At 41.2% G+C, this 57671-nt stretch carries 53 protein-coding genes (1 of these 53 running past the window's edge); 30 read left to right on the plus strand and 23 right to left on the minus strand.

The window, feature by feature from the left end; all coding sequences use genetic code 11:
* Positions 1 to 119: 119 nt before the first annotated feature.
* Positions 120 to 2510, minus strand: a complete 2391-nt coding sequence (locus H6G05_RS17620) for an ATP-binding protein (RefSeq protein WP_190579864.1) — start codon at positions 2508 to 2510, stop codon at positions 120 to 122.
* 18 nt (positions 2511 to 2528) lie between these two features.
* Positions 2529 to 2963, minus strand: coding sequence for a hypothetical protein (locus H6G05_RS17625; protein ID WP_190579866.1), 435 nt, complete (start codon positions 2961 to 2963; stop codon positions 2529 to 2531).
* Between the two features lie 280 nt (positions 2964 to 3243).
* On the opposite strand from H6G05_RS17625, the gene H6G05_RS17630 reads away from it, so the two are divergent.
* The 9 genes from H6G05_RS17630 (at position 3244) to H6G05_RS17675 (ending at position 12661) form a co-directional block, all read left to right on the plus strand.
* Positions 3244 to 3711 (plus strand): hypothetical protein, encoded by a 468-nt coding sequence (locus tag H6G05_RS17630; protein ID WP_190579868.1) that lies wholly within the window; start codon positions 3244 to 3246, stop codon positions 3709 to 3711.
* Between the two features lie 32 nt (positions 3712 to 3743).
* A complete protein-coding gene (locus tag H6G05_RS17635; protein ID WP_190579870.1) occupies positions 3744 to 4616 on the plus strand; it encodes a hypothetical protein in 873 nt (290 codons plus the stop codon).
* A 1090-nt stretch (positions 4617 to 5706) separates the two neighbouring features.
* Positions 5707 to 6237, plus strand: a complete 531-nt coding sequence (locus H6G05_RS17645; RefSeq protein ID WP_190579872.1) for a GUN4 domain-containing protein — start codon at positions 5707 to 5709, stop codon at positions 6235 to 6237.
* 89 nt (positions 6238 to 6326) lie between these two features.
* Positions 6327 to 6554, plus strand: coding sequence for a hypothetical protein (locus tag H6G05_RS17650; RefSeq protein WP_190579873.1), 228 nt, complete (start codon positions 6327 to 6329; stop codon positions 6552 to 6554).
* A gap of 377 nt (positions 6555 to 6931) precedes the next feature.
* Positions 6932 to 8071 (plus strand): hypothetical protein, encoded by a 1140-nt coding sequence (locus tag H6G05_RS17655; protein ID WP_190579875.1) that lies wholly within the window; start codon positions 6932 to 6934, stop codon positions 8069 to 8071.
* 70 nt (positions 8072 to 8141) lie between these two features.
* A complete protein-coding gene (locus H6G05_RS17660; RefSeq protein ID WP_190404854.1) occupies positions 8142 to 10136 on the plus strand; it encodes a hypothetical protein in 1995 nt (664 codons plus the stop codon).
* Entirely contained in the window at positions 10137 to 10856 is a 720-nt protein-coding gene (locus H6G05_RS17665; RefSeq protein ID WP_190579877.1) for a type I restriction enzyme HsdR N-terminal domain-containing protein, read from the plus strand.
* 85 nt (positions 10857 to 10941) lie between these two features.
* Positions 10942 to 11484, plus strand: coding sequence for a hypothetical protein (locus tag H6G05_RS17670; RefSeq protein WP_190579879.1), 543 nt, complete (start codon positions 10942 to 10944; stop codon positions 11482 to 11484).
* Positions 11485 to 11581: 97 nt separating this feature from the next.
* On the plus strand, positions 11582 to 12661 hold the full coding sequence (locus H6G05_RS17675; protein ID WP_190579881.1) for a Fic family protein: 1080 nt from the start codon (positions 11582 to 11584) through the stop codon (positions 12659 to 12661).
* A 212-nt stretch (positions 12662 to 12873) separates the two neighbouring features.
* On the opposite strand, the gene H6G05_RS17680 is transcribed toward H6G05_RS17675, so the two are convergent.
* Entirely contained in the window at positions 12874 to 13749 is an 876-nt protein-coding gene (locus tag H6G05_RS17680) for an alpha/beta fold hydrolase (RefSeq protein ID WP_190579884.1), read from the minus strand.
* A 662-nt stretch (positions 13750 to 14411) separates the two neighbouring features.
* Between H6G05_RS17680 and H6G05_RS17685 the strand changes: the two genes are divergently transcribed.
* The 7 genes from H6G05_RS17685 to H6G05_RS17715 all read left to right on the plus strand — a co-directional run bounded on the left by H6G05_RS17685 (position 14412) and on the right by H6G05_RS17715 (position 21378).
* Complete coding sequence (locus H6G05_RS17685) at positions 14412 to 14882, plus strand: hypothetical protein (RefSeq protein WP_190579886.1); 471 nt, start codon at positions 14412 to 14414, stop codon at positions 14880 to 14882.
* 292 nt (positions 14883 to 15174) lie between these two features.
* Entirely contained in the window at positions 15175 to 16233 is a 1059-nt protein-coding gene (locus tag H6G05_RS17690) for a DUF6744 family protein (RefSeq protein ID WP_190579888.1), read from the plus strand.
* Between the two features lie 68 nt (positions 16234 to 16301).
* Positions 16302 to 17519: an AAA family ATPase gene (locus tag H6G05_RS17695; RefSeq protein WP_190579890.1), complete on the plus strand. Its 1218-nt coding sequence runs from the start codon at positions 16302 to 16304 to the stop codon at positions 17517 to 17519.
* A gap of 64 nt (positions 17520 to 17583) precedes the next feature.
* Positions 17584 to 19041, plus strand: coding sequence for a vWA domain-containing protein (locus H6G05_RS17700; protein ID WP_190579892.1), 1458 nt, complete (start codon positions 17584 to 17586; stop codon positions 19039 to 19041).
* Positions 19042 to 19154: 113 nt separating this feature from the next.
* Positions 19155 to 20327, plus strand: coding sequence for an AAA family ATPase (locus H6G05_RS17705; RefSeq protein WP_190579894.1), 1173 nt, complete (start codon positions 19155 to 19157; stop codon positions 20325 to 20327).
* A gap of 115 nt (positions 20328 to 20442) precedes the next feature.
* On the plus strand, positions 20443 to 20850 hold the full coding sequence (locus H6G05_RS17710) for a single-stranded DNA-binding protein (protein ID WP_190579896.1): 408 nt from the start codon (positions 20443 to 20445) through the stop codon (positions 20848 to 20850).
* 90 nt (positions 20851 to 20940) lie between these two features.
* Positions 20941 to 21378 carry a hypothetical protein gene (locus H6G05_RS17715; protein WP_190579898.1) on the plus strand — a complete coding sequence of 146 codons (438 nt, stop codon included), beginning with the start codon at positions 20941 to 20943 and terminating at the stop codon, positions 21376 to 21378.
* Between the two features lie 191 nt (positions 21379 to 21569).
* Here the strand turns inward: H6G05_RS17715 and H6G05_RS17720 are convergent, their stop codons facing one another.
* Together H6G05_RS17720 and H6G05_RS17725 are read right to left on the minus strand one after the other, a co-directional pair.
* The gene (locus tag H6G05_RS17720) at positions 21570 to 22127 is read right to left on the minus strand and encodes a PIN domain-containing protein (RefSeq protein ID WP_322096392.1); all 558 of its coding nucleotides are present in this window, start codon (positions 22125 to 22127) and stop codon (positions 21570 to 21572) included.
* 15 nt (positions 22128 to 22142) lie between these two features.
* On the minus strand, positions 22143 to 22598 hold the full coding sequence (locus H6G05_RS17725) for a helix-turn-helix domain-containing protein (protein WP_190579899.1): 456 nt from the start codon (positions 22596 to 22598) through the stop codon (positions 22143 to 22145).
* 264 nt (positions 22599 to 22862) lie between these two features.
* Between H6G05_RS17725 and H6G05_RS17730 the strand changes: the two genes are divergently transcribed.
* From H6G05_RS17730 to H6G05_RS17765, 8 genes are all read left to right on the plus strand, one after another.
* Positions 22863 to 23174, plus strand: a complete 312-nt coding sequence (locus tag H6G05_RS17730; protein ID WP_190579901.1) for a hypothetical protein — start codon at positions 22863 to 22865, stop codon at positions 23172 to 23174.
* A complete protein-coding gene (locus tag H6G05_RS17735) occupies positions 23171 to 23383 on the plus strand; it encodes a hypothetical protein (RefSeq protein WP_190579904.1) in 213 nt (70 codons plus the stop codon). Before H6G05_RS17730 ends, H6G05_RS17735 begins: the two co-directional genes overlap by 4 nt.
* Positions 23380 to 23631 carry a hypothetical protein gene (locus H6G05_RS17740; RefSeq protein WP_190579906.1) on the plus strand — a complete coding sequence of 84 codons (252 nt, stop codon included), beginning with the start codon at positions 23380 to 23382 and terminating at the stop codon, positions 23629 to 23631. The genes H6G05_RS17735 and H6G05_RS17740 overlap by 4 nt, the downstream gene beginning before the upstream one ends.
* Positions 23632 to 23828: 197 nt before the next feature.
* Positions 23829 to 25286: a class I SAM-dependent DNA methyltransferase gene (locus tag H6G05_RS17745; RefSeq protein ID WP_190579908.1), complete on the plus strand. Its 1458-nt coding sequence runs from the start codon at positions 23829 to 23831 to the stop codon at positions 25284 to 25286.
* Between the two features lie 17 nt (positions 25287 to 25303).
* The gene (locus H6G05_RS17750) at positions 25304 to 25459 is read left to right on the plus strand and encodes a PIN domain-containing protein (protein WP_190579910.1); all 156 of its coding nucleotides are present in this window, start codon (positions 25304 to 25306) and stop codon (positions 25457 to 25459) included.
* A complete protein-coding gene (locus tag H6G05_RS17755; RefSeq protein WP_190579912.1) occupies positions 25456 to 28836 on the plus strand; it encodes a restriction endonuclease subunit S in 3381 nt (1126 codons plus the stop codon). The genes H6G05_RS17750 and H6G05_RS17755 overlap by 4 nt, the downstream gene beginning before the upstream one ends.
* Complete coding sequence (locus H6G05_RS17760) at positions 28836 to 29747, plus strand: HNH endonuclease family protein (RefSeq protein WP_190579914.1); 912 nt, start codon at positions 28836 to 28838, stop codon at positions 29745 to 29747. Before H6G05_RS17755 ends, H6G05_RS17760 begins: the two co-directional genes overlap by 1 nt.
* Before the next feature lie 106 nt (positions 29748 to 29853).
* Positions 29854 to 30987, plus strand: coding sequence for a helix-turn-helix domain-containing protein (locus H6G05_RS17765; protein ID WP_190579916.1), 1134 nt, complete (start codon positions 29854 to 29856; stop codon positions 30985 to 30987).
* A gap of 227 nt (positions 30988 to 31214) precedes the next feature.
* Here the strand turns inward: H6G05_RS17765 and H6G05_RS17770 are convergent, their stop codons facing one another.
* From H6G05_RS17770 to H6G05_RS17780, 3 genes are all read right to left on the minus strand, one after another.
* Complete coding sequence (locus tag H6G05_RS17770; RefSeq protein WP_190579918.1) at positions 31215 to 32831, minus strand: alpha/beta hydrolase; 1617 nt, start codon at positions 32829 to 32831, stop codon at positions 31215 to 31217.
* Positions 32832 to 32941: 110 nt separating this feature from the next.
* Entirely contained in the window at positions 32942 to 35140 is a 2199-nt protein-coding gene (recD2, locus tag H6G05_RS17775; RefSeq protein ID WP_190579920.1) for an SF1B family DNA helicase RecD2, read from the minus strand.
* A 113-nt stretch (positions 35141 to 35253) separates the two neighbouring features.
* Positions 35254 to 36225 carry an NAD(P)-dependent alcohol dehydrogenase gene (locus H6G05_RS17780; protein WP_190579922.1) on the minus strand — a complete coding sequence of 324 codons (972 nt, stop codon included), beginning with the start codon at positions 36223 to 36225 and terminating at the stop codon, positions 35254 to 35256.
* A gap of 160 nt (positions 36226 to 36385) precedes the next feature.
* On the opposite strand from H6G05_RS17780, the gene H6G05_RS17785 reads away from it, so the two are divergent.
* The 3 genes from H6G05_RS17785 to H6G05_RS17795 all read left to right on the plus strand — a co-directional run bounded on the left by H6G05_RS17785 (position 36386) and on the right by H6G05_RS17795 (position 38089).
* On the plus strand, positions 36386 to 37042 hold the full coding sequence (locus H6G05_RS17785) for a TetR/AcrR family transcriptional regulator C-terminal domain-containing protein (protein WP_190579924.1): 657 nt from the start codon (positions 36386 to 36388) through the stop codon (positions 37040 to 37042).
* 243 nt (positions 37043 to 37285) lie between these two features.
* The gene (locus tag H6G05_RS17790) at positions 37286 to 37636 is read left to right on the plus strand and encodes a hypothetical protein (protein ID WP_190579926.1); all 351 of its coding nucleotides are present in this window, start codon (positions 37286 to 37288) and stop codon (positions 37634 to 37636) included.
* Positions 37637 to 38089, plus strand: coding sequence for a type II toxin-antitoxin system VapC family toxin (locus tag H6G05_RS17795; RefSeq protein WP_190579928.1), 453 nt, complete (start codon positions 37637 to 37639; stop codon positions 38087 to 38089). It begins immediately after the preceding gene.
* Between the two features lie 6 nt (positions 38090 to 38095).
* Here H6G05_RS17795 and H6G05_RS17800 read toward each other — a convergent pair whose 3' ends face one another.
* Genes H6G05_RS17800 through H6G05_RS17815 form a run of 4 tightly spaced genes read right to left on the minus strand, consistent with a single transcriptional unit; the run spans position 38096 to position 40957 of the window.
* Complete coding sequence (locus tag H6G05_RS17800; RefSeq protein ID WP_190579930.1) at positions 38096 to 38725, minus strand: DUF1349 domain-containing protein; 630 nt, start codon at positions 38723 to 38725, stop codon at positions 38096 to 38098.
* Between the two features lie 58 nt (positions 38726 to 38783).
* Positions 38784 to 39968 (minus strand): MFS transporter, encoded by a 1185-nt coding sequence (locus tag H6G05_RS17805; RefSeq protein ID WP_190579933.1) that lies wholly within the window; start codon positions 39966 to 39968, stop codon positions 38784 to 38786.
* Positions 39965 to 40435: a DMT family transporter gene (locus tag H6G05_RS17810; RefSeq protein ID WP_190579934.1), complete on the minus strand. Its 471-nt coding sequence runs from the start codon at positions 40433 to 40435 to the stop codon at positions 39965 to 39967. Before H6G05_RS17810 ends, H6G05_RS17805 begins: the two co-directional genes overlap by 4 nt.
* Positions 40436 to 40465: 30 nt before the next feature.
* On the minus strand, positions 40466 to 40957 hold the full coding sequence (locus H6G05_RS17815) for a DMT family transporter (protein ID WP_190579936.1): 492 nt from the start codon (positions 40955 to 40957) through the stop codon (positions 40466 to 40468).
* A 142-nt stretch (positions 40958 to 41099) separates the two neighbouring features.
* On the opposite strand from H6G05_RS17815, the gene H6G05_RS17820 reads away from it, so the two are divergent.
* Positions 41100 to 41603, plus strand: a complete 504-nt coding sequence (locus tag H6G05_RS17820; protein WP_190579938.1) for a MarR family winged helix-turn-helix transcriptional regulator — start codon at positions 41100 to 41102, stop codon at positions 41601 to 41603.
* 157 nt (positions 41604 to 41760) lie between these two features.
* Here the strand turns inward: H6G05_RS17820 and H6G05_RS17825 are convergent, their stop codons facing one another.
* Positions 41761 to 42708, minus strand: coding sequence for a Rieske 2Fe-2S domain-containing protein (locus tag H6G05_RS17825; protein WP_190579940.1), 948 nt, complete (start codon positions 42706 to 42708; stop codon positions 41761 to 41763).
* A 100-nt stretch (positions 42709 to 42808) separates the two neighbouring features.
* Here H6G05_RS17825 and H6G05_RS25410 point away from each other — a divergent pair, with 100 nt between their 5' ends.
* Positions 42809 to 43597 carry a TetR/AcrR family transcriptional regulator gene (locus H6G05_RS25410; protein ID WP_190579942.1) on the plus strand — a complete coding sequence of 263 codons (789 nt, stop codon included), beginning with the start codon at positions 42809 to 42811 and terminating at the stop codon, positions 43595 to 43597.
* Between the two features lie 27 nt (positions 43598 to 43624).
* Here H6G05_RS25410 and H6G05_RS17835 read toward each other — a convergent pair whose 3' ends face one another.
* Positions 43625 to 43882 (minus strand): hypothetical protein, encoded by a 258-nt coding sequence (locus tag H6G05_RS17835; RefSeq protein WP_190579944.1) that lies wholly within the window; start codon positions 43880 to 43882, stop codon positions 43625 to 43627.
* A gap of 354 nt (positions 43883 to 44236) precedes the next feature.
* On the minus strand, positions 44237 to 44389 hold the full coding sequence (locus H6G05_RS17840; protein ID WP_190579946.1) for a hypothetical protein: 153 nt from the start codon (positions 44387 to 44389) through the stop codon (positions 44237 to 44239).
* Positions 44390 to 44557: 168 nt separating this feature from the next.
* On the opposite strand from H6G05_RS17840, the gene H6G05_RS17845 reads away from it, so the two are divergent.
* Entirely contained in the window at positions 44558 to 47464 is a 2907-nt protein-coding gene (locus H6G05_RS17845) for an NACHT domain-containing protein (RefSeq protein ID WP_190579947.1), read from the plus strand.
* A 25-nt stretch (positions 47465 to 47489) separates the two neighbouring features.
* Here the strand turns inward: H6G05_RS17845 and mfd are convergent, their stop codons facing one another.
* The 8 genes from mfd to H6G05_RS17885 all read right to left on the minus strand — a co-directional run.
* The gene (gene mfd, locus H6G05_RS17850; RefSeq protein ID WP_322096391.1) at positions 47490 to 50840 is read right to left on the minus strand and encodes a transcription-repair coupling factor; all 3351 of its coding nucleotides are present in this window, start codon (positions 50838 to 50840) and stop codon (positions 47490 to 47492) included.
* Complete coding sequence (locus H6G05_RS17855; RefSeq protein WP_190579949.1) at positions 50837 to 51079, minus strand: DUF4926 domain-containing protein; 243 nt, start codon at positions 51077 to 51079, stop codon at positions 50837 to 50839. Before H6G05_RS17855 ends, mfd begins: the two co-directional genes overlap by 4 nt.
* Before the next feature lie 127 nt (positions 51080 to 51206).
* On the minus strand, positions 51207 to 52742 hold the full coding sequence (locus H6G05_RS17860) for a pentapeptide repeat-containing protein (protein ID WP_190579951.1): 1536 nt from the start codon (positions 52740 to 52742) through the stop codon (positions 51207 to 51209).
* A 64-nt stretch (positions 52743 to 52806) separates the two neighbouring features.
* Entirely contained in the window at positions 52807 to 53238 is a 432-nt protein-coding gene (locus H6G05_RS17865; protein WP_190579953.1) for an HNH endonuclease, read from the minus strand.
* Positions 53235 to 53606, minus strand: a complete 372-nt coding sequence (locus tag H6G05_RS17870; RefSeq protein ID WP_190579955.1) for a hypothetical protein — start codon at positions 53604 to 53606, stop codon at positions 53235 to 53237. The genes H6G05_RS17865 and H6G05_RS17870 overlap by 4 nt, the downstream gene beginning before the upstream one ends.
* Before the next feature lie 70 nt (positions 53607 to 53676).
* Entirely contained in the window at positions 53677 to 55944 is a 2268-nt protein-coding gene (topA, locus tag H6G05_RS17875) for a type I DNA topoisomerase (RefSeq protein ID WP_190579957.1), read from the minus strand.
* Between the two features lie 37 nt (positions 55945 to 55981).
* Positions 55982 to 56689, minus strand: coding sequence for a hypothetical protein (locus H6G05_RS17880; RefSeq protein ID WP_190579959.1), 708 nt, complete (start codon positions 56687 to 56689; stop codon positions 55982 to 55984).
* Positions 56690 to 56698: 9 nt separating this feature from the next.
* Positions 56699 to 57671, minus strand: partial view of a hypothetical protein gene (locus H6G05_RS17885; protein WP_190579961.1) — the 3' portion only. It continues 263 nt past the right edge of the window; 973 of the gene's 1236 nt are visible here — the last part of the coding sequence; the start codon falls outside the window, past its right edge; it ends in the stop codon at positions 56699 to 56701.

A 57671-nucleotide genomic window follows, 5' to 3' on the forward strand; every position in this document is an offset into this window, starting at 1 on the left:
GGCATGTTTTCTAGTGCTTCTCGTTCATATTGTGGTGGTTCTTTCATCCCTTTACTTTAACCACTTTGACTCTTTTGTCAATTTCTTACCTGATTCTTTACGTTCTAAAGTCCATGATTCTACTTTGATTTTCGATTTGGGTTTGATAGCGGTTTTGTTAAACCTAGGCATTTATCCAAACTGTTTTCAATATCACTAATGGGTGGAGTAAAAATTGAACTAACAAGGGTTTGTTTACCTAATTCGGTACAAGTAGGTTCTGAATCTTTGTCGATTGAACCATACCAGCCACAACGTTTATTTGTATATTTTCTCCATAAATGCTCAATATCTTTAAATGTTTCACAAGGAAAACGCTCTGCCTCTTCCGCATTGTCAATTGTCCCATTACCGTTCAAATCAGCTTTAGCACCAAAGTCAGACATTAAAATTTTATAAGTAGTCCGTAATGCACCAGATCGGGCATTTTCAATATCTGTCATAGAAGCATCACCATTAACTTTCCCAAACATTTTATTATTGAGTTCAACTTCTAATTGTGGAAGCCGAGATTGTCGAATAGTCTCGACAATTCCATCCTCAGCTTTTTTCGCAATTACCCTGATAATTTGCTTATCTTGATTCTGAAACAGTGTAGGAGTGGTTTGAATTGTCTTATTTAGCGAGACTGTATCTGTCAGAATTTTGCGATAGTATGCAAGTGCTAATTGAATGTTTTCTTCTTGTCTAGTAGAGCTTAGCTTATCTGCTTCTTCCAACAAACTAGGCAATTTTTTGAGAAGCTCTTGGCTAGGTGGCTCAATACCGAGTAAGAATGCTTTTTGAGCTTTTTGAGCTTCCTGTTGCTGATGCCATGCAAACAATATAGCTACCAAAGCTGCAACTGATAATACAGCTATTGATATGGCAAGATTTATTCCTAATCGCTGACGAGCTTTATAGGCTTTTTGCCAGTTAGTGCGGTCTTCTACACTTGCCTGAATATATACTTTCTCAGTTTGGCTTAAGTCAGATTTCTGTTTCAGAAGCCAATCTTCAGCCTCAATCAATGGTTTACCTCTTAACAAAGCTTCGCGATCACATCCATTTATTTCCCACTGTTTGATAATTATTCGTAAGCGATCGCGCCAATTGAGAAAAATTTGGTTGTTTTCAAGCCAATTTCTCAATAACTGCCAGTGACGAAATAAAGCTTCATGGGTTATCTCCGCCGTTTCTCCATCTGGTTGAGTAGAGAGAGTAATCAGTCTTACCTTTGGGGCTGCAAAACTACCTATTACTTGTTTAACTTGTTCTGCTGTCCCCAAAGAAGATACAAGATTTGCAATCATTTCTCTGTGTCGAGTGTATTTGATCGTATCGCCAAGTTTAACCTGTTGCACTAGGATCAAAAAAACTCTTCGAGCAATTTGCTGCTCAATAGGACTAAATTTCTCATAAATACGTTGTGCTTCACCAGCTAAAGCTCCCCCTACTCCTCCAATTCGCTCTATTGTCGCGATTGGAGTTTCTCCTTGCCTCTTACCTTCCCAAATCTGAGATAAAGCAAACTGGAGTAATGGCAAGGCTCCTCCACGACCTTCAGTTTGCTCAATTAAAAGCTTTACAGTCGCTTCGTCAAGTGGATGTTTCGCCTGTTTTGCTGGCTCTGCGATCGCCTCTTGTAAACACTGCGTATCCATTGTTGGTACTAAGAAACCTTGCGTTGAGAACAACCGATTTAAAGTCGAATTCTTTTGCGTCTCATTCAAAAAGTCACTACGCATTGTCAGAATAACTGAGACATATTGAGATCTATCACTTGCTGCATAGAGCAAGTTGCCAATCATGGCATCTCGTATACTGTCATCTTTGCATTGGGAATAGACTTCTTCAAATTGATCTACCAATATAATTAATGGTGTTATGTCAATTTCTGGCAAGGCACTAGCGATTCTCTGCAACCCATCATATTGACCTGATTTATTCTTGAGTTTTAACTCTTCTACAAATTCCCTTGTCTTCTTTACTGGAATTAAGTCATTTTCAGCTATTCGTGCTAGCACTGTAGCTAATGCTTCTAGAGGTTGCGTTTTTGGAACTAATATTGCCACTCTTGCTTTTTCCTTCACTGGCAAAGGATGGTATCCCAAGTAAGGAATCAGTCCAGCACGAACTAGGGAAGACTTACCTGAACCCGAAGGGCCAAAAATAGGCAACAAACGAGTCTCTTTGTTTTGTAAGTCACAAAATTGTTCCCATAGATGTTGGATATCTCGCGATCTCCCGAAGAAATTAGCGCTGTCAGATTCCTGAAATGCCATTAGACCTTTATATGGGTTAGCTCCGATATCTGAAGAACTAGCTTTAGCTACTGGGCTTTCGGTTGTAGGAGGATTTATGATCGCCTGCCCACCACTAACATAAACTATGATTCCACCATAAACTTCACCGATCATTTGGCTGCGATCGCCATCTACTCTTTGATTAATCTGAGACAAAACATTCGGATTTAGCAAATCATCAGACATAGCGCTCGATTCCTTTATTTACTCGCTGATGGTCACATTTCCTTTAACATTTCCAAATACTTTGCCACCTGTAACCTGACCGATGACTTGGTTTTGGTTACCTGTTACTGTCTGATTAATTTGCAACCCAAATTTGTTATCTGAATCCGTTTCTGCCAGAATTTGGGAAATCTCCTTAGCTAAGTCTGGATTTTCCTTAAGTAAGGTTTCCAATTCTTCTTTAAATACCGCTTTACGAGCTTCACTCTCTGGTTTTGCTGCTACTTGTTCCGCAGCAATTTTTGCGTCGTCTTTTGCTTCTAACTTTGGATGGAGCTTTTCCCAGATTTTCTTAACCATCTCCCAACCATCTGTACCAATCTTGCTAGAGGCACTTTCAACAGCTTTGCCTCCCAGTTTCATTAAAGAGGGCAAAAATGAACTAAGTAGAGCTGACAATGCTGCGATATCCATATGATTCAGCCTAATTATTTAATAGCAATAAAACTAAATTCGACGGCTATACAACATTATTACTTGTCGAAATTACTTGTCGAATTATTCTAAATTAAATCATTTAAATTATATGTTTGTTTTATTACTCAAAGAAACTTAAAATTTACTGTAATTATTTTGTCACGGTAAATTATTTATATGGATCGCTAGCCGTTACAAACTGCGATCGCCACTGGAGCGGATAGCGTGAGAATATTGAGTTATCGACTTTCCCCTAGAACGCAACAAGGAATACACCATGACTGCCAAGCAAATTTTGACCACTGTTGCCTCTGCGATCGCCATGTCACTAATTGGCAATGTGGCTCAGGCTCAGGCAGATTGTCCCAAGGCTGGGGAGTTAAAGAATTTTGCTCAAATTACGGCACAGGCAGATATTTTTACTGGTTGCGATGTCACCACAGAGGTCAGTTTTGTAGGCGTTGGGTCGGGGGGATACTATGTATTTTCGGCTTACGAACTTGACGGATTGACCATGTTTCGAGTGATGCCATTGGGACAGCCGCCGAGCTTTAATCAGTTAGGAGCTTTAGAAGCTTATTCCGTAGTTATTGAACATAAAAAAGCTGATGTAGTTTTTACATTAAAAGCTGGTGATACTTTGCGTTTGCGGGGAACTATGGACTACAGAAAAGCCAATGGTTATGACACAGGCATTGCCAGCCGTGTTTTCCGTGCCCAATCTGTTGAAGTAGTGAAAAAGTAGTAGTTAAGGGTGGCGATCGCACAGAGGATCGGGTGGTGTTACAAGATGCGATCGTACTGCTGTTAATCGTGCATACTTTTCATGTCTATGGTGTTTCTTGGTATGTAGTTTCAACTTATCATGCCGCACCACCGCAGTCCCTATTTTATGAAACAATGCCATTCTCTATTATGTTGAATATCAATCAAGCTTTGCTGGGTATTGTCACTACTGCTTCTATCTCTATCCTCGCCAATAGTCCTGAAATACAAGCTGTTAAACCACCAAATCCATTAACTGGTATTTGGATCTCTGACGATAGTAATTCAGGTGTCTCTAGAATGCGTTTCACCGCAGATGGGCAAGTAATGATTTTGCCAATCGTTGCCTATGAAGACAGAATAGAATCTGAGAAAATCGCCAAGTATGTTTTTTCTGCTGACGGTAAGAAGTTAGCAGTTACAACTAGCGATCAAGTGACCACAAACTATGACGTTCAAGTGCTGGCAGGTGGTAAAGCTACTTTATTCAACCCCACAGGATCTTACTATTCCAAAAAGCTTAAATTAAGAAAGGCTTGCGAGACTTCTGAACTAACTTCTTCGCCAAAAAATCCAGTGCTTGGAACTTGGTTGATGATTGTACCCCGAGCGATGGTAGTGAGAGCAATTTTTACCTCAGACAATAAAATGATTTGGCTATCTATTGATGAGACGCAGAATTTTGCGCGTTCTGAATTCCCATATACGATCGCTCAAAACAGTCAATCATTAACAGTGGTAATCTCCGACAAAGAAAAAATCCCCTATGTTTATGCATTAAAAAACGATCATCAAATGACTTTTGAGGCAAAAACTAGGAGGGAAAAATGGAATCTATTCAAGATCTGTGACTCAACAGCACTACCTGCCATTCAACCGAAGTAGTAATGTTATCGTCGGAGAATAGCGATCACACAGAGAATTTCTCAAAACGACCAACCACTGTAAATATTTACGCCTGTTCTGGTAGAAATTATTGTTTCAATTTTCCACCAGAACAATGATCGCCTAATGTTGCAAAACCATGCCCAAAATCCCCCATTGCGATCGCTGTCTCCACAATGCCTCCAGTGAATACACTAAGAAGCACCCTAGATAATGTCTAGGGTGCTTCTTACTATGATGTGAGAATTAAACTTTAGTGCAAAGTCTGCTTGACGATTGGGCTGAAAGTACTGATCGCAAATTTTGGGGCGATCGTATGTTTCGTAAAATAAGACGAAATTTTATTGCCACATTTTTACAGATCGCCATATCGGAAAAGGACAATAGAACGCTATTTATAAAAACCGCAGCGCATTAGATATTCTGATTTTCTCTTTTGGAAATGCTCTTTTTTTGCGAGAAGTCTTGGCGGTAAGTAATGCAACAATAAATTTTAAAATCATTTCTTTGCAATCATCTTTCGATTAGTAGAAGCTTGAGCTAGATAGATGAAATTAATACTTCCACAACTGATGCAACCACTATTGCTGTCAGAGCTAAAGTGAAAAGGCGACCATTAGAGCGTCCTGAACCTAAAAGGCTAGAATTTCTTCCAAACGCAAAAAATAGAGACCAAGCTTGAGATTGGCTAATATTTTCAAAGTTGTTGAAGTTAGGAGAAAAAATAGGGGACATAGCAGTTTTTTTGTTTAAGTTCTGTTGCGTGTAATGAAACTTAACATTGTGCCATTTGTTTTGCAAGCCTTTTTCACGATGAGCTTAATATTTATGTCATTTGAAATAAGTCTTTTGATTAATAAACCCATTATGCTCAAATTAATGATGAATTCTTATCTCAAGTCAAATGGTTACTGCACAGATTGAATAAGGTGATTTAGGTATGGATCGCCATGTGTTACAAGATGCGATCTCACTTTGTAACGGATAGCGTGACATCCTAATTAATGGCAGCTTTCCCATAGAACAAGTCCCCAAAAACCAGACTTTGCCATAGGATATAAACGTTTGCAACATCCTGAAAATCCCGTCTATGCTTTACTCTCACCATCAAACGCTGCAAGATCTTCTCGTTGCCCAAAACTGGCGGGAAGCAGATTTAGAAACCAAAAAATTGACTTTTCAAATTAACCCAGAAGATCTCAAAATCGATTCTGGTTCAACTGTCAGGAAAGCACTTATTCCAAAAATTAAAGCTTTCTCAACGGAAGAACTAAAAGAAATCGATCGCCTTTGGGTCGAGCATAGCAATGGTCATTTTGGCTTTAGTGTCCAATGGCAAATTTATCAAGATATTCTTGCTGAGACAAAAGAGTTAGGGAAGGCAGTAGTTAAAGAAAAATATCCCATAGTAGGAAAGTGGGTTCCCATGACTGCGCTAGCTATTGTTCTTGGATGGCTAAGTGCAGGTGTTTACGAATGGCGTTTTGACCGTGAGACATCCTATGCAATTAATGCTCCAAAAGGTCATTTACCCACAGTTGGCAAACAAGAGCTAGGCTGGGTTTTTCATAATGGTTATTTATTGGGATGGGTTTTTAGTAATCTATACCCTGACTATTAACAAATTTTAAAAGCTGACATCCTAGCCAATCTTGAAAAAATTCCACTAGAAAATTAAGCGATCGCTATATCTATAAAAGTCAAAAGCCAATGCCTAAAATACCCGGCTGCGATCACTGCACCAACAATGCCCATAGTGCCTGCCTTGTCTGTGCGATCCATCCAAAAGGTGTTAGCAGTGATTCTTGTCCAGATTTTACAGGCGAAAGAAGCAGGGAAGAATTATGGTGTCCCGATGTTTATACTTTTGACGATCAGCAGCAACTCGTAAAATTGCCAGTTACTTATGAAACTGATCATGTTTCTCAATTGACTTGAGTGCAGCAGTATCAAATCTTTATGACTCACCCAATGTTTACGGGGATGTGTCCTCAATGTCACTATGTATATGAAGAGAATAGCGATAGCAGTAGCTGGGATTAAACCATATGTAGATGGGAAGCTTAAAAATCTAATGTTACTAATGTCGATTAGAAGGATCTTAAATTCAGGCATCAGCAACTCTTATCAAAATAGTAGAAACGAGTGATAATAGGGATTGCAATGCAGGTATAACTCAATAATTTTGTGAAAAAATGGGCTTGTTAAAGAATTAGCCTAGCGGCTGTACTAGAGAGTATTTAACAGATTCAAACACCAAAGCGAGTCAATCCTATCAAGGAGATTGACTCGCTTTTTTAATTGAGAAAAAGCCCATGACTTCATCCCCATTGAAATTCCGCAATATCCTCGGAGAACTGACCGTCTCAAAACTATACGGCGGAGAGCATTTAGGAGTAACTGCTCCAGCAAACTTTGACTTGAGAGCAGAGATTAGTAAGATTGGAAAAGCGATCGCTAAATTCTATGAACCAGCAGTAACTCAAACCAAAATAATCCAGATCCCCCCACAGTTACAAAAAGTGCTGCCGAATGCCTTTTGTGAACATGAAGGACAAATCTATCGGCGCACCGACTATCAGCTAGAACTAGTTGCAAACCAACAACAACGCATTCGCGCCGCCATGTCTGTGGCAAAGATCCTCGACCTAGTGCTGAGAATGCAGCAGTACGAAGACGAAAAAGAACTAGCCAAACTGCGCCAAATTCTCAATCAAAAATATGATGAGTTCGCAATTAGATTCGGGCATTTCACCAGCAAAGAGAATCTCAGCATCTTCCAAGAAGACCCCAACTACTATCGATTGAGAGCATTGGAAATTGACCGAGGCAAAGGCAAAAGCCCAGCTAAAGCCCCAATCTTCAATCAAAGAACAGTTAGAGCGACTCCAAGATATCGAGCAGATAATGCCAAAGATGCTCTAGTCCAGTGTCTGGATGCCAAAAGCTTTATCGACTTAGATTGGATTGCTAACCTCATCGACAAAAGCATTAGCACCGTTATTAGTGAACTAGAAGGCGATATCTTCTACAACGGCACAATCCCGCCAGTAACAGTACAAGAAACCATTAATGCTGAATGGATCACCAGAGAAGAATTCATCAGTGGCAATGTCGTCGCTCGACTTAATAAGATCGTTGCATGGCAAGAAAGCGGAGTTCCCAATTGGCTGGACATCAACAGATACCATAACACCATTAGCAGCAATCAACCTGTCCCTTGTTTACCCGAAACTCCAGACGTAGATATCAAAGTGCGCTGTGCAGTAAAGCTAGGTATTAATGTCAATGCGATGACAGCCGAAGAGTTAAAACTGCTATTGCATAACACGATCCGCGTCAGGCTAGGCACAACATGGTTGCCCGAAGATGTAATCAAAGAATTTAGCGAACAACTACTGAGTCAGGCAGGAACCAGCACCGTCAAATTTCCTTCTGAGCCTACCAACCAATGAGTAAATTTTGCTAAATAAAAAACAAGTTAATTGTGTTATTGTGTAAAAATAAGCTAGGTTAAATAAAAACATGATTTTAAATAAAAACAACATATCAATTCCTGAGTTAAAAACCGAGATCCAAAGTGTAATCGACAATATCAATGATGATAAAAGCAATGTTTTTGAGCATATACGAAAAAAATCCTTGCTATCTAAACTCAGTCGATTAAATGAAATAAGCAATATTTTGAATATTGAGAAATATAAAATTGTATTTATCGGTAAAATTGGTGCTGGTAAAACAACAGCTATATGCCATTTGTTTAATCTAGTTCAAGCTATTGATAAAAACATTGAGACTAAAAAAGGTAAAGTAAGTATAAAAGTTGTAGAACCATTGTTGTCAACTGCATCTGGTAGAACAACAATAAGTGAAGTAATTATTAAATCTGCTAAAAATATATACATTGAAATTGACCCTTACGATAGAGAAAAACTAGAACTATTAATTAATGACTTCTGTGATTCTTTTTATTGTGAAAAATCTAATAATGATGTAATTTCAACTGAAATGGAAAGAGCTCTTCGCTCAATAACAAAACTAAATAAAATCACAAAAAAAATTAAAGAAGAAGATGGAAAAATCACTTCCAAAACAGTTGATTTGGCTGAAGAAAAAGCAAAAGAGGTATCTTTAGAAGAATTCAAAAGATATGCCTTTGAAAATGCCGATTTAGATAAACGATGTTACGACAGAGTAAATAGTCTAATTTTTTGCCCTGAGGTAGTTGATCCTAAACAATGGCTTAAAGAAACTTTTGATAAAGTTAATAAAGCTGATATTCCATCTTTGTCTATTCCCAAGACGATATTCATTTACATCAACAATCAAATTTTTGGCTTGTCTGAACTAGACGGTTTTGATTCGGTTATTGATACAAAGGGTATAGATGAGAGTCCGATAAGAGCAGATCTTCTAGACTATATTGAAAGAGAAGATGTAATTTGTCTTTTTACTTCTACATATAGCGATTCACCTGAAACCAATGTTCGCGAATTGATGAAGTATTTTTTAAGTCAACACTCAAAAAAATATGAAAATAGATTCGTCTCATTTGTCATGCCACGTAAAGGTGAGCCTGAAAAAGAAAATGATGGAGACGGGACTAGAGAAGTAGGAATAGAAATTAAGAAAGGAATTGTTCAAAGTGTTTTTGATAGGCTAAATCTTAACTTTCTTAAAGATAACATCCTGTTTTATGATGCGCTTCAGTGCTATGACGAAAAGGGTAGAATAGAACGAGACTATGATGAGCAAGATGTTCAAGACATGAAAAATGAAGTGGTTTTCGCTATAAACTATGTCATTGAAAATAGAAAAGATACCTTAATCAATGAAGTATGTGAAATTAGAAATAGCTTTCAGCAAATGCAGGAAGGGAAAACTTTATCAGAACAAGAAGTTGCGCTAATAGAAATAGCAGTTGCTAAGTTAAAAGATGTCCAAAGTTTAGACAAGCGAATTCCTAGCTTCATTTATGAAGAGTTTATTGATAAATATGTTGAGTATTACTCAGAAAATTATAAAGCTTGGAATACAAAAGATGCTATTCATAGGAGATTTGGAACTTTTGAGGAAAGAGGATTTGATACATTCTTTGATGCGAAAATTGTAGCAGAAGGGCTTGATGAGAATGAGATGCTCAAAAAGTTTACAAGGAATTTGAAGAATGATGTTGAACAAATAATTAATGAATTAGGTGAATCTCTTAAAGAAATAGATAGCTTGACTCCTGAAATAAAAAGGCAATTTGAAATTCAATATGATGCATTTGTTAGCAGGGTCGGTCGTCAAATAGAGGGCTTTTTAAGAAGTAATAATGAAAATCAAATTTTTTGGGCAGAATTAATTGATCGAAGGGGAAAAGGGGCTGGATATAATCAAGATGTTTGTACAATTTTACGTAGAAAATTAGAAATACTGGATACGGGTGTTTCTGCAAGCAGGTTACTACAAGAGTATTCTGAGAGAGAATGGAAAAACACTATACAAATAATTCTAGATTTTTTTGTCTCTAAGTAGATGTCTGTAAATTGCTTTGGTAATTCGATTGAAATCTATGAATACTCAATTAATAACATTAGTTATACAGACTGTCTAATCCGAAAAAGAAGAGTAGTTTTATACCCAGAAGAAAGAGTAAGGCAAGCATTAATCTTGTATTTAGTTAACTTTACTAATATTAATGCTGACAACTATGTAATTAAGGTGGAGTATAAAAATTTAGATATTGCTATATATCAGAAGCATAAAATTAAATATTTTCAGCCTGCCTGTCCTCCAATTTTAATAATTGAGGTAAAGAATCAATTTGTTGATGTTTTAAATTTTGAATCTCAGTTGCTTAAATATTTAAGCTTAAATTCTTGCAATAATGGTATATTGACGAACTGTAGACAGTTGTATATATATTCAAAAAATAATAATTTTATCAAGACTAATTTAACTCTTTGTGAACTAGATAAGGTTTTGATCCAAGATAACTTTGATAAGGATATAGATCTTTTTGAAGATGCCAGAAATGGCAATATTGATAGCTTTTTGAAGCTAATTGAAAAATATGGAAAATCCAATACTATTACATTTCAATGTTCTATTTATAAAATGCCAATAGATACTTTTTTCGTGTCACATTCAATGGACTATATTTTCTTTGATTTATGTGGAGTAAAATCAAAGAAAAATCAACCAAAAATTAGAAAAAATGATTTTATTAAGTTGATTTCAATTTGTGGTCATTAACTAAGTGTAAAAAAGTGTGAACTAAATTCATCTGACTTTTGTGTTTGTTATCAGGTTTTGTTTTACTGATCTCTATAATTCACTCTTGTACGTGGTGAGAAATGCGATCGCCGCTAAGCTAACCGCAGCGCAAGAAACTCTCGAACGAGATAGACAAGAACTGCCAATTCTCCAAAATCGAGTCAGTCAACCCTTTGATCAAGCACAGGAATACGAGCAGAAATCAAATCGGTTAGGATTCTTGAAGGAGATGTTTGATGCGATCGCCAATGAATCTCCTGTAGATGATAGTGGAGCCGACTATGCATTAGAGGGAGAAGACTTGGAAGAATCGCGAGAAATCTTCTGGGAAAGAGACTCTAGGGCATCTCAACTAGAGCCACCATCAACAGCGATCATTGAAGGATTGAGGCAGAGACAGTTTGAGGATTGGGTAGCCCCAGACTCAGAAAACTGGCTAGAGCAAATCGCGCAACTTGTCGGAGATCTGGAACTACCCATGAGTAGCGTGAAACTACCAAATTTGACTGAAAGCAAATCAATGTCTGAATTTACGTTATTAGACAAACAACTTATGATTCCAACAAAGAACACAAAAGAGCAAAGAGAACAATTGACATTGTTCTAAATTAATTAAGGTATTGGAGTAAGTATTTGCTTGGCGGATGCTTACTCCTGTGCTATGACTTTACTAGATAATCCTCAGAACAAGAACCATTCTATTAATGGACAACGCATTACCAACTTTGCCTTTAGATATCGATATTGAAAGCAAAGCAGTCTTAAAAAAACTGGCAAAAGCACATCAAGCACTTGCCGAGTTAAAAGGAGTTGCCGCAAGTATTCCTAACCAAAGCATCTTGATTAATACTCTATCTTTACAAGAAGCGAAAGATAGCTCAGCAATTGAAAATATCATCACAACCCATGATGATTTGTATCGAAGCGATAGTCTTGCCGAGCAGTTTGTTAGTCTCGCCGCAAAGGAGGTATATAACTATGCCACAGCCTTACGGAATGGATTTATCCAAGTTAAACAGACGGGACTATTGACGAACAACGACATTCTCAAAATACACGCTTGTATAGAAGAAAATCGTGCTGGCTACCGCAAACTATCTGGCACTGCATTGAAGAACGATCAGACAGGAGAGACAGTTTATACACCACCTCAGCACTATGACGAAATAGTAGCGTTGATGAGTAATCTCGAAAAATTTATAAATGATGATATTCTCTGTGACTGGGACGAACTCATCAAAATGGCAGTAATCCATCATCAATTTGAAAGCATACATCCGTTTTATGATGGCAATGGCAGAACAGGAAGAATCATCAACATCTTATATCTGGTCAAGCAAGGCTTACTCGGTAGTCCAGTCCTGTATCTTTCACGCTATATCAACCAATCTAAAACTGAATATTATCGTTTGTTACAAGAGGTTCGCACTGAAGGAAACTGGGAAGACTGGCTAATATTCATGCTAGAAGGGATTGAGCAGACTTCTCGACAAACCATAGTGTTAATTCACAGCATTAGGGATTTGATGCAGCAATACAAAATAAAATTAAGAGGAGAACTACCCAAAATCTATAGTCAAGATTTGCTCAACATTATTTTTAGTCATCCCTACAGCAAAGTAGAATTTGTCGTCCAAAGTTTACAGGTAACGCGCCTCACTGCAACAAGATACTTAAACGAAATGACCAGAATAGGATTGATGAGTAGGCAAAAACTAGGACGGGATAACTACTACATTAACATTGCGCTGTTTAACTTATTGAGTAATGTGCATGGAAAGTAAGTTTTCATAATATGTATAGAAAAGCAGGTTTTTCTATACATATTATGAAAACATGTATAGAAAAACCTGCTTTTCTATACATGTCAGCTTTAGTTTGACTTTTTCTACTTCATACCTCAGTCGGAAATCAAGACAATCATCTCCCATAACATCTTGAGGATGTACTGAGCAACCATTGCGATAAATTTGACAAGTTGGGCATTGAGATAAATTCATCCTGATTTTGAGCAATCTCCTAACTCACGCTGAATGTTAGATAGAAATTGGAGAATCGCTTCATCAAAAGATTCTGGTGCGACTAAAAAAGCCCAATGGTTTCCATCCACTTTACAGATTTGGAGATTTGAGCAGTAGATTTTATAGGGTTTAAGCTGCCATTCAGATTGGTTTAGTCCTTGCTTTGGTTGGACAAAAAGAGTTGGTACAGTGATGGATTGGTTTAGCCCGTCAATTCCTAAAATTGCTTCAAAAATAAGATTTCGTGCATGAACTGGAAACTTACTGCGCCAAGAACCATCTGGTTGCTCGGCAATCGTAGCCCGAAAGACAGCTTCTTGGAATGGAGTCCAATCACGATATTGCTTAAGGGTTCGAGCAATTTTCTCGGCTTCGGCGTAGGTAGGGAATGTGCCCACAATTTTTAAGAAAGGTAAGACGCGATAGAAAAGAGGAAAAGTATGTCTTACCCACCAAGGGAAACGTCCCATGAAAAAGGGATCGACAAAAATCAAACTACGAAAACGTTGTGGTGATTGTTGTGCCCAAAGGGAAACAGTTTTGGCACTCCATGAATGAGCAATAATATGAGCACTTTGCCATCCTAGAGATAGCATTAAGCCTTCTAAGTCATCAATAATGCTCTCAAAGGAGTAATTATCAGTAGGTTTGGTACTTTCTCCATGTCCACGTAGATCGGGAGCGACAACACAATAGCGATCGCTTTGAGACGTAACAAACTGCCCAAAATGTGACCAAACTAGACCACAGTCCGCCATGCCATGTAAACATAGAACAGGCTCTTTCCCCTGTCCCCAAGATAGATATGACAATTGTAAATTTGGCAGTTCAATCGTATGGCGATCGGTCATAATGCGTCATCAATATTTGAGTAGACTACAGGCTAAAAAACTTTTCAGGTACTTAAGAAAATAAAGCAAAGCTGTAACTCAATCTTAGCTTATGCAAATTCTTCCGAGTTCGCATCATAATTTTGAAGGCTTTCAGAAAAATGCGCTATCGCTAAAAGTCTGTGAAGATTTGAGATGTAAAAATGAACAAAGAAAATTGCCAAATGTCACTATATAAAAATAGCAAATATAGCAACGTAAGAGATAGCTCGGACAAAAATCAAAACCCAAAAGAAGAGGGGCGGCGCGAAGCGCCGCCCCTCTTCTTTTGGGTTTTATGTCCTAAGCAAAACTTACATTGCTATATTATGTAATAGTGAGTTTCAAGTTATCAATAAAAAAGATAGCATCTAGGCTCAAAGACTATTATGGGTGCAAAATTATCGAATGCAATCGAGATGCAGTGGCTTTCTTGCCTTCAAAATCTGGAACAATTCAGCAAATGCTAGAAAGTGGAAAAATACAAGACTGCACTGAAAAATTTAAACATATAAACCAGTGCAATTGAACTAAACTTGCCCATTCTACTACAAGAGTATGGGTAAGCTAATTTTCTATCACAAAGGTCTGTCAAAAGTCCTTAGCAGGAGTTTCGTGACGAATATAAGGAGTAGAGCCAAGTAATGGTGTGGAAATATAATGCATCTGACTTACCCAGTGGCAGCGAATCGCGGCAAAGCCATGTGGAATTCATTCGTGTAAACCTTGAACTACTGCTAGCAGTAGCATGGCACGGCTATGAAAGCGAAGGAAGAGGAGCGATCATCATCGATGTCAGCAAATCGAAAGAATCGCAAATCGGCATCAGCCCCTATCAAAAATGGCTGAACTCCGAAAGCTATGGCTGCTATCTAAGCCAAGCCACAGCAGATCGCATTGCCAAAGAATCGGGATATCCCAACCCATTCCAAAAGGAAGAGAAGAGACAGATCAGGGAATATAAACCTGACAACCAAGTTGTAGTCTGCTTTATCCGCACCGATGGCGGATTTAGCTCCTATGTGATCGCACATCCATTCCTGACCGCTAAACAAGCCTATGAAGTCAATAAAAACAGACTGCAAGCAGAATTTGCCGTAGATAAGCCAGACTAAATCCAATCCCAATATGCAACATCCAAAAGCCTCCCGATGTAAATCAGGAGGCTAATTTGTTATGGAGTCAAATATGACCACCAAAAGATACAAAAGCATCCTGTGCGGACGATTGCGACTAGAGATCGCTGTCCAACCAGAACAGCATAATTCAGAAAAAAAGTACCCAAAAATCATCCACAAGCAACTCCGTCGCCAATTTAGAAGAAGGAAGCAATTAGCGCTTAGCGCTTAGTTCAGCCTCAATCTACAACATCCCAAAAGCCAAAAGCTAACAGTCAAAAAAAAAGCCATGAACACAGCCACCATGATCGCCACGCAGCAAGCATTGATTGACAAAGGAGCCGAATATTTAGGCGACCTCATCGCATGGTCAATCAGTGCTGAAACCAGACTCAGTGAAACCACTCTGAAACTTGCCGCCGAGCAAGTAAATCTTGACTTCAGCTACCTCCCCGAAAGCCCAAATAAGCTGAGTGCATTTAAAAATGCCCGCACCAAAACCCAGACCCAACTGAGTAACCACAATCTCCTTATTCGTCAAATCTCCAATAATGGCGTACTAGTCTATGGATTTGTCTTAGAGAACAAAAACGAGAAAGACAAAAAGCTGCGCTATAACCAACTTGCGTCCTATAGCTTCGATAAGAGTAACGAGACAACCAATTGGAACCGAGAAGACTGGAGTAGTGACAATGAATCCCTGATCGACATCGCCAGAACCACCTTCGACAAATGGTACACATGGAGCCAAGAAATCACTAGCAAAGAAATCCGTGCCATGCTGACCGAATTTGTCAAAAAATCAGGAGTGCCATTTCGAGAACGAGGCGGCACATACTTTGTGGCAAGAAGCTATCGGTTAGAATTAACCGCCTTTCGCGAACTGCTACCCCTAATTCACCGCGAAAACAACATCCGCTGGATGCCGATCGCAGGCATCGGTGACATGGACATCATCGCGAGGCAATCCCTTGAAAAGGAAGTGCAGTCGATGTCCAGTTACCTAGACGAACTGCTAGATCCTCAAAAAGTATCAGAGACCAAAGGTAGCACCCTGAAGAACCAACTCAAGGTATATCGGGAAGTAGAAGACAAAACCAAAATGCTGTCTGAACTATTGCAGTTTCGCTCCGATGCTCTGACCGACAAACTCGCCAAACTGCGCCAACGTTGCCTGAACGTATTGGATGAAATTGCGACAAATACAGCAGTTGAAAGTCCAGAAGCGCAATCCCATCAAGCAGAAGCAAGTATCTGTGAATCAGAAGAAACCTACTCCATTGAAACCAGCCTAATTCCTGAAACAACAGAAGAGAACCCAGACAACCTATTCGATCTCGGCTTCTAGCGAAGGATCTCGGGAGTAGCCAACGCGCTACTCCCTATTCAATATCAAATATCAAGAGGAACTCAACAATGATAGCTACCGAAATCGCCCAGAACAATGGACATATCACCGCATTGACCGTAACCAATAAATCGCCTTTGGAGAAATTACAACAACTGCGAGAACAATTGCAAAACGTTTACCTAGACCGCAGCGAAGCGATCGACCTGATCATGGTGGGACTGCTATCGAAAATGCATATTTTCTTAGGAGGAAAACCAGGCACAGGCAAAACTGAACTTGCGAAAGCCGTCTCTGATGCAATCACAGGAACCACCTTCTTTCATTACCTGATGACTAAAACCACCGTCGCCGAAGAAGTGTTAGGAGCACCCGACCTCGCCGAACTGCAAAAAGGCAAATTCGTGCGCGACACCGAAGCAATGTTACCCGAAGCGCACCTAGCGTTAATGGATGAAATCGGCAAAGCAAATAGCATTGTCCGTAACTCCGCACTAGGACTAATGAATGAACGAGAATTTCTCAACGGCAAAACCAAACTCCAGTCACCATTAATCACCATGATTGGCTGCTCCAACGAACTCCTAGATGGAGAAGAAGACGGAGCATTCTGGGATCGGCTGAGCCTGCGGTACATGGTGGATTACTTGGGCGATGAAGATCTGCGAATACTGCTGCTTCGCAAGACTGGCAACATCTACTCACCCAAAATCACCACCATGCTGAGCCTAGCCGAACTAGAGCAAATGCAAACCGATGTGAAAAACGTGACATTTCCTGCCCCAGTGATCGACTCCCTGATCGACCTGCAACGAGAACTAAAGAAAGAAAACTACATCGTCAGCACCAGAAAATACGTGCAGATTGTCACCATTCTCAAAGCCTATGCTTATTTGCAAGAAGAACCCGAAGTCAGCGAAGACAGCTTTGAAATTCTCAACCATGTAATCTGGAACCATCCCAGAGAGCAAGCACTGATCAGAAAAATCGTTGCCAAAGTTGGCAATCCCGTGAATATCCAAGCTCAAGAAATCCTCGCCGCCATCACCGAAAAGCTGTCCGACTTGGGAAACTGTCCCACCTATGGCACAAAGAAACAGCAAGATGATTGGGCAACCGAAGGCTCAGGAGTATTGTCCGATATGCGAAACATGATCGACAGACTGCAAAGCCTGATTGCTCAACACCCAAACAGGGCAAAGAAAGCCCAACAAGCGATCGCCGAAATCGAATCCAAGAAGAAACCATTACTAGCGAAAGTCAGTGAAATCATGTACGGCGCGTAGAGAACCAACCAAGAGAGAGCAGATAATCTGCTCTCTTAAATTATCCAGATTCTAGAGAACAAAAATGCAAGAACCATTAGTGTATGTAATCCCCAAATGGACAGAGTTATGTATAGATGATTTTAAAGAAAAGTCACCCAGACTGAATGATGTTATCGAAGAAGGCGATCTCAAAATCTACAACTTTGAAACCTTTGTTAGCGAAACCTATCATCGGCTGTACGATCGCCAACCCAACCGACTCGAAGATAGCGCCATCAAACCCGAAAACAAAATCTGGATCGCCATCCACCAACAGATGAGCGAACTAGAAGTATTCCAACAATTTAGCAACCGCCTGAACGGAGATGAATTCCTCTCAGGTATTGGCACAACCGCCCTATGCATTGTGATCGTCGAAATGTTGCCAGAACCAGCCGAGCCATTAGAAGACCCAGAAGTAATCAGAAAACAACTGCGGGGCATCTTTGAAGCTTTGCAAGGGCAGACACCCAATGCAGCACTGATGCTAAAAATTCAACAGTTAAAACAACAAGGTCTAGAAGTCCGACTTGCTTGTGAAGCCTACGCCGACTCAATTAGCAATGCCGAAATCGAAACCGCATTAATCGCAGGAATTAGAAAAGCCGAAGCCGAAATGCAAGCCATTGCTGAGAGCTTATCAGCCTTCAGTGGAGGCAACAATTACAGCAACGAAACCCAACTAAAAATTGCCGACAAAATCCAATTAGCCCAGAGAATTCAAGCATCGCCAAAACTGCAAGTAATCGCCGAACTCGCAGGAAAGAAAATCGCGATCGCTGCCAAGATACAACGCAGCAAAGTCAAAGAAGGACGCACCGAAATAGTAGGAGTAACCACAGGCAACGACCTAACCCGCTTACTGCCTTGTGAGTTAGTCAAACTCACCCAACCCGCACTATTTCCGATATTTGCCCAAGGCTATATCGAGCGATCGCTCCTGCAACGAGAACTAATCAGCAGAGAACCCCTAGCCAGAGGACCAATCATTATTTGTCTAGATTCGAGTGGATCGATGCAAGGTCAAGCAGAAATCTGGAGCAAAGCAATCGCCCTCGCGCTATTGAGTATCGCCGTCAGTCAAAAGCGCCATTGCCGCATCTTGCACTTCACAGATGTAGTGGAGCGGATCGACGACTTTGCAGGCGAAATCCCCGATACCAATCGCGTGATTGACTGCATCGAAAAGTTCTACAACGGCGGCAGTACAAGTTTTACATCCGCCCTAACGGGAGCATTAGCATCAATCCAACAGCACGAACAAACCAAGAAAGCCGACGTGGTGTTAATCACCGATGGACTAGACAACCCATCATCCATATTCATGGAGCAATGGCAAGCAGACAGGAAAAAGTATGAATTTAGCTGCTATGGCATCTTGATTACCTGTGGCAACCTTAGCAACTACGAAAGCACGATCAACAAATTATGCGATCGCTATGTGGAAATAGAAGATCTCACAGACGACAGCGAAGTATCCGACTGTCTATACAGCATCTAAACAAACATTTAAAAGCCAGAATAGGCGGCGCATCGCGCCGCCTATTCTGGCTTTTCCTCTAGCGAGGCTCGCAAGGAAAAACCAAATTATTTACTCAACATGGAGAAATATCTATGACCTACTTATTTCAGAAAGCAACGAAAGAAAACATCAAACTTCGCATGGCACTGTACGGACCACCAGGCTGTGGCAAAACCTACACTGCCCTGCAACTAGCATCAATATTGGGCAAAAAGATTGGACTGATTGATACCGAATATGGCTCTAGCCGTAAATATGCCAACCTGTTTGACTTCAAATCACTAGAACTAACCAAATTTGGTCCCAGCCAATATTACAACGCCATTGAAAGCGCCGAAGAATCAGGATTTGATTACCTAATTATCGACTCCCTATCCCATGCATGGTATGCCGAACTAGACGCAGTGGGAAGTGACGTGAGGAACTGGGCAAAAGTCCGTCCTATCGAACGCCAACTATGGGATAAAATCATCAGCTCAAGCTGTCACATCATTGCCACAATGAGATCGAAGATCGAGTATGACTTTAACACTGCTGAAGTTGGTGGCAAGCAGAAAATCACCAGTGTCCGCAAGATTGGCACAGCACCAATTCAAAAGGAAGGCAGCGAATATGAACTGGACATCTGTGGCTTACTAGATGACCAGAACACACTCACAATCTCCAAAAGCCGATGTCCCGAAATTAGTAATGGTATTTTTCCAAAACCAGGGAAGAAGTTTGCCGAAATGATTCAGACATGGCTTAGTGATGACACTCCAGCCAACAAAAATGCTTTTATCCCAGCGATCGCTGTACCTGTAAGTTCAGTTATCCAGCAACCACAGGTACAGCCTGAGCTAGCCGCCGTTGCCAGCAGCAATGGTCATGTATCTCAAATTGCTAGTACCAATGGTCATGTAGCAACAGCCGTGGAGACTAAGCCAATTGCCAATCCTCAAACTAATTCCAGCAAACCTGATAACCCCGCCAAAGCTGCTTTCAAAGCATTACTTGCCATTACCCAACAAAACATCAGCAAAGTGATTGAAGCTAGCATTGACCTATATGGAGCCGATGAAAGTGGCACAAAGCCAAAATTCAACAGTGAAAACATGACCGCTGAGCAGATCAAAGCCGTCTGTGAAGCACTGATGCGGGAATGGTTAGGGCTGAAAGGATACACCACCGAACTAGCCCAGAATCTGATCGACATTTCGACATCGCGGCATCCAGGACAATATGCCGCGATCGCCAAAGATATCGCCAACCAACTGGAATTCTAGCAAACACAAAAACAATAATTCTCTATCTAAATTGGATGAGAGAGTTATTGTTTTTTAAAGATACGCTATCGCGTAGAAGTCCGTGACCTGATTCCTAAATAGAAGGAAAAAACTCATGTGTAATTCTACTAATCTCGTAGTTCTCTCTGGCTATGTCGGCAACGTATCTGAAGTACGTCAAACTAAGACCAGCGGCAAAGACGTACTAGACTTCAGCCTCGCTGTACAGCCCAAACCTCGTCGCGACAATAATGGTAATTGGATCAACCAAGAACCGCTTTGGGTGAAGGTAGTCTGCTGGAATGGAACTGCGGAATATGCCGAAGAACGTGCAGAATCTGGACGCTTCGTCGAAGTTACGGGAGTTCTGACTCAGCCTGAAGAGTATAAGTCCAAGAAAGACAAGAAGCATCATGCGCGGACTGTGATTCATGCCCAATCTCTAAACTTCATTGATGTTGTGAAGAAGTCTGCCGAAGACGAAGAGTATCAAGAATCAACCCCTTTCTATGATGACTTCTAGTTGAACAAACAGAGAGCAATATTGCTCTCTGCTTTTTTTAGTCGCTATCGCTCAAGGCTCTTGACCAGCTAAGAAAAATAGAAATTAACTATGATTTACACTCACAAAGGCTATCAAGGTTTGCTATCGACTCGAACCACCCGTCGAGGAACCGAATGGGTAGCTCAAGCCAAGAGATATTCATTCAGCATCGAGCAGAAAGCATTCTTCCAATGGTGTGGTTTAGAATTGATTACTAGTTTTGACATTGAACAGACCAAACAACACTTTGTTGAGATTGTGGAATTATTCTTGCAAGAACATGAGGAAATATTCCCACTGTATCCCCGCCCAGAATTACCAGATGCGACTATTGAAGCAATTCTGGATGAGCGAGTATACCTGACAGTCAACAATAGCGGTAGACATCACACCGCCAAGTTTCGAGTGTTTACAGAAGAACGTCTGCGAGTATTCCCAGCACGTATCCCGATTCCCGTAGGCATCAAACCTAACGTGAAACCAAGATACAGGCAACTTGTTGCTTAATCGGCAATCTCTACAAAAAGTAAAATCTTCCTTGTGAAGGTTTTACTTTTTTGTCAAATCTATCTATTCAGTCAGGATGTAACCTGTCTTTTTGATGTCTGTTATTGAGTTATTGGCTTTAGATCCTGCATTGCGCTGATAGGCGATCGCACTTCGGAGGAGGTTGATGTTATAGTATTTCCTTGCTTTTTTTACATTATGTTTTGATTATTCTGGAGTTCTTTTAACATTGACACAGAGATGGGTAGCCCCTGCTTTAACAGAATTTCTAAGTATTCATTGCTAGTTTTGGGTTGCTTTTTTAAGCGTTGCCGACAAGTCTCAACTGCTGCCATAACTTTGAAAGGATTTAAGCCAATCAAATCGGCAATAAAATCATCTGGATGCTTTGCTGTGATTCCATACTGACTGATATTCAGATCGGGAAAATCTTTTAGATTAAAGGTGACAATAACATCAGCTTCAGCCACAATTGCTGCCGCCAGAATATGGCGATCGTTAGGATCGGGTAATGTTAAGGATGGAATTAGTTGTTCAAAATCAGTCACTAAACTGTCTCGAACTTGACTATTCATCAAATCTTTGACTTGATTTAGCTTTTCCTTTGTTAAATCAGGACGATTTTCGATGAGATTGCGAATCCATTCGTCATGGATTAAGTTAGTCCATTTAGCTCTAAAGAGATCGGCGATCGCTAATTGAATGAGAATATCTCTAAGATAGTTAGGATAAAGGACACAGGCATGTATATTACTGTAAACTTGCTAGTCATATAGTCCTAGCTCTTCAGATATTGCCACAATCTCATCTAAAACTTTGCTTCTAGCGGCATCAATATTGGTTTTGTATTCCATTAAGTCAGTAAAACGAACTCGGCGATGCTTGCCCACTTTGTGATAGGGAATTAAGCCTTCTTCTAGTTGTTTGATTAGGAAAGGACGTGAGACATTGATTAAATCTGCGGCTTCTTGGGTAGTGAGTTCGGCATGGATGGGAATGATTGTTACGGCGTTGCCTTGGGACATCTGGGTCAAAATGTCTATAAATAGGCGATAGGCTGCCGCAGGGATTGTGGCTGTTTCTTCACTGCCATCAGCTTCTACGATTTTGAGATGACAGACACCTTCGCTAATATGCGAAGCAAGAATACGGCTGCTTTCTTTAGAAATTTCGGTTTCTTCTTCGGTAGGAATGTGTAAAGACTGGGTTATGGCAACCATCGGGCAACCTCAGATAGTTTTGTATTTAGATTGCTTGAATTTTGCTTAAAGTCTAACATATTAAACGCAATAAACGAAATGATGATTGCCATGCAAGGCGATCGCACCATTTTTTACAAGTTGCAGTTAAACAATCATAATTTTATACTTCCAAAAAACTTAATAAAAACATTACTGCGAAGGTCAAGATAAATCGACTGAAAATTAAATAAGGCTAGCGCTCGTGCTGATGGAGAAAAACATAATTCCATTAGCGAAAAAGCCATGACCAACCCAGCAATCGACTTAGATAAAGACAGACTAAAGCTGTGCCTTGAAATATTGCCAGAAGCCGACTCAACCGAGAGAATGGTCATAATTTCTATTTGCCGAGAGCAGGGAATGCCCTTGATTCGGACGATAAGCTTGAATGAACTAGCACCAATCCCATTACCTTTAGCCGAGGTAATCCAAGCCTATGCCGCCAGTGAGTTGGCAAATCAAATCCCGACCATTGAAGAAGAAAACCTAGAACCGATCGCTATCACCAAGAGATCTTTAGTATCCTCAAAACCAGAACAGATGACCTTACTATGAGGGAAACAACAGTGAACTATAACATCAAGATTGAAGGACAGACAATTCCCGTACCACCTGAAATCGGCAGTAGCGATGAGCAAATTAGGGCAACTCTCAGCCTGTATTTTGAAGGAATCAAGAACTCGAAAATCGAAAGAACCGTGCAAGCCAACGGCGATATCCTTGTGGATGTCTGTAAACTCGCAGGGACAAAAGGCATAACATGAGCGAGACAGCGATCGCTAGTTTGATGAAAGCTCCAGAAGAAATCAACCCCTTGCTAGAGATACTCTGGGAAATTGAGAAGTACCAACAGCAAGGGACTCAATTAATCGAGCTAAGTGAAATCGGGTTAGAGGACTTTGACGAAACAAGCAAAGAATTACAAAAATATAGTCTATGCATTCAAAGGACAATCGACAACCTGAAAAAAGCTAGCCCGATCGCCGCGCCGATGACGATCCGAGGATTTTGAGAAAAATTAGAAGAGATCGCGCCAGTAGCCTATTACAAAGCCAAGGGACTAAGAGCAACATCAGTATAGTTATTGGAATAATTATTTAAGTTTAATTTCGTTATATTTACAGTTTTACTGTAACTGAAGCGTGAATAATCAAAATTAATGCTCATAGGCTAAAATTATGGGCTAAGAAAAGGTTAAAATCTCAGCCTATGAGTACTGTCACCCACGATATTGTCGCGAAGCTTTGGAATCTCTGTAACATCCTTAAGGATGACGGAGTCACTTACTATCAGTATGTGATTGAGCTTACTTATCTACTGTTTTTAAAAATGGCGAAAGAAACTAATACAGAGGATAAGCTTCCTGATGGTTATCGGTGGGATGATTTAAAGGCACAAGATGAGGATAATCGGCTTAAGTTTTATAAAAATATCCTGAGTCATATTGGTGTTTATGGCTCTCCACTGGCTAAAGAAATTTTTGGTGATGCTAACTCTTTGATTAGAAAAGCTACAACGCTTTTTATGTTAGTCGATGAAATAGATAAATTAGATTGGTACAGCACTAAGAAAGAAGAGTTAGGTGATGTATATGAGGGTTTGATAGAGAAAAATGCTAGTGAAACGAAATCTGGCGCGGGGCAGTACTTTACGCCTCGACCATTGATTGACAGTATGGTTCATCTAATGCGTCCTAGTCTAGAAGATATTATTCAAGATCCAGCATCAGGAACAGGCGGATTTTTGATTGCAGCTAATCGATATATTCAAGAACATAGCGATTCAAGTAAATGGACGGAGAGACAAAAGCGTAAGTATCGGTCTAATACGTTTTATGGGATGGAGATTAACCAAGATACCCATCGTTTAGCATTAATGAATTTAATGTTGCATGGATTGGATTTTGATCCCCAGGGTGCAGGTATCCATTATGGTGATACGCTTTCACTAAATGGAGAAAGTTTACCAAAAGCTTCTTTAATTTTGACAAATCCTCCATTTGGCAGCAAAAAAGGAGGGGGAATACCAGAGCGCTCAGATTTTCAATTTCCGACTAGTAACAAGCAGCTTTGTTTTTTACAGCATATTTATCTTGGGCTTAAGGCTGGTGGTCGTGCTGCTGTAGTTTTACCTGATAATGTATTGTTTGAAAATAATGTAGGAAAGTCAATTCGTACTGAATTGATGGATAAATGTAATCTTCATACCGTTTTGCGGTTACCATCTGGAATTTTTTATGCTCAGGGTGTAAAGACAAATGTATTATTTTTTACTCGTGGTAAAAAGGATAAAGGGAATACTAAAGAGGTTTGGGTATATGATTTACGATCAAATGTACCTTCATTTGGAAAACGGACATCTTTGATGCGATCGCATTTTTCTGAGTTTGAGCAAGCTTTTGGTGATGATGCTTTAGGCGATTCAATAAGTCTTGCTAAACGTGTTGATACTGGTGAAGACGGTCGTTTTAGAAGGTTTTCGCGTGATTGGATTACTGAACGTGGTGATAATTTGGATATTTCTTGGCTAAAAGATGAAAATGCAGATAATAATGGTGATTTACCTGAACCTGCAATTTTAGCTCAGGAGGCAATAAGCGAATTGGAGGCAGCATTGGGTGAATTGCGAGAAATTTTGAAAGAGTTAGGCACGGAAGTGTTTGTATGATTGTGGAGTTTAGAACTATGGAAAGCGCCAAAAAACCTCACCCTATTGGTCAAGATGATTTGCAAGTTACTGCGATCACTTTAGCAAACAATCTAACTCTAGTTACTCATAGCACACGAGAGGTTGAGAATGTGCAGGGATTGCAACTTGAAGATTGGGAGGTTGCGGTGTGATTAATATACCTTTGGGATGGTCAACAGCCACGATCTCAGATATTACTGAATATATATCTCGGGGTAAGCAGCCAAAGTATACTAATTATAGTACTCTTCCAGTTATCAACCAAAGAGCAATTCGGTGGACAGGAATTCAAAATGAATATCTAAAATATGTTGATCCTCTTCAATTTGATTTATGGGAACCAGAAAAATTTATTCAAGTTGGAGATATACTTTGGAATAGTACAGGTACTGGAACACTTGGAAGAGCATATTTGGTAACAGAGCGAGATTTAGAACCACCAAAAGTTGTAGATAGTCATGTCACAATACTTAGACCTAATAAGACTGCTATCGATCCACGATACCTATTCTTTTGGATTCAAAGCTCTGAAGTACAGGACAATATTGTAAGCTTTGCTACAGGGGCAACGAATCAAATTGAGCTTAGTAGAGCAGTGATCGCTTCTATAAGTATTCCAATTGCCCCTCTAAGTGAACAAAAAAGGATTGTTGATAAACTTGATTCGTTACTTGCACGAGTTGATGCTTGTCGTGATCGGCTTAATAGAGTATCAGTCATCATTAAAAATTTTCGCCAAGCAGTTCTTACTGCTGCAACATCTGGAAAACTGACTGAAGTTTGGAGAAATGATAATAAAAATACGGACTTAGATGATGATATAGACGAAGAATTAACTAAATTTAGCTTTGTAGATGAACATTGCTTTGGTGATTTTAGATTTCCGTCAAGCTGGAATATTTCTCCATTAGGAGGAATTTCAGAAATTGTTGGTGGAATTACGAAAGACTCAAAAAAGCAAGATCCAGCATATGAGGAGTTGCCATATTTGAGAGTTGCTAATGTGCAGCGAGGCTTCCTAGATTTGAAAGAGATAAAAACTATACGAGTACCCCAACAACGAGTTGAAAGATTTTTACTTAAGCGAGGTGATATTCTCTTTAACGAAGGTGGCGATATTGACAAACTGGGTAGAGGCTGGGTTTGGAACGAAGAAATTGAACGATGTACATTCCAGAATCATGTGTTTCGAGTTCGTCTTCATGATGAATCATTTGAACCTAAGTTTTTTTCTTGGTATGGTAATTTACGTGGAGCAGATTATTTTCTCTCGGTTGGGAAGCAAACAACTAATCTTGCATCTATCAATAAATCCCTCTTATCTGCGTTACCAGTAGTAATTCCACCTGTGGCAGAACAACAAGAAATAGTTCGTCGTGTTGACGAATTATTTGCATATGCAGATCTCATTGAATCTCGCTACCAAGAAGCTTTGCTAAAAGTAGAACAGTTAGTGCCTGTGATACTGAATAAAGCTTTTCGTGGTGAGTTAGTACCTCAAGATCCAGATGAAGAATCTGTTTCTGATCTTCTAGCAAGGATTCGTCATGAGAAAGTTCGTATCGATTTCGAGAAAAAAAATATACCCATTGTTCGACGCTCCACAAAAGCCAATAGAAAAGTTCTTATGAAACATTTATCAGATTATTCATCGGCTCTCAACTCTGCATTTAGCAACTTAGAAAATCAAGTAGATGCTCGTCAACTTTTTGATCAAGCTGGATTTAACTCCGAAGAGGTTGTACAGTTTTACGAAGGGATTCGTTCAATCCCAAAATTACTTATAGCTTTCAGGAAAACTAGACAAGAAAACTCTCCACAAGAACGAGTAGCAAAGGCTAAGAGCATAGATAAGGACATATCAAAGCAAGGACGTTTTCGATTACTAGAGCTTTGGTTAGAAGACTTTAAAAATCTGACTGACTATACAGTACGATTTGATCCTTCTCATGGCATAGATGTTGTACTCGGCTGGAATGGAACAGGTAAATCGAACCTTTTTGAAGCATTAGTTATCATTTTTCGAGATTTACATAAATGGTGGGAAAAGAATCAGTGGACAGATAAGCCAATGAAAGGCTATCGGCTGCGTTATTTAATCAACGAGAAAATCATTGAGATTCTTTGGCAACCCCAAGAGATGAAACGTCCAAAGTTAAGGGTAGTGACATTTAAAGACGGCATAGAGGAATTAGATAAATTTCAAAATCTTACTCGTGATAAGCTTCCACTGCCTCGATTTATCTTTGGTTATTATTCAGGTCCAACGAATAGATTAGCTGAACATTTTTTGCCTATGAAGCAAGATCACTACAATCGCTTACGAGATGCAACATCCGATGATCCAACAACTCTTGCTAATCTTTTAGAAAAGCGCCGTTTCTTCTGCGCCGAAAACCATCATGCAAAATATGTGCTGCTTGCCTTTTTTCATAAAGAAGATCCAGCTATTAATCAATTTCTTGAAGACCGACTACGAATTGTTGGGTTTGAGTCGGCATTATTTGTTATTCGTAAACCTCGATGGGCAAAAAAAGGGCAATCTGCTGAAGATTTTTGGGGTGCGCGGGGTGTCATGCGCCGTGTTATGGAGCGATTAAGGCAATTTGCTATTGCGCCAATGGTAGTTGAACAGACTGTAAGCGAGGGGTATAACTCAAGGCGTGAAGATCATTACTACTTTTTTCTACCTGACTTACAGAGCCTACACGCTTTTGCTGCCGAATATCAAGATGCTCGAACATTCTTTATTGCTCTTGAAAGTACAGACTTCTCAGAGTTGATATATGACGTAAAAATTCAGGTTCGGGTACAATCAACTAAAACAGAGCAAGTAGCAATTACATTTCATGAGTTAAGTGAAGGTGAGCAGCAACTACTTATGGTATTAGGCTTAATGCGCTTTACAAAATCCCATCAATCATTAGTACTACTTGATGAACCAGATACACATCTCAATCCTCATTGGAGTGTAGACTATCTGAAATTACTAACTCGTGTAATGAGTGAGAGTAATAGTGATTCAGAAGAGCAACAAACAAGCCAAATTCTTATGTCCACTCATGATCCTTTAGTTATTGCAAGTCTCCTTAAAGAGCAAATTCATTTACTTAAACGAGATTGGCAAACTGGTATTTGTAAATGGGAGCAGCCCACAGTAAACCCACGCGGACTTGGATTCACTGGCATTCTTACAAGTGAAATGTTTGGTATGCGAAGTGATCTAGATGAGGAAACACTTGCAGACTTAGATACTAAAGTTCGCATTGTTGCTAAGGAAGATAATTTAACTCCAGAAGATGTACTAGAACTTGAGGAAATCAATAAACGGCTAGAAGATGCTGGATTTCAAAAAGCATTCAGCGACCCTTATTATGCCGCTTTTATAAAGGCTTGGGGACAAAGACATAGAGACTTTATGGCGGGAGTTCAATTTGTCAATCCCGAACAACAACAAGAAATTGATCGGATTGCTCGTCAAGTTCTAGAAGAGGTTTTAGCAGAATTACAATCAGAGGGTGTTAACTAATGCGTTGGGTTGATATAGATCAATTAGAGATTCCAGATGGATGGCAAGCACGAGCTGATAATGCTCTTAATGATTTGAGAAAAGAAATACATAAAGCTGAGCAAGATGCCAAGTCTAATGGAGGAGATGTTTTTGCTGCTAGAAAAAAAGTGATTTCAGAAGAATTAGACAAAAGTTCACGCACACAAATTTGGCGCGATTTAGCCCCAAATCTAGCTGAACTTCATAATGGTAAATGTTGGTATTCAGAAAGCTTAAATTCAGGATCTGATAAGAATGTTGATCATTTTCGTCCAAAGAAGCGTGTAGCTGAAGATTCCAGTCATGAGGGATATTGGTGGCTTGCTTTCGATTGGCATAACTACCGTTACTCTTGTCAGTGGTGCAATCAGCGTCGAATAAGTCGAATAGATACTACAGATGGGGGGAAGTGGGATTATTTCCCTGTTTTTGGGCATTTTAGAGCTATGCAAGAGTCGGATAAACTTGAGATGGAAGAAGTATGTTTACTTGATCCCGTTGATCCTGATGATTGGAAACTTCTTACATTTCGATCTGATGGTATGCCTACTCCTTCAAGTTCTATAGGCACAAAAGAATACGAAAGAGCTGCGCTTTCAATTAAAATATTTCACCTTGACTATAAAGAATTTGTCGATGCTCGTAGGGCTTTGGCGGGGAAAGTTCAAAGATTAGTTCAAAATATGGAGATGCTTTTCCCTAAAATCACAGATCTAAGCATGAGATGTCTTTATAAAAATCAACAGAAAGAACTTCTTAGATTGATTAGTCATAGTTCTGAGTATTCAGCCGCAGCATTAGCTTATGCAAAAGCTGAAGTCTATAAAATTGAACGAGGACATCAAGTAAAACGCTTATGGCTTGAACAAATTTTGAACTCAAATTCGTAAGCGCTAGTATAAGTTATGTAATTATCAATTTGTTGAAAGTAAAATGAGATAGAAAGATCAAAAAAACATTAAGTTTAAAATTCTATTCCATAATGAGGAGAAGTGAATGAGTAAGCAGAAAATAGATAAAAAGAAGCCCTCAAGAGTAATGCCCGATGTATCAGAGTATATCAGGCTGTACAAAGAAGAAAACTACCCGATTCGAGACATAGCAAAACACTATCAGGTATCGGTTTCGACGGTATATAACGCAATGATCGCATCAGGGTTTAGTGAATTTAGACCCAAACATGCGCGAATGAGCCACACGAGGATGTCAAAAGAAGAACAGGCGATCGCCTTATACCAAACAGGATTGACAAGGACAGCCGTAGTCCACAAGCTCAATATCTCAGCTAAGACCCTCAACCAAGTCCTAGAAAAGCATGGAATCCCCATTCGTCGAGGGATCGATTTAGTCACCTCCGCCAATCGCGCCGCCCAGTATCACAAAGCCTATAACGATCACCACTTAACCCTAAGAGAAACCGCAGAACTATTTGGAGTCTCCCACCCAATTATCCTGCGAGAACTCAAGCGCAATGGCTACCCAATTAGGCAGAGCGTAGACTCCAAAAATCGTCCCACCTTTAAGCTAAAACACAAACTGGGAGGCATAGTAGGCTTACCCACACCGAAACTAACACCCAAACAAAAAGAGCGTCGTCAGATCTTGATGCGGATCAGGCAGAGACGCGAAGATAACCAAAAACTCAAGCGCCTTAAGAACTACAACCGTGCCAAAGAATATTGGCAACTGATAAATGAAGGCGGGTTAGACTTTGAGGAAGTGGGTAAACTATTTGACCTGTCAGGTAAAACCATAGAACGGGTAATTGTCCGAGCAGGAATCGACATTTCCGAAATAGCCCGCAGAGAAAAAGCCGCCGCCTTCAAAGAAGAACAAGCGATCGCCCAGAAATATTGGGAGCTATATAGCAAGCCAATGAGCCTAGACGAAGTGGGAGCAGTCTTTGGTCTTAGCGATTCCACGATCCGAGCCATGTTACTAAGACATGGGTATGAAATCAGGAAGCGAGGAAGAATTGAGAACAGCGATCGCAATCAGTCGAAGCCGAGGCAGCCAAAACCCAGAAAAATCAAGCAACCAGAAGCTATCCCAGCCAAAACAATAGAGGCGACGGGACAAGCATTAAATTTGCTAATTTCAAATATAAAGGTCAAGGAATCTGCATTGTAACTAAGCCAGATAGTAAATGTTACTGATTTTTAAAAACAAAATAATCAAGTCATTGGCTATAGTGTTTTTTTGATCAAGGATTTGTTTTAATCAAGCGTCAAATTTTGTAGAGCGATCGCCAGAGCATCTTGCAGTTTAAGGGATAAGAATTTAATTTGCTAATTGAAAACATCCAAATCAACTTTCTGAGATGGATTTAGAGAAAGAATACATGAATGCTTACACATCTAAAAGCATCGTTTTTCTAAAGCTTGAAATTGAGACGATCGCACAATCAAGATAACCAGTAGAGCAGGGAATAAAGCCATCCGAGCGAGTAGACTTATGGCAACGATCGCATATTCCATAGAGACAGTTCCCATTCTTGCCTGTTGAATGAGAACGATCGCTAAAACTAAACTGAGTCCGCCTAGCAATTGCAGAGATTTCTTACTGGGACGATCTACTTTTGCTAGTTTTAGTGGTTGGCGTAGCCATCTGACCAACCATGCAGCCGATCTAGTCCCAACGCTTAAAATTACACTGGGATAAATCAGTTCGGGCAAAAAGAGAAGGGAAAGCTGCCAACTAGGAACAAGTCCATTGCTATAGACAGGAAATATAGCCGCATTCAATTCTTGAACCCTCGAATAAATCATCGCCACAGGAAGTTGGACAAGGAACTGAGGTAATCCTAATAAATATGCAGGATGGGTCAAAAACTCTTGCCAACGCATGACAAGGGAGACGATCGCGTAGGCTATCAGGATAGTACCAACATAAAGTCCGCACAGTTGCAAAAATGATGTCAGTTTCTTTGGTTGATTGATGGCATAGGTACTGATAGGCAAAACTGCTGCCACTAGAAAGACTAAACTGGTTGCCATTCTGCTAGGTATCGCTCCCATCATACCCAAACAGAGAAAAATCGCAGCGATCGCCACCATTGCCACCGTTAATAAGCGCAATTTTGTCCTTAAGAAATTAAGCTCACGTAGACCATAACCAATACTTAAAACTGAACCGATGAAGATTAGAAACCATCCCCACATGACAAATGGCATCGTTAAAAGTACCAACCTCTCAGTTAAACCAAAAGCTTTCACAGCCCAAACTACAGCTTCTTGAATTAAGGTGGGGTCAAAAGGCTCAATCAAATGGTTAGAGGTACTGGAAATGACCAGTTTTCTGGCGGAACCATTTTGAAAATCTCCTTTGAGTTGAAATTCCTGAGTTGCTTCACCAGTTCCCTGTAGTAAAGTTTCGCGCATGGCTGCGGGACTATGCAGCTCTTCGTACAATCCAATACCCATTAAGAGGTTAGCAGGGCTTGTGCGGCTAATCTCCGCACTCATACCGAGGGCGATGGTAACGCGAATTTGATCTGAACTTGCTGTTTCTGAACCAAAGGCGATCGCTGTGGCGGCTCCCATGGAATGACCGCCCATGCCAAAATGTAATCGGTCAAAGCGTTCGGGATGTTGTTTTACATAATCAAATACCACACCTGCATCCTTGAGATTTTCTTCTGAGCTAAATGGTCTGGCATAGGATTCTCCAAATCCGCCAGCATCAAAGGCTATAGCGGCAATACCTTGTCGGGCTAGTTCTACTGCAAGTGGTTCCATCATTTCTTTAGAAGAGCTTACGCCATGCCAGAGAATGATCGTGGGATAGGGAGTTTTTGTTTGATTGGGAATATATAGCCTGCCGACAAGGGGACGATCTCGATCTCGTTTTAGGTTAATTGTTTCGGTGGCGATATTATGAGGATAAAAGCTCTGATGGAGCAATAACCCAGCAATCAAGGCGATCGCTCCCAGCCAAATACCCAGTTTGCTAAAAATAAACTTCGCTCTTTGCATATTCTCTACAATTCCCCTCTAAGGGAAATAGCCCATACTGAGCCACACTATACCTGTTAGCAATAATCTATCTAACTCTTTACATGAAACTTCATCACTAGCAATCAGGATTACGGCTCGGCAAACTTTGCTAAACGTTTCGCGAGATAAGTATATCTATGCCGATCGCTAACTTGTCTGACCGCCAGCCCGATCGCCTTCGACTCCCCGACAATGATGGCAAGCTTTCGCGCACGAGTCAGCCCAGTGTAGAAAAGATTACGAGAAAGCATCAGAAAATGCTGCATAAACAGAGGCATAATCACCACAGGATATTCGCTGCCCTGTGCCTTATGGATTGTCGTCGCTCTAGCAAGAGCAATCTCATTGAGATCGGCGTAATCATAGACCACTTGCCGATCGCCAAATACAACCGTGACTTCCCGCTCCTCCAAATCCACACCCGTAATCGAACCAATGTCCCCATTGAACACCTCACGGTTATAGTCATTCACCTGCTGCATAATGCGATCGCCCAGACGAAAGATCGTATTGCCATACTTGAGTTCAGGCTTCATGGCATCAGGCGGATTGAGTAACTGTTGCAGTACAGCATTGAGATTGCGCGTACCCACATCACCTCTAGTCATCGGACAGAGAACCTGCATATCTTGCTGAGGGTCAAAGCCCAGACTCGGTAACAACTCCGTAATAATGTCACAAATACCCTGCTGACCCGCTTCAGCATTAGGCATTTCTAACCAGAGGCAATCGGATTGGGGCTGGTTAGAGACTTTTTCCATGTTTGGAAACTTACCCGTATTGATACGGTGAGCATTCTGGATGATTTGACTTGCCTGAGCCTGACGAAATACCTCAGTGAGGGTGATTACAGGGACTTGCTGAGAATCAATTAAATCTTTGAGAACATTACCTGCCCCGACACTAGGAAGTTGATCGGTATCCCCGACAAGAAGCAGTTGAGCGCCCAAGGGAATCGCCTTCACCAGAGAAAAAGCCAGAAATAGATCCAACATTGAGGCTTCATCAATGGCGATCGCTTGAGCGGTCAGAGGATATTCCTGATTACGTTTAAAGCCCATTGATTTTGGGTCAAACTCTAGAAAACGGTGAATTGTCTTAGCTTCACAGCCCGTGACTTCCTGTAATCGTTGAGCCGCCCGACCCGTCGGCGAAGCGAGAGCAATCTCCTTACCCATCGCTTTCCAGAGTGCGACAATCGTGCGGGTGGTGGTAGTCTTTCCTGTCCCCGGTCCACCTGTGAGAATAAGTACCGACGAAGTTGCCGCCATTTCCACGGCTTCGCGTTGTTTGGGAGAGAGTTGGATATTTCTTTGGGTGGTGTAGCGATCGATCCAAGCCTTGACTCGTTCAGGATCTGGATGATGTTTGTGTTGCAATAATTGATAAACCCGTTCGGCTAAATTTTGTTCGGTGTGAAAATAAGTTGGCTTATAGCAGATGAACTCTCCTTGTAAACCTTGCATCACCAAGCGATCATTGATAGAGAGACTTAGAACAATTTTAGAGATAGTTTCAGGATCTGGCTGATAGTCTTCGATGGCAAGCAGTTTAATCGCTTTCTCTTCTAGTTCAGGGCGCGGTAAATAGCAATGACCATCTTCGGCAGCTTCTCCTAAACAGTGGAAGATTCCCGCAATGCTGCGAAACTCTGAACTAACTTCAATGCCAATATTCCGAGCAATCTGATCGGCAGTAAAGAAACCAATGCCATAGATATCTGTTGCTAGTTGATAGGGATTTTCGGAAACTGTCTGAATGGAATCATTGCCATAGTGCTTGAAAATCTTGACTGCATAGGTGGTGGATACTCCATGTCCTTGTAGGAATACCATGACCTCCTTAATTGCCTTTTGCGTTTCCCAAGCAGTTTTGATCATCTTCACCCGTTTCTTGGCAATGCCAGGAACTTCAATGAGACGGTCAATCTCATTTTCAATAATGTCAAGGGTATCTAAGCCAAAATGAGTGACGATACGTTTAGCAGTGACTGGTCCCACGCCTTTAATCAAACCACTGCCCAGATATTTCTCAATTCCCGTAATCGTGGCGGGTTTAGTTTCACGGTATTGAGTGACTTGGAATTGGTCGCCAAACTTGGGATGCGATCGCCATGTGCCTTCTAGGGCAAGAGTCTGTCCTGCTTGGATATTGGCAAAGTTACCGACTACGGTGATTAAGTCTTGAGCCTTGGGGACTTTTAGCCGCGCTACGGTATAGCCTGTCTCTTCGGAGTGAAAGGTGAGGCGTTCGATGATGCCTTGGAGGTAGTCGATGTTGTCAGGCATAAGCCAAAGGGATGGATAAATGTAGCGATCGCTTTACCATTATTGGCTAAAAACGTGGAAGTACCATAATTGATTGGTGAGGGAGATATCATCCTTGTGGAGTAAGGCACGAATCACATAGCGATCGCAATTTTACCCATTACCTGACGCTGTTCAAGTGCAGAAATCGCAGTGGGAACTTCGCTCAAGTTATATCGTTGAGAAATGAAGGGAGAGATTTTGCCAGATTCAAGGAGATTACTCAAAATGGTGAGATCCTTCTGATTGGGTTTTGAAGATAGACATTTGACATTGCGTCGGCTGATTTTTGAAATCAAAGCTCCAAAGAACATTATTTGAAAGAGTCGCATAATAGAACCACCGACTAGAACGTAACTTCCATGACTACTCAATATAGGTAAATAGTGGAAGACAGAGCGATAAGCGGCAGCATCCAAAATTAGGTCGTAACGCTCTCCACTTTTAGTGACATCTACTTGTGTGTAATCGATGACGTGATCAGCACCGAGCGATTGTACCATCGCCATTTTTTTAGTACTACATAGAGCAGTCACCTCAGCACCAAATGCTTTGGCAATCTGCACTGCAAACGAACCTACGCCCCCCGATGCACCATTAATCAACACCTTCTGTCCTGATTGGATCTGTCCCAAGTCACGCAATCCTTGTAAAGCGGCAAGAGCAGCAGCAGGAACGGTAGCTGCTTTCTCAAATGAGGTGTTGCTAGGTTTTAAGACTAAGGCGGATTCATCGGCGCAGACATACTCGGCAAATGCCCCGAAACCACATCCAGAGATGTCACCAAAGACCTCATCATTAATCTGAAACTGGGTGACATCTTTACCTACAGCCTCAACTCGTCCTGCCACGTCCATACCAAGGGTCTTGATTTTGGGCTTAAGTATGCCGCCAAACATTAGTCTGCTTAGGAAAGGTGTACCGCGCATAAGATGCCAGTCACCAGAATTGACAGAGGCAGCCTGAACTTTTATCAGCACACCTTTGTCCGTAACTACAGGCTTATCAACTTCTTGCAGACTCAACATATCTGTTGAGCCATAATTGCTCTGAGAGATTGCTTTCATACTATTATTTACTTTATAATGACTTACAGCGTAAGTATAACTTACGCTGTAAGTTTGTCAAGATCGCAAGCAGATTGGATTGCTATATGTGAATCTTGGGATTAGCTGCGTCCATACTCAGTAGCAACAAGAAAAAGCTTAAATAGTTCAAATAGTGTAGATGACTAAACCAACCAACTCAGATCCCTTGTCCCATATACCATTGAGTCGGGAACGGATTTTACGTGCTGCCATAGACTTGGCTGACAAGGATGGTATTGAGTCACTCTCAATGCGGAAACTTGCACAGGAAATGGGTGTTAAAGCGATGTCACTGTATAACCATGTCACTAACAAAGATGACATGCTAGATAGCATTGTTGATATTGTAGTTAGCGAGATTGAGTTACCTAAGATTGGCGGTGATTGGAGAGACGCGATGCGGCGGCGGGCGATATCGGCGTATAAAATTCTGTTGCGACACCCTTGGGCGGCGATGGCATTGATGTCACGGATGAATGTTGGTTCTGCCATGTTGAAATATATCGATATGACTCTGGGCTGTCTGTATGAAGCGGGATTTTCCTTCGAGATGGCGGATCATGCTACAAATGTGATTGATAGTTATATTTATGGGTTCACTCTTCAAAAACTAAACTTTCCAATTAATGAGTCAGATTATTCTGAAGCGGCGGTGCAGGGTCTTCCAATTATTCCTGCTGATAAATATCCCTATCTCAACAAACTTACACATCAAGTTATAGAGGGAAGCTATGACGGTATTCATAACTTTGGGTTTGGACTAGAGTTAATTCTTAATGGATTGGAACCAATTTAAGAAATGCTTTTAATCAGAAGTATCAGTTTCACATAAATTTTGATTAATCCTAATTTCGATCATCATAGTCATGTGTGGAGATATTAACTTCATAAAATAGCAATTAATTAGATAAAATTCTGTTTTAAGTAACCGTCAAATTTTGCAGAGCGATCGCCATTAGATTTACTAAAAACTAAAACAGCGATTTATATAGGGTAATATATAGCTAGTAAACACTTGAGATCTTTTAGGAGTTGCAAAATGAACCAGAAAAGAATTACAGATCTAACCATAGAAGATCTCAAGGTAGTGATTACTGAAGTAGTAGTTACGCAGCTACAGCAATGGTTTGGTAAACCAAACTCATCTATTATCACAGTCAAACCAGAGCCAACCATCCCTACCAATCAGCCCTATGTTAATGCTGAAGGCGTTTACATATTGCCAACAAGGACACCCGAAGAACAGATGCAGCGTAATCTAGCCCTAATAGCGCTTCTCGATGAATGGGTAGAAGAAGGCGATGCTGAAGAACAACGTGAAACCTACGAATGTCTTCAACAAAATTTACCTGAAAATCAACAACATAGCCGACCATTGCAAGCCGCTTAAATGATAATTTTACTTGATGCTGGCCCTTTGGGAATTTTGACAAACCCTAAAGCTAGACCACTAAATTTAGAATGTCGGCAATGGATGAAAGAATTGCTTTTAAAGAATTACCGCGTAATTTTGCCAGAAATTGCTGATTATGAAGTTAGAAGAGAATTGATCAGAGCTAAGCGTTTAGAGGGCATACAGAGATTAGATGACTGGAAATCACGGCTCGAATATCAACCCCTGACCACGGCAACAATGTTGAAAGCTGCTGAATTTTGGGCAGAAGCAAGACAGACAGGTAAACCAACAGCTAGTCCAGAAGCCCTAGATGGAGATGTCATCCTTGCTGCCCAAGCATCACTAATTGCCGAATCCCAAGGCGATCGCATGGTCGTAGTAGCCACAACAAATGTGGGGCATTTGGAAAGATTTGTAAATGCCAAATATTGGCAAGCGATCGCCTAAAACAGTCTACTTATGCGCCATCCATAGGGAATCAGTAAGGCTCAAATACTCAAATGTAGCTGTAAAAGAAGAATCAAGAGGACTACAGGCATAGATACCAAATCGCACGGGTTGAGCAAATATTTCTGTGGGTGCAAGTTGAGCCGCAGTTGCATCCGTGTCACCAAGGGCAGACAGATGGAAAATTCGCATCTGTTTAAATTCTTTTCCATTGAAAGAATGTTCAATTAAAAAATCAGCGTTTCGGCGACTCAGACGATACCAAATGGAAGGGGTTGTCGAAATATCCGTAGTTGCCCAATCTGAATATCCTTGATTAGTGACAACACTGCCTAAACGCGACACATCAGTATTTTCGTACTCAACGGAAGCCTTGAACCAATTGTCATGATCAATATAAATCAAGACACCAGCTTGATCAAATCTCGCTTGGTAATTAAAGGAAACTTTAGTGGTAAATGAGAAATTGAGGTCACTGGTTAGTAAAATTGCAGGAGCATTATCATGCTGAAATCCATAATATGTGCGCTGCCACAGGTCAGTATTGGGTTCCGTGGTGAGCGTTATTGACTCACGACTTACAGTGAAGTGCTGCGGCTGATTAATCCATTGTACTTTCTCAAAGTTGATGTTCATAGGAATAAGCTATTGATTAATGATTGCTTGTAAGCTTTTGCTAGTAATGCGGTCGAGCTTAGTGGACTAAGTTTTTAGAAAGATAATTTGAACAATGTAGAACTATCATCGCAATCGCTAAGGGTAGCATTAACAAAGGAATAACGCTTAAGCTCGACCAACTTGCAATCCAACCCACACCAGAGGGGATTAGCGCTGCACCAACACTCGCGGCACTTGTCGCAAAGCTGACGGCGGCAGGAACTAAACTGGTGGGTAACTGCTTGGGAATTAGCCAGATGGTAGCAGGAAAGATCGGCGCAAGGGCAAACCCAATCATCGGTAAACTAATCCATTGCTCAGGTAATTGCCACCAAGCTAACAGCCCGATCAGCAGCAGGACGAGGGACATACTAATCGTTTTTACGGCTCCAAGCGATCGCAAAAAGTAGCCAAGTATAAACCGACCAACGGTCAAGCCTAACCAGTAAGCACTAATGCTATACCCTGCAACTAATGCAGGAATTTGGCGATCGCTGACTTGAACAATATAAGCCCAGTTACTAATCGAAGCTTCTAAACCTACATAAATGAGCAGCATTAAGCCTGTGATTAACACTAGAGGCATTTGCAGCGATCGTCCTAGATTTTGCCAAGCGGGAGCAGGTGATGCAGCTTTGCTTTTGGTCATAGATGGATAGCGATAAATAATTGCTGTCAGCACACTCATCATCAATAAACTGACGATCGCTGCCAATACTCCATAGACCTGTCGCCAGTTCATGCCGATCGCCAATAAAGTTGTAGCGATCGCCGCACCTGATAGCGCACCAATGCCATAGAATCCATGTAGTAATCCAATTAGATTTGTGCTGCGATCATCCTGTGCGATCGCAGTATTAATACCCGCGTCAATCAGTCCAACCCCTAAACCAAAGAGAGTTCCCGCCGCAACCATTAGCAACCAAGTGGGTGATAGAGCATAGATAACTAGTGCTATTGTCAGCATACTGGCAGCAGAGAAAAGCATTTTTCCCAATCCCAAACAGCTATTGACGACGCTACTGGTCAAGGCGGCAAGAATATATCCACTAATCTGACTGACAAAAAGAAGGGTGATGGTAGCTGGGGTGAGATTATATTCCAGCAAAATGGAAGCAAGTAAAACCCCTAAACTCGCTTCGGCAATACCAATCGCAATGAAGGCGTAAAAGGAAATAGCTACGCCAATCCATCTTGGAGGTGAGGTTTTGGGAGTAATCATAGGGTATTGCGGCGATGATCTCGATCAAATTGGGTGAGGGCAACGGCAATTAATAACAACACAATTGCCACAATTCTGGAAGGACTAATGGGATGAGGTGTCACTCCAAACCAGCCCCATTGATCGATCAACAGAGAACCAGTCATCTGGCTACATACCACAGCTAGAGCCGTTGTCGTTAGACCTAATTTGGGAATGATGATCGTGTTTAAGGTTACATAAACAGCACCGAGTAAACCGCTTAAAAATGCCCACCAAGGAACTTGAGTTAACCGATCCATATGTTGAGTACCAAAAATCCCCAATAGAATGAGAAGGGTCAGAGTTAGCGAACCCACCATGAAATTGATAGTTGCGGCAGCAATGGCAGACTGCAAAGTTGTTCGCAATCGTGCGTTTGCGGCTGCACCAATCGCTAAAAAGCTACCTCCCGAACTCGCACCAATCAAAGCAATGAGCGTATCCATAATATTTACCTGAATTATTTGCTAGCAGTATTAAGGTTGAGCAAGAAAGAAGATAGCGACGATTAATAAACCGATCGCAAAGCGGCGATTGCGCGTAAGTCGATGTTTGGGCAAGTCCAACCAACCATAATGATCGACGATGATGCCAGCGAGTGACTGTCCGCCGACCACTAATCCCAAAGTCAGCGTAGTCCCTAGCATCGAGGTGAAGTAAGTACTAGAACAGATATACCAAGTACCTAGCACCCCACCGATCAGACTCCATTTTGGAGCTTTGACGATCGCTGACCAATCAGGATGACCAAATTTTTGCGTCGCGATTAGTGCTAGCAAAACCAATGTGCCGACAATATAGGAAATATCCGCCGCCAAGGGAACAGAATTTAGCGATCGGGCTAATTGAGCATTACAACTAGCTTGAATGGGGAGCAGTACGCCACTCAAGAGCGCGAGTAGTAAATACAAATAGATTTGATATCGAGATGCGAACAAATGTAGATTTTTTAAAGGAAGGGAAGTCATAGCAAAACAAGGGTGAATGTTGAAAATGCAGTAGATAGAAGCCTTGTTCTGGTAAATAGTTTGACATCATTTATCTTTATATAAAGATAAATGATGTCAAGGCAATTGTCAACTATCTCGACATCAAGATATAATGCCCGCTATGGAACAAGATAAGATTGACTTTATTTGCGAGCAATGGCGACAGGAATCGCCGCCATTAGACACTTCTCCACTGGGCATAGTTGGGCGAGTGCTAAGGATTGCCCGTCTGCTCGAAAAACATCGCGAAATGGTTCTGGCGGAATATGGGTTGAGCGTCTGGTCATTTGATGTGGTCACAACACTACGGCGGCAGGGAAAGCCCTATCAACTCAAGCCCACCGACTTGTATAGTTTGCTCATGCTCTCATCAGGAGCAACTACTAACCGCATCGATCGCTTAGAACAGGATGGCATTGTCATCCGTCTCCGAGATCCTAGCGATCGCCGCAGTGTGATCGTGCAATTGACCTCTAAAGGAGTTCAACTAGCTGATTTAGTAATTCCAAAATTATTGAAAAGTGAGCAGGATTTACTCAGTCAGTTTGCTAATCCTGATGAAAGGGAATCTTTCATAAAGATGCTACGACAATTGCTAATATCCCTCGACAACAATCTGGAGTAGAAGAGTATGGATCAAGCTACTATCTTTCAACCGTTCTTTGCGACTATGCCGTACATTGCTCCTTTAACTTTATTCCCCTCAGATTCATTCTGTACGTGATTGCTGCGGGGTCGCTCTGGTTCATGTTTTTAAGGGCTGTCATTGCGGCATTATTTCCTTACCATTCCTGATAAAGTTTCTTCGCGTGAAGCATAATTTCTTCGTTGGGTAAGCGAATCTTAGCTGTCTGGCGTGGATAGGAAGTAGTGATCGCGTTTGAATCCTGCTCTACGATTGTTGCCACGGCACTCAAGATTGATTGATGCAAAAGCGGCTGATATATCTTTCTCTTGAATCTCACATAGACCAGCACAAAGGTTTTGGTCTGGGTCGCAGTTTCAGGATAAAGAACATGTACTTGCAAAAGCTCACCCCAAGGAAACTCAGTTCTAAAGGTAGTTAGAGATGGAAAAGCATACTCCAAAATCCCTGTGTAGATTTTGGGAGCAAGCAGAATTGCGGGATTGCGGCGAATATCAGCAAAGGTAACATCGGCGCGATCAAGTTCTTGGACAACCTTAGCCCAATAGCCATTCTGCTCAAACAAGGGAATGCGATTTGCCTTAATACCAAATAACTCGCGATGCGTACCATTCTGATGGTTGTAATCATAGTTAATTAGCAGATTATGCAAAAACTCCCCTTGAATACTCGATTCTCCCGCAGCACCCAAAAAAGTCATGCGATCGCTCAAATTTTCGATTAAGTCAGGCACAGGAATTTTGGCTTCCATATTTCCGTAAGTCCAAATGCAGTCTCCTTTGACCTCTAGCTTTAAAGGAGTTGCGATCGGCTGAGCCGATTCTTTCCCAGCTTGATATAGCCGTCCCTGACCGTCAAATGCCAAGGCATGAAAAGGACAGACAAGGCGCTGTTCGCAAATCCAACCATTCGACAATGGAGCCTGCATATGAGGACAGATGTTATTAAGAGCAAATACTTCTCCCTGCTGATTTTGCCAGAGAACATAATCCTGACCATTCAGAGAAACTTTATAGGGTTTGTCAATTCCCAACATTGAGCGATGGGCAATCAACCAAGGTGCGCCAAGCAAGATCGGTGACATAGGTTAAAATGTGATTAATTATTCATGTTTGATATTTAAAATACGACAGTTTTTTCATGTTTGTCAAGCATCTATTTCGAGGATATTTTTTTAGCAACCTATGACCGAATCACCGCAACTCAAAACACAACTTCGCCGCAAACCTCAACAAAAACGCAGCCAGCAAAGGGTTGAACAAATCTTAAAAGCCGCCGCAGAGGTGTTTGATGATCTTGGCTACGAAGCCGCCACAACGCATATGATTGCCGCAAGATCGGGGACGGCGATCGGTTCTCTGTACCAGTTCTTCCCCGATAAGCTCGCCATATTTCATTCCTTAGAGGCGCGTCACATGGAGCGCGTCATGGCGATTAATGGGGCGCTTTTGCAGTCTGCTGATCCGCAACGTCCATTTGCCGAATTTATGGATCGGATGGTCGAGGCTCATGTTACTTATTTTCAAGACCCGATGCCCCGTGTCGTCTATCTTCAGTATTTTGTAGCGCCCCAAATATTTGTACTTTTTAATGAAACCTTTAACCAACAGTTAATTCAGCAGTATGGCGCTCTTTTGCAACGATGGAATCCAGAACTGGTGGCAGAAAAAAGTGAGCGCCTTGCGGAGACTGTTCACCATTGTTACAATGCTCTGCTACTGCAAGCCTTGAGAGGCGAAGAGAGCAAGCGACAGGCTCGTTATGAGGAACTCAAATCTTTAGTGGTTGCGTACCTCACCCCCCATCTAGAGTCAACAGGAGGAAAAGTAATGAAAGTAATGAAATGTCTATACTGCCATTCCTCCCATTTATCTAAAAATGGGCATCGTCACAACAAGCAACGATATCTCTGCAAGGATTGCGGCAAACAGTTCTTAGAACGCGATCGCGAATGTAAAGACTCAGTTTCATAGAATAATGAACAACCAATACTGCTATCCTCAACTGCCACCGATGCCATGCAAAACCAAACCAGCTAGAAAATGGGAGAGAATTGCATATTCTAAGCCCCAGTACCAGTAAAGATAGCCAAAGGCTACGCCTAACGTGGAATTAAGTAAAATCGTGCGGATAATTACAATCGGTGTTAGTGTCCAGATGCTTGCGGCAACAGGTAAATGCGCGATCTCCAAGCCCGAAACCAGACCCGCCGCTAAGCCAATCATCAACATCCCCGCACAGAATCCAATAAAGGGCAAGCTAATCGCCCGTCAATAACCTTGGGATTCCTGATACTGTTTGTTTTTGATGATATTAGCGATCGCCTGACTAATCGCCACCTCCTGTTCCTTAACCGCAGTCTCGCGTAGAGTTGTCAGAAAGTCACGAAATTTCTAGATATTGAGATAGAAGCTTTGATTTAAAAAAAATATTAAGGGAATGTTTAAGAAATGAAATAGAATGGAGTCAACAATTCTTTCGTGTATTAATAACATGAGTGGAAGTTCAATAATTAGCGAATATGACGATTGAAAACTTCATTGGAGAAAGACCATATTTTCTCTCTTGAACATTATTTTACAAAAAATCAGTAAGGCAAATATTTCGTGTTGTCAGATATCGACTGCCAATTCAAGGATGAAATGCAACAATAAATATAATGATAATGCGATCGCTTTACCATTTATATAGCAATTTTGATTTTGGTGTGGGTAAACGGCGATCACCTCAAATTCACCAATAAGCGATCGCAAGTTTTCTAACATTGTTATTTCCAATAGATTTAAAATTTAGCGGATTAGCGTTTTTTGAATCTAAAACAATCAAGTTTACTGCTAGTATTGATGTAAATAATAGACTTAAATGTATCAGGGTAGACTAATCTATAGTAAAAGGTGCTCATCTTGAAAGTAAATGAAAATAGGGTTATTTAAATGGAATTAGGTGAATTTACACTTGGTATAATTACCAACCTGTTATCGAGCATAATTTACGATGGAATTAAATCTCAACCTTATTTTCAGCGCCGCAAGATTGAAAGACGAGTTGAGGATGCTACAGCCGAGATTGTTGAGCCTTTATTACCATTCCTTAAAAATGAGGGTATTTCAGAAGATAAACAACGTCGCCTAATTCAAACTTGTGTTGATGAATTAAGCCCGTTAGCGAAAAATCCTGAGTTGTTATTTCAAGGCTCTCTCAATGGACAAAAGATTTTTGAGGATTTGTATACTAATCGTGATTTGCCACAAGTGGTGGTTGAAGATGGATTGAAAGATGTTTATACACTTTTATGTCCTCGTATTGCTACTCTTATCTGTAAAATACCTGCTGCCGTAAAAGACTGGGAAAATGAAGCTTGGTCTGAAAATTTTCGCCGTTTTGATGAGATTACAGATCAATTACGTACTCTCTTTCACAAAGTTGATGAACTCGCAACATCTTCCTCTCAAGATACAGATGCATTACTTACTCGTGTTAGACAGGTACTCGCACAAAAGATTAGATTCAATCTAGATCTTACAGGATTGAGGGGAGATAGTCCTAGCATAGGTAAATTTGATGATTTTTTTATTCATCCTCAAATAATTCATCCTCAAATAAGAGAAGCAGTAAACGTTGTGGACAGTACAGATGAAAGTTTTAATCTGTTTACTTCTAGTGGTCAGAGAGCAATTGTAATTGGTCAAGCAGGAGCAGGAAAATCAACTTGGGCAAAGTGGTTACAGAGAGAGGCTTTAAGTACTCGTTGGACTGGTCTTTGTATTCGCGTTGAGTTACGACGTTTTGGTAATGAACCTTTGTTATCACTGCATCAACTAGTTCAAGAGGCGGCAGGGCAGCACCTCGCCGATGAACTCACACCAGAGCGTATAGGAATATGGCTAAGAACAAGTAGAGTGGTTCTGATACTTGATGGTTTTGATGAAATCCGTCCGTGCGATCGAGATAGGATATGTGAATGGATTGTAGATCTAAATCCAGCATTGCAAAAATGTCCTTTTATAATTACATCCCGTTACCTAACTACTGATCATCTAGCACAATTTAGTGGAAGTTGGCATTCTTGGATTATAGAACCATTTGATACAGTAAGGATAATTGATTATATTCAACGTTGGTATGCACATATGCCTTTACTTGCAGAGGGTAGTCATACAGTTGAGGCTGAAGCACTGGCTCAGAGTTGGCTAAGAGATCCTACGATTGGTCACCTTACAGGTAACCCACTTCTACTCTCAACTCTTTTAATGGTTCATCATTTAGATGGTAGTCTCCCTAATGGTAGATCGGCGTTGTATCAACGATATGTTTCAGGTATGCTTGGTTTATGGGATGATCGTCGAAAGGTAGCAGCAACAAGCATTTCACTTTCTTTAGATCAAAAGAAAGAAATCATGAGAGGCTTTGCTTTACAAATGTTTCTTCAACAAAAAGATCAGCTTGACGAGAATAATGCATTAGAGCTAATGCATGGATTACTTCAAAGGTTAAATATTTCTTTGCCAGAAGAAGAAGTTCTTGGAAGTCTAAGAGAGAGATCAGGATTGATTATTGGACCTGGTATTTATAGCTTTGTACACAAGACTGTTTTAGAATATTTAGTCTCTGAATCTATCTTGCAAGGCGATCAACGAGATGAATTTGGACGTAGAATAGATCGGCTTTCTCTACTTGAGCATCGCAATGATGATCGGTGGAATACTGTGACTTTTCTTTGGGCAGGACTTGCTCCAGTATCTGATGTAGAATCATTTATTGAAGCATGTATAGATGCTAGAGCACTGGATTTAGCCTGTGGGATTCTATACGATCAATATAGTAAATTTAAACTGGAAATACGTCGTCGATTATTACTTAGTACAATTTGTGTAGAGGATGATGATATATTTAATTCCAAGATTATCTTTCTGACATCATATATAAAGGAAGAACTTATAAACGATAAAGTAAGACTTGAATTATCCTCTTTCTCTCTCCGAAGTCTCACATCCTCATCTAGACCAATTATAATTCTTATGGTTTCTGCTGTAGAAGATGGAACACTAAATTGGTTAGATAATGTTTCAAGTAAAGGAAGCATGAGACATATTCTATGGATTGTTTGTGCAACGAGAATTAAAGATCTTGAAGTATGGGGAAATTGCATAGCAAATAGTCCAGCTTCAGATAATGATATGGACTGTGCTTGGTCAAATTTTATTTTGCAGGCTGCTTTTACGACCATATTAAAAGGAGAGAATCCGACAATTGAATTAGAAGAGGTTATAATGATTTATCAATCTACACGTCCCCAATTCGTTTCACTGATTCCGATTGCACTAATCTCTACTGGGCTGAGTTTTGTACGATCAGTAAATAGTGCCTACCGTAATGATATTTATGCTTATCTCACAAATATATTTGAAAAAATATTGCAAGTTTTACCTAATAGTAATAATGATCAAATCAACGAAAAACTTCTATTGGGCACACGTGAATGGAATCTACTTTCTCAACCTGGAACAATAACAACAAGTGTAGCTAGATTAACAGCACCAAGACGAAAAGTACCGAGTCGCCCCATACGTCCGACAGAACCTACAACTATGATAGAACCTACAACGAGATTAGTACTTCCACCTAGTCAAACCCTATCTACTAGTCAAACCCTACCCACAGATCTGCTGAAACGTTTCATAGAGACAGTAGAAGTATTGACAGAGAAAGGAAGACTAAAGAAAGATGCAACATATGAACGTGCTATAAATTTTGTTAATGAGTTGGTACAAATTAGAGAGTCTCTAGCAGTCAGTCAAACTGCAATAGAACCAACGACATCAATTTCCGACAATATTTAGTTTGTCTAAGTATTTAACCTCTACTTTATAAAAAACAGCCCAACCACTCAATCAAGAAATGCACCTGCTTATCCCCAGGTAGAAGAGCCAGACTCGTAATCTTAATTCTCCCCTTCTCGAAAGAGAAACGATAATAGAACTCAATCGGGATCTTTGCATGAAGTAACTCCCAAAGCGAATCCGTAAGCTTCGATTCTAGAAACAGATCGCGCCCATCCTCCGACGCATAAATGCGAAACACCCCAACCTGACGCGCCACCAACTTTAATTCCATCACCCTGAGTAACACCTGAGTTTCTTCAGGCAAAGCCCCATACAGACCATCCCAAACCGCAGCCAACTTGACAATCTCTTCCTTCGACTTCACCTTCGCCAAAGTCAAATAAGCATTAATCTTCGTCTCATTGTCTTCGATGTAACTATCAGGAATAAAGGCAACCAAGCGCGGCAACTGAAGCTCAGTATCCGCAACTTCAGGCAGAATCTTCCCCCGTAACTCATTAATATATTCCTGAAGCAAATCCATATACAGCGCAAAACCAATCACATCCGCCTGACCCGACTGCTCCTCACCCAAGAGATCTCCTAACCCACGAATCTCCATATCGCGCATCGCCAGTTGATAACCCGATCCAAGCTGACTAAACTCCTGAATTGCTTCTAATCTTCTCTTAGCTGAATCTGTGAATTCAAGATTAGGCGGATATAGCAAATAAGCATGAGCCTGAATCCCCGCCCGACCAACGCGACCACGCAATTGATACAATTGTGCCAACCCCAACTTATGAGCATCCTCAATCACAATCGTATTCACACGCGGAATATCCAAACCCGACTCAATAATCGTGGTACAGAGGAGAATATCCGCCTCATTGTTATTAAAAGCAACCATCGCTGCCTCTAACTCTGACTCTTGCATCTGTCCATGCGCGATCGCTAATCTCACATTCGGCAACATTGTTTGCAAAGAAACAGCGATCGCCTCAATGCCCTCAATACGCGGCACAACATAAAATACCTGACCACCACGATCTAACTCATGACGAATCGCTGTTTTCACTAGAGACACATCATAGGCAGACAAATGGGTTTGAATCGATCGCCTTGAGGGAGGAGGAGTGGCAATCACACTCATTTCCCGTACCCCAGAAAGAGCCGCATAGAGGGTACGGGGAATCGGCGTAGCACTCAAAGTCAATAAATCCACATTCCCCTTCATCGCCTTGATTTTCTCTTTCTGCAAAGTCCCAAAGCGTTGCTCCTCATCAATCACCAGTAAACCCAAATCGTGAAACTCAACATCCTTAGACAAAAGTTGATGCGTACCAACGATCACTTGTACCTTACCATCCGCAACCTGTTGCAAAACCTGTTTGCGCTCCTTAGTAGGGCGAAACCGATTCACGATATCCACAGTAAAAGGATAAGCCGCAAACCGAGTTTGGAACGTATGAAAATGCTGTTGCGCCAGAATCGTCGTCGGAGCTAACAAAGCCACTTGCTTACCCGCACAAACCGCCTTAAAAATTGCCCTCACCGCCACCTCAGTTTTACCAAAGCCAACATCACCGCAAACCAGCCGATCCATCGGGCGATCGCTCTCCATGTCTTGCTTCACATCCTGAACAGCCTTGACCTGATCTGGTGTCAGTTGATAGGGAAAAGAATCCTCCATCTCCTGTTGCCAATCGGTATCAGGTGGAAAAGCATAGCCGACTAAATTGGCGCGGCGAACATAGAGTTGCAATAAATCCCTTGCTAACTTGTAAATCTCCTTTTGGCATTTGCTGAGCGCGTTATCCCATCCCTTTGTATTAGCAATGCTATGTAACTTAGGAGGCTGATTAGAAGCACTGCGATAGCGGGAGAGGCTCTTCTCATTTTCTGGTGCGATCGCCACCGCAGTTTTACCATCAGCAAACTCAACGATGTAATGCGGTTGCTTTTCTCCCTTCACTTCAATGGTTTCAAAGCGCGTAAACTTGCCAATCCCATACTTACGATGCACCACATAATCACCCACATTTAGCTCGTCAGGATTAATCGACTTAGCTGTATTCATCCGTGAGGGATGTACAAAAGTTGGTGAGGCTAGTAATTGCTGTCCGAATAACTCGCGATCGGTCAATAGGGCAAGCTTACAACTAGGCAAAACAAAGCCTTGCATCTCCATCAGTCCCGAATATTTCAAAATGACGGATTTACCAGCTTTCTGAATACGCGCAATTGACTGTAAATCGTCAGGATCACTGACAAAGTTAGCAATGCAGTCATATTCCTTGAGCAGAGTTGCCACACGCAGAGGTTGCGCCGAAATGAGGGTGACTTGATATTCCGATTTGAGATATTCACGAATGAGCGCTGCAATCTGGTCAAACTGATGGGGAACTATGGGAATAGAAGCACTGGCAAAATCAAAAATATTGGATTTAGGTTTAAGCGATCGCTCGGTAAGCTGAAACATCTGAAATTTCTTTGCCTCAGTCATGCACTTAGCAAAGTCCCAATGCAGTTTCGGTGTATCGGCTTGAGAATATTGATTTTGATAAAGTTCTTCCGCAGCTTCGTACCAGCGATCGCCATAGCTCTGACATTGTTCGGGTTCATCAATGGCGACAATAAAGTTCTTGGGTAAATAATTTAGCAATGTGTTTTTGTGAGCAGAAACAAACTCATGCAAATCGACAGGGGCGATCGCGATGCTGGATAGGTCAGTGAAGCTTTTGGGATTAGTGGGGTCAAACTCTCTGATTTTCTCGACAGTGCCGCGATTGCAGCTTAGGCGCACGGGTAGATTTCGATTCACTGGAAATACTTCAAAACTAAATCCTTTGCGACTCCATTGTTTTAGTTCCTTTACTTCTTTGACTTCTTCATATCCTAATCTTGCCAGAGCTTCGGCAAGTAATTTAACCGATTGCGAATCGCCGATATTGAGATAGATGCTATGTTTTTGGAAGACTTGAGTGGATGGTAGATGGGGCTGTAGGGCGTTAATGGTGGTAGCGATCGCTAAGTTATGCTGTGGTTTGGCAAGCAATTCCGCTAATATCTCAACCCTTGTCCAAGTGGTTTCTAAATCGATTTGCGCTGATTCGTAGGGAAATGTATCAAGTGGTTGATATAGATAGACGTGCCATGACATGGACTGGAGTTGGAAAGCCCATCGGGTTGCTTCTTCGACGGTGGCGGTGACGATGAGTAATGGTTTGGCTTGTTGTTGGTATAGGTGGGTGCTAATCAGTCCTTTGCCTAAGCGTGATAGACCTGATAGGGATATGCTTTTGGCTGTTGTCAGTTTCTCGCCTATTTTTGTGGCGATAGGCGATCGGGCTATATTCTCTAGGACTGATGTGAAGGTCATGGGTATAGTCATGAATAGACTAATTCAGGTTCATTGATAAGGCGTAATAGCTTGACAGGTTCGATTGTTTCCATAGCGAAGGTATTGCCTTTTTTATCGGTAAAGTCGATTAGGAATGCTTTGTCATCAAAGGACATTAAAACTGTTCCCATTTGTCCTCGTCGCAGTAGGATTTGCTGATGAATGACTTTATGAGTAGCGATAGCATTTTCTGTTAAAGCAACAAGGTCATATTCTTGGATTTCGTTCATAGTTGTTTTTTTAATCAATAGGCTAATTGCATTGGCTATGATTTAAGGGTCGCGGATTGTGTTTATTGTGGCAATAGTTTTCTCTAAAAGCTTTTGGTAAGAAATCAGGAAGAGATTTTACGTTATGTTAAGAGTCTCTGAATTTGCCCCCTACAGACTTTATATATTCTTTTGTTTCTAGCGAAATTCCCTTATTATCACGGAATTTAGTTCCGTTGAATTTAGTTCCAGTTACATTGTTTTTTGTAAATCCAGTGAGGTCTGCATATTCAAGATTTGCTTCAGTTAAATTTGCATTAAAGATTTGGGTATAGATCAATTTAGCTCTAGTAAGGTTAGCTTTAGTAAGATTAGCGCCAATAAGCTTAGTATCATAAAGATTAGCATCAATGAGCTTAGCACCACTAAGATCAGCACTACTAAGATTAGCTTTTTGAAAATTTACTTCGCTAAGATTAGCTCCACTAAGGTTAGCTCCCTCAAAATCAGCTTCTAGAAAATTGGCTTTGGTTAAATTTGCGTTGGTTAGGATTGCTCCCTTAAAGTTTACCAATTCATCTTCAGGGATTACACCTTTCAATTCCATATTAGTGTTTGCTTTCTCAAACTTTGCTTTGTCAAGAGTGGCATTACTAAAATTAGCTCCAATAATTATTGTTTCAGATAGATTAGCTTCAGACAGATTGGCTTTAGAGAGATTAGCTTTAGTCAGATCTGCGAAACTAAAATTTGATTCAGATAGTTCTGACTCAGAGAAATTGCTCTTAATTAATTCGGCAAAAGTAAAAATACTTTTTTGTAGATCGGTTTTGCTAAAATTAGTATAATTTAGTTTAGCAAGTGAAAAGTTTGCTTCCGAAAGGTCAGTTTCAGATAGATCCACTTTAGATAGATCAACACCTTGAAAGTCAGCATTTAAGAGACAGGATTCAGATAGACTAATATGCAATTTACCTTCAGTTAAAAATTGGGCAGAGTATAAAAAAATAATTACGCTTTCTCTAAGATAATCCTTATCATCTTGTATTCTTATAAGAACTGATAGAGTTTTGGCTCTAATTACATTTAATGCGGCTTTAAGAGAAGGATTATCCTCTTCTATATTGAGTAAATCTTTCTCAAGTAATATACCTGAAACCCTATCAAAATAAGCTTCTGTTGCATCTGCCCTTTGTGCCTTCTCGATTTTAAATTTCTCGGATTTTTCCTTAGCTTCACGAATTTTTTCCTGTGAAGACTGAAAGCCAAATCCAACAATAAATAAAGTCAAGGGGGCAAGAAACAAGCTCATCCAATCCCATAGGGTCTTCGCCGAATCAAACTTAGTAGTGGTAGTAGTTTTTGTGACTTTCCCACTTATCATTTCAACTGTCTCTAATGATTTTTGACTACTTGTCCCCATTCCTGCCCACTCCCATGGAGGTGGAAAAGCTATAGCCAAGCTAATAATAATAACGATAATTCCTATAAGAACAGAGGGTATTAGCCATATCATCTTTTTGTTATTAATATCACGGGTTAATTCTAAAGCAACTTTTGAATGAGATTGTTTAAGGTTTTTTCTTTGCTTGTCAATATTTTTGCTACTCATATTTTTATCTCTATAGGTGCAAAAATTATACTTGAACAGAACTTGTTTAATATAATTTAAAGCGATAGTCATTGATTGCTTACAGGAAGTTGGATAGGTGAACGCTGTTTGAATCGAGATTAGGAGCAATTTTGCCTTAATCTTTCGGCGGATGCCAACCCGCTTGTACCCAATAACTCCGAACCTCCAAAGCATCAAAATCACTATCAAGACTCAAAGCCTTTACCGTTGCCCGTCCCGTTGGAGTCTTACCGAGAATACAAATACCATCCTCAGCCCAAGCAAAATGCTCCACCCAAACTTGAGTACGCGGATTGAATAGCGCCACAACCTCATTCGTAACTGGATCGATCGCCACAATCTTGCCAGCTTTATGACTATTGCAAATAGGGCAAGCTAACCAAAGATTCGACTCTTCACTGCTGCCACCCTTAGAAACAGGAATGATATGCTCAATCTCTAGACGTGCCATGACTAACTTTTGAGGACTAAGGCAATAGCCACATCGGTTCTTAGCCATACTACGAACATTGCGATCAACCTCAACCGAAATATAAAGACGACTCATGAGGTAGTATTCAAAGCAGGGATTAATCCACGCATCACCGCAACCTGCATTGCCTTAGCTTTCCGTACCGAACCATGACGATAAACCTGCATTAACTCATTCAGCTTCTTAACTTCCTGTGCATTAAGCAACCCTACACTATTTCGAGCTTGTAAATCGCTAAAAACCCTTTGCTGCTGTTCACCCATTTGCAAATTACAAAGAGCCAGAACCTGTTCATCAGGCAAAGTATCTATGGGAATCTCATTAATAGTGCGATCGATCCATTCAATCAGCATTTCTTCAATCCCCTGACGATTGAGCGCAGCAATTTCCTTAACTTTTTTTACCAAAGGTTCGGGAAGTTCTAAGGTGATCGACTCAGACATATTGCCTCGTAGACAACACTAAATTTTGATTGATTAAATACAGTATAACCCTATCGAATCTCAATGCTTATCAAGACAACTTTTTAGGGCTAGGCTTAGCTACTTTACTCGATCGCTTTGGCTTCCCCTGAGAAGATTTCTTCTCCTTCGCAGTAGCAGTCTTACCCAAATTCGGCTTAGCCGCCTCATCCAGATCGCCAAACTTCTTCGACCACCACTTCTCCTGAGAAGACCAGAAAAAGACCACATCCGCATGATCCTTGCGCTGCCGAGCCTGAACATCCCCACACTTCAACATCACTTTATCCACACCATCCTTAGTATAGGGAAACTTAGCCAAAGGCTTACCACAGACAGGACAAGCAAAACTAGTCACCTCTGCCGTCACTGCATTCTCACCCTTCGGTTGAGGAATCTCCCACTGATTACGGCGATCGCTCCAAAACATCACCAGATTCTCACAGCCATGCTCACACTTGAGAAAATGCCCACCACTCACTTTCTTAGAAGGAATCTTACTGAGAGGCTGATTACAAACAGGACAATCCACATCCGAAAGCTCATTTTTGCGATTACTTGGTTGTAAATCTGCGCCGAGATTCGTATAAGCACGCGCCAACATCGGCTGAAAATAGGACTGATGCCAACCAATCAAATAGCTTTGCCACTCCAACTTACCTACCGAGATTTCATCCAAAGTCGTCTCCATCCCTGCGGTAAAATCGGCTCTGAGCAAATCAGGGAAAGTTTTATGCAACACATCATCCGTAGACATTCCTAAAGCCGAAGGTTCCAGAACCTTACCCTTGAGTAACACATAGGTGCGCTCCTTCAGCGTCTTAACGATCGCTGCAAACGTACTCGGTCTACCCACACCCTGACGCTCTAGCACCTGTACTAACTTTGCCTCGCTATACCGCGCAGGAGGTTGAGTTTGTTTCTGCGTAAAACCTGCATTCGCCAAAGCTAAAGTCTGACTGCTCGTTAAAGCAGGAATATGTTTATCCTTACTCAAATCATTCCAATAGCGCGTATACCCCGCAAAGGTGAGAATACTACCCCTAGTTTGCCAGAGCGTCGAACCAGCCTGAATAATCACCCGACTTTTCTGAATCAAAGCATTCGCACATTGAGAAGCAACGGCTCTACGCCAGATTAACTCATAGAGTTGATGCTGTTTGGCACTGAGATGGTCTCTAACCGTTTTCGGCGTAATACTCAAATAGGTAGGACGAATCGCTTCATGGGCGGATTGAGCAGTTGCCTGTTCGCGATAACGAGTAGTTTTCTTAGGGACGTTATCAGGATCATGCTTTGATAGCCATTCTTTTACCTCAGCACAAAACTCAGGCGCGAGACTAGTACTATCAGTGCGATGATAGGTAATCAAACCCTTGCGACCTTGAGGTAAATCGACACCCTCAAACAACTCTTGAGCCACCTTCATCGTCTCTTCAGGCGATAGCCCTAATCTCACCGAGGCAGCTTGCTGGAGCGAACTGGTGATGAAAGGTGGTAGTGGTGATTTCTGAGCAGTAACACCCGTAGCTTCGCGAACGACATGGGGATGATTACGGGCAACTTGAATAATTCTGGTAGCTTCCGCTTCTGACAATACCCGTTTTGACTCCACCGTAGATTCCGTATTCACCTCCGCCGCATCATCGGTGACATCGTTATCCTCAAGCACAGGCTCAATCTCACTACTACCCGCATAAAAAGCAATGAAGCCTTCAGCATATTCCGTCCATACCGACCAGTAAGTAATCGGCACAAAAGCATTAATCTCCCGTTCACGCTGACAGACGATATGCAAAGCCACCGACTGCACCCGACCTGCCGAGCTACCGCCACTTGTCCGACGTACAAGGGGTGAAACCTTAAACCCAATCAACCGATCCAAGCATTGTCTAGCGCGTTGTGCGGAAATCAGGTTTAAATCTAACTGATGAGCATTGGCGATCGCTGCCTTAACCGCCGTAGGCGTAATCTGGTTATAGACAGCGCGTTTGGGATTACGAAGATGAAGTTGCTGCTGTAAATGCCAAGCAATTCCCTCACCCTCGCGATCGCCATCGGTAGCCAGCACCACCTCTGATGCATTCTTCACCGCCGCCCGAAGTTTAGCGACTACCTGTTGACCTCTACCTTCGGTCAATTGGTAGCGACATTCAATTTTGTTGGTATCTTTGTGCATGGTAAAGCCCAAGCTATCTTCACCATCTTTGGCTAGTTCCGTAAAGTGACCAAAGGAAGCTTCCACTTGCCATTCACTGCCAAGGATTGCTTGGATGGTTTTGCATTTAGATGGAGATTCAACGAGTAACAGCTTTTTCATGTTTTTGTACCTGTGTAAACTTTACCACCAAACAGACTTACTTATAATTTTCAATAGGTTTAGATTGTTGTACGTTTAACATCTCCACAGCCCTAGCTATATTTACAGCATCAAGATCGGTAACATGGGACTCTAAGACTTTCCCCTGTGACTCCACAAGGATCGGATTAACAGGACGATCCCTTGCATTCAATGTCATCGTATCCGATGCTCTCTCTAAACTAAATTTGTAATTCCCCTTGCCATCAGGACGCTCAAAGATAAGATTATTACCATCATCTTTACCCTTTACCTGTAGTAATTCGCGACAATCCCGCGCCAGTTTCAGATCTCGCTCTGCATCAGTAATTTGACTAGGAGAACTGGGCATAGCAGCAGTTGCAGTATCTTCAGACTTACCGTCTGATTGATCTTTACGCAGATTACTCAACCCATCAAACATTGACAGCGCCAAATTCTGAATCTGCGTTGCATAATCGCTCTGGTTTTGTTCTGGAATAACAGCATTCACCTGTTGAGCATCATTACCACCCGAATTAGAATCGCTACCCTTGCCCCGTACCTGCGATGGTTGCCACTCTTCATCAAATACATCATCTTTATCGATCATCGTTAAATCCTTAATACTAATGGAAGACATTTCTCGTTCAGCGATCGCTAAAATATGGACACTATGCAGTTCCACAACTTGGTTAAACACCGCCATAAATTGAGCCATATCCAGATCTGGATTTGCAGTAAGCATTGCCTTTACCTAACGCTCTAAATCTGGACTAGCTAGACTAGATTGCTCTAGCACTGGTTGAGGTGAATTCATGCGTTGAAATGCTTGCTGAAAGTTGTTTAGATCAGTCGGAGTCATCGCATTCAGAGAGATTTGCCCTTGCGTAGTCCGCAAAATATCTTCACCAGTATGGTTATTGACAATGGCGATATCACTATCCTGATTCCTTTGGAAATTGTAATACTCACCCTTGAAAGACTCCTGACCAGTCTCATTAAGGACATTTTCCACGACCACCACACCCCTAGCCCCAGCAGGAGCTAGGTCTCCCAGCTTATCGATTGCCGCGAGATAACCCTGATTTTGAGTCAAACTAGAAATATCCACAGTGCTTGTTTTGAAAGCAGTTTTCGTAAAGTCAACCTGTTGATTAACAGTAGTTCTATCCTCAATAAACACAGCCCGATCGCTCTGCAATTCAAACTTAGCGATCGCTTCACCATCAAGATTAGAAATCTCATAGAAATTATCCTGCGACTGAATGCAATAGTTTTCCGATTCATACTTGCCATCGACACCCAATTTTGCAACTAGGGCAACCGACACCGCCGCCATCACCTGTTGTCTGAAGTCATCAAAAGATAGAGGATTAGAACGTCCTAACTCATCGCGATCGCTGATACCATCGCCATCAGTATCAATGCTGCGAGGATTGAGTCCCATCCGCAGTTCATCGACATCAGTAATCCCATCCCCATCCAAATCGCGCCGTAGTAGCTCGGCTAACTCTATTTTGGGGAGTTCTCGCCATTCCACATCGATATAGTTCTCTTCCGTAAAAGTGGGCAATGATGACTGCGATGACTCAGGCAATGGCGGTAGATTACTACCAGATAGAGGTGATGGCTGAATGGGTGCATTGGGAAGCATCGCAAAATCTGGATCGCCTTTATCGCGAGGATTACTCAAAGTCACAGTCAAAGCCAGTGAAGTCTCAGGAGCA

This window comes from Phormidium tenue FACHB-1050, from assembly GCF_014696925.1.
Lineage (GTDB): Bacteria > Cyanobacteriota > Cyanobacteriia > Pseudanabaenales > Pseudanabaenaceae > Pseudanabaena.

What these genes read in the sequence shown, in the direction of transcription:
- recD2 (WP_190579920.1), bottom strand. Translation starts at nt 35,140, where the DNA reads ATGCCTGACAACATCGACTACCTCCAAGGCATCATCGAACGCCTCACC.
- H6G05_RS17845 (WP_190579947.1), top strand. Translation starts at nt 44,558, where the DNA reads ATGGAATTAGGTGAATTTACACTTGGTATAATTACCAACCTGTTATCG.
- H6G05_RS17815 (WP_190579936.1), bottom strand. Translation starts at nt 40,957, where the DNA reads ATGACTTCCCTTCCTTTAAAAAATCTACATTTGTTCGCATCTCGATAT.
- H6G05_RS17745 (WP_190579908.1), top strand. Translation starts at nt 23,829, where the DNA reads ATGAGTACTGTCACCCACGATATTGTCGCGAAGCTTTGGAATCTCTGT.
- H6G05_RS17625 (WP_190579866.1), bottom strand. Translation starts at nt 2,963, where the DNA reads ATGGATATCGCAGCATTGTCAGCTCTACTTAGTTCATTTTTGCCCTCT.
- H6G05_RS17630 (WP_190579868.1), top strand. Translation starts at nt 3,244, where the DNA reads ATGACTGCCAAGCAAATTTTGACCACTGTTGCCTCTGCGATCGCCATG.
- H6G05_RS25410 (WP_190579942.1), top strand. Translation starts at nt 42,809, where the DNA reads ATGACCGAATCACCGCAACTCAAAACACAACTTCGCCGCAAACCTCAA.
- H6G05_RS17700 (WP_190579892.1), top strand. Translation starts at nt 17,584, where the DNA reads ATGCAAGAACCATTAGTGTATGTAATCCCCAAATGGACAGAGTTATGT.
- mfd (WP_322096391.1), bottom strand. Translation starts at nt 50,840, where the DNA reads ATGACTATACCCATGACCTTCACATCAGTCCTAGAGAATATAGCCCGA.
- H6G05_RS17705 (WP_190579894.1), top strand. Translation starts at nt 19,155, where the DNA reads ATGACCTACTTATTTCAGAAAGCAACGAAAGAAAACATCAAACTTCGC.
- H6G05_RS17840 (WP_190579946.1), bottom strand. Translation starts at nt 44,389, where the DNA reads ATGTTAGAAAACTTGCGATCGCTTATTGGTGAATTTGAGGTGATCGCC.
- H6G05_RS17665 (WP_190579877.1), top strand. Translation starts at nt 10,137, where the DNA reads ATGTCTGTAAATTGCTTTGGTAATTCGATTGAAATCTATGAATACTCA.
- H6G05_RS17780 (WP_190579922.1), bottom strand. Translation starts at nt 36,225, where the DNA reads ATGAAAGCAATCTCTCAGAGCAATTATGGCTCAACAGATATGTTGAGT.
- H6G05_RS17690 (WP_190579888.1), top strand. Translation starts at nt 15,175, where the DNA reads ATGAACACAGCCACCATGATCGCCACGCAGCAAGCATTGATTGACAAA.
- H6G05_RS17760 (WP_190579914.1), top strand. Translation starts at nt 28,836, where the DNA reads ATGCGTTGGGTTGATATAGATCAATTAGAGATTCCAGATGGATGGCAA.
- H6G05_RS17730 (WP_190579901.1), top strand. Translation starts at nt 22,863, where the DNA reads ATGACCAACCCAGCAATCGACTTAGATAAAGACAGACTAAAGCTGTGC.
- H6G05_RS17800 (WP_190579930.1), bottom strand. Translation starts at nt 38,725, where the DNA reads ATGAACATCAACTTTGAGAAAGTACAATGGATTAATCAGCCGCAGCAC.
- H6G05_RS17650 (WP_190579873.1), top strand. Translation starts at nt 6,327, where the DNA reads ATGCCTAAAATACCCGGCTGCGATCACTGCACCAACAATGCCCATAGT.
- H6G05_RS17725 (WP_190579899.1), bottom strand. Translation starts at nt 22,598, where the DNA reads ATGGTTGCCATAACCCAGTCTTTACACATTCCTACCGAAGAAGAAACC.
- H6G05_RS17820 (WP_190579938.1), top strand. Translation starts at nt 41,100, where the DNA reads ATGGAACAAGATAAGATTGACTTTATTTGCGAGCAATGGCGACAGGAA.
- H6G05_RS17870 (WP_190579955.1), bottom strand. Translation starts at nt 53,606, where the DNA reads ATGTCTGAGTCGATCACCTTAGAACTTCCCGAACCTTTGGTAAAAAAA.
- H6G05_RS17790 (WP_190579926.1), top strand. Translation starts at nt 37,286, where the DNA reads ATGAACCAGAAAAGAATTACAGATCTAACCATAGAAGATCTCAAGGTA.
- H6G05_RS17710 (WP_190579896.1), top strand. Translation starts at nt 20,443, where the DNA reads ATGTGTAATTCTACTAATCTCGTAGTTCTCTCTGGCTATGTCGGCAAC.
- H6G05_RS17620 (WP_190579864.1), bottom strand. Translation starts at nt 2,510, where the DNA reads ATGTCTGATGATTTGCTAAATCCGAATGTTTTGTCTCAGATTAATCAA.
- H6G05_RS17655 (WP_190579875.1), top strand. Translation starts at nt 6,932, where the DNA reads ATGACTTCATCCCCATTGAAATTCCGCAATATCCTCGGAGAACTGACC.
- H6G05_RS17645 (WP_190579872.1), top strand. Translation starts at nt 5,707, where the DNA reads ATGCTTTACTCTCACCATCAAACGCTGCAAGATCTTCTCGTTGCCCAA.
- H6G05_RS17805 (WP_190579933.1), bottom strand. Translation starts at nt 39,968, where the DNA reads ATGATTACTCCCAAAACCTCACCTCCAAGATGGATTGGCGTAGCTATT.
- H6G05_RS17860 (WP_190579951.1), bottom strand. Translation starts at nt 52,742, where the DNA reads ATGACTATCGCTTTAAATTATATTAAACAAGTTCTGTTCAAGTATAAT.
- H6G05_RS17795 (WP_190579928.1), top strand. Translation starts at nt 37,637, where the DNA reads ATGATAATTTTACTTGATGCTGGCCCTTTGGGAATTTTGACAAACCCT.
- H6G05_RS17660 (WP_190404854.1), top strand. Translation starts at nt 8,142, where the DNA reads ATGATTTTAAATAAAAACAACATATCAATTCCTGAGTTAAAAACCGAG.
- H6G05_RS17765 (WP_190579916.1), top strand. Translation starts at nt 29,854, where the DNA reads ATGAGTAAGCAGAAAATAGATAAAAAGAAGCCCTCAAGAGTAATGCCC.
- H6G05_RS17750 (WP_190579910.1), top strand. Translation starts at nt 25,304, where the DNA reads ATGGAAAGCGCCAAAAAACCTCACCCTATTGGTCAAGATGATTTGCAA.
- H6G05_RS17785 (WP_190579924.1), top strand. Translation starts at nt 36,386, where the DNA reads ATGACTAAACCAACCAACTCAGATCCCTTGTCCCATATACCATTGAGT.
- topA (WP_190579957.1), bottom strand. Translation starts at nt 55,944, where the DNA reads ATGAAAAAGCTGTTACTCGTTGAATCTCCATCTAAATGCAAAACCATC.
- H6G05_RS17855 (WP_190579949.1), bottom strand. Translation starts at nt 51,079, where the DNA reads ATGAACGAAATCCAAGAATATGACCTTGTTGCTTTAACAGAAAATGCT.
- H6G05_RS17770 (WP_190579918.1), bottom strand. Translation starts at nt 32,831, where the DNA reads ATGCAAAGAGCGAAGTTTATTTTTAGCAAACTGGGTATTTGGCTGGGA.
- H6G05_RS17675 (WP_190579881.1), top strand. Translation starts at nt 11,582, where the DNA reads ATGGACAACGCATTACCAACTTTGCCTTTAGATATCGATATTGAAAGC.
- H6G05_RS17880 (WP_190579959.1), bottom strand. Translation starts at nt 56,689, where the DNA reads ATGCTTACTGCAAATCCAGATCTGGATATGGCTCAATTTATGGCGGTG.
- H6G05_RS17685 (WP_190579886.1), top strand. Translation starts at nt 14,412, where the DNA reads ATGGTGTGGAAATATAATGCATCTGACTTACCCAGTGGCAGCGAATCG.
- H6G05_RS17865 (WP_190579953.1), bottom strand. Translation starts at nt 53,238, where the DNA reads ATGAGTCGTCTTTATATTTCGGTTGAGGTTGATCGCAATGTTCGTAGT.
- H6G05_RS17715 (WP_190579898.1), top strand. Translation starts at nt 20,941, where the DNA reads ATGATTTACACTCACAAAGGCTATCAAGGTTTGCTATCGACTCGAACC.
- H6G05_RS17740 (WP_190579906.1), top strand. Translation starts at nt 23,380, where the DNA reads ATGAGCGAGACAGCGATCGCTAGTTTGATGAAAGCTCCAGAAGAAATC.
- H6G05_RS17825 (WP_190579940.1), bottom strand. Translation starts at nt 42,708, where the DNA reads ATGTCACCGATCTTGCTTGGCGCACCTTGGTTGATTGCCCATCGCTCA.
- H6G05_RS17695 (WP_190579890.1), top strand. Translation starts at nt 16,302, where the DNA reads ATGATAGCTACCGAAATCGCCCAGAACAATGGACATATCACCGCATTG.
- H6G05_RS17810 (WP_190579934.1), bottom strand. Translation starts at nt 40,435, where the DNA reads ATGGATACGCTCATTGCTTTGATTGGTGCGAGTTCGGGAGGTAGCTTT.
- H6G05_RS17680 (WP_190579884.1), bottom strand. Translation starts at nt 13,749, where the DNA reads ATGACCGATCGCCATACGATTGAACTGCCAAATTTACAATTGTCATAT.
- H6G05_RS17735 (WP_190579904.1), top strand. Translation starts at nt 23,171, where the DNA reads ATGAGGGAAACAACAGTGAACTATAACATCAAGATTGAAGGACAGACA.